A 57671-nucleotide genomic window follows, 5' to 3' on the forward strand; every position below is an offset into this window, starting at 1 on the left:
CGCCGATGCCCGACTCCTGGTTGGCCAGCGCCGCCTGCAGCCGGTACGCCTCGGTCTGGGCGGGCTGGACGCGGCGCAGCAGTCGGTCGCTCACGTCCGCGGTCCGGCCGAGCAGGCTGGCGCCGATCACGCTGCCGACCACCACCAGCAGTGTCATGGCGGCCAGCAGGAGGTAGAACCACCCCTGCACCGTCAGTCGGCGCCCCCTCCGCAGCGCGCCCGTCCTTCGCCTCACCATGTGGTCCGACACCGTGCTCCCACTCACTCAGTTCCAGTTCAGATGGACGACGGCCACATCGTCGGCCAGGCCGCCCTGCGCTTCGGCGAGGCTCTCGGCCTTCTCGATCAGCCGGTCCACGAAGGCCTCCGGCTCCAGGGCGGCCGCGTCCCGGGCGAGGGCCAGCAGTCCCTCCTCGCCGAGGCGTTCGGTGCCGCGGCTCACATGCCCCTCGAAGAGGCCGTCGGTGAAGAGCACCACCGACGAGCCCGCCGGCACCGGCAGTTCCGCGGTCGGCCAGCGCGCGCCGCCGGGGACCATGCCCAGGGCCGGTCCGCCGGGCACCTCGACCCACTCCACGTCCGTCCCGACGCGCTGGAGCAGGCCGTGATGACCGGCTCGTACGACGTGCGCCCGCTGCTCTCCGGGGACGGCGTCCAGGCTCACGAGGGTCGCGAAGACCTCGTCGCGGGCCCGTTCGGCCATCAGCAGTTCCTCCAGGCGGGCCATCTGCTGAGCGCCGGTGATTCCGCTGAGGACCAGGGTGCGCCAGGCGATCCGCAGGGCGACTCCCAGGGCCGCCTCGTCCGGGCCGTGCCCGGAGACGTCCCCGATGAGGGCGTGGAGGGTGCCGTCGGCGCTCTGGACGATGTCGTAGAAATCGCCGCCCAGCAGTGTCTGCGCGCGTCCGGGCCGGTAGCGGGCGACGACCTGGACGCCTTCGGCGCGCAGGAGGGGGCGGGGCAGCAGGCCTCGCTCCAGGCGGGCGTTCTCCTGTGCCTGGAGGGCGCCCGCCTGGAGGGCCACCGCGGCCTGCTCGGTCTGCTTGCGCTGGATCGCGTAGCGCACCGCCCGCCCGAACAGCTCGGGCTCCACCCGGCCCTTGACCAGGTAGTCCTGTGCGCCGGCCGCGACCGCGGCGAGGCCGGTGTGCTCCTCGGCCAGCCCGGTGAGGACCACGATGGCGACCTGCTCGGCCAGCCCCTGGACCAGGGAGACCGCCTCAAGGCCGTGGGCGTCCGGCAGGTGCAGGTCGAGCAGCACGCAGTCGGGTGTCTCGGTGGCCAGCACCTCGGCGGCCTCGGTCATCGACCGCACCCATCGCAGCCGCATCTTCACGGCACCGTCGACGACCAGTTCCTCCACGAGCACCGCGTCGCCGGGATCGTCCTCCACGAGGAGAACCGACGGCTCCCAGTGCTCCCACGCCGTCTCGGCACCGGCTGCCGCCGTCGACACCAGTTCGGCAGCCTCACTCCCCGAGATCACTCTCGTCCCGGCCTCCCCACTCCATACATGTCGCCTGCCGCCGGCCGTTGCCCAGGACAACGACGGGAACGCGGTCAGAGCGACGATCCGTTCTTCACCCGTCGCCCACGGCCGTGGACAGCGCGTCCACCCGTGGGCCGGCCCTCAGACGGTCCCTTGTGGCCGCCTCGGCAGTCCTGATCCTCGTGGCCGATCCTCACTCCCAGGTCAGTTCCTCGCGAGGTCCAGGGGGATGGGCAGGTGGCCGTCGGCGCCCCGCGGAGCGTGGTGGAGCTCGATGCCGCCCCGTGCGGGGTCCTCCACTTCCCGCTCTGCCGTACCTGTGCCAGCCGTCACCGACGTTGTCATCGTCCGCCCATCCAAAGATTCCGGTGTTCTGGCCGCGTTTACCCGCGACCGGCGTGACCATGCCGGGACGGTTCCAGAAAACCACCCCGGGCCACACATCTCCTCCGCATCCGGAGCCCTGTCCTCGCCCTCGGTTCCGATCGGCCTCACGGGGAACCGGGTAGGACGTCAGAAAGGAGTCCCTGTGACCACCTATGTCATCACCGTTCCCGGCACGTTCCTGCGCGAAGTGCCCGACAGCGTCTGCTCGGACGTCGGACGAAGGCTGCGGCCTCAGGACCCGAGGAACACGGACCTCGGGGAGAGCGAGGAACTGAGTGTGCTGACCAGGGAGGAGGACGGCAGGTTCGCCGCCCGGGTCGAGGTGGAGGCCCCCGACCGGTTGCAGGCCGAGGCCGAAGCGGTACGGCTGGTCTCCCGCGCGCTGCGTGACAGCGGACTGGCGGAGGCGGACGCCCCGCTGGGTCCCGCGGTCGTGACCGGTATCGACAGCGAGTTCTGAGGCGGGCGGCGAAGCGCGAAGCGGGCCTTCCGGTTTCGCGGCTCGCCCAGGGGCGCCGCGGGGTGCGGCTCGCGGCGGGCGGGGTGCGGGGTGCGGCGGGCAGGGTGCGGGGTGCGGCGAAGCCGGCCCTCCGGTTCGCGGGTCGTCCGGGGGTGGCACCGAGGGGTGCGGGGTGCGGCGAAGCCAGCCCTCCGGTTCGCAGGTCGTCCAGAGGATGGCGCCGGGGGTGCAGGGTGCGGCGAAGCCAGCCCTCCAGTTCGCAGGTCGTCCAGAGGATGGCGCCGGGGGTGCAGGGTGCGGCGAAGCCGGCCCTCCGGATCGCGGCTCTTCCGGGGGATGGCGCCGCGGCGTGTGCCGGGCGAGGATGTTCCCTTCGCGAAGTGCGGTCCGCTCCGCCGCGGTTCACGGCCCTTCCGGTGCCCGGCGCGGCAGGGGCGGACGGCGTCGGCCGCCTGAAGGAGCCTCGGGATGGGTTCACACGCAGCGCCGCACCACCGCAAGCGCGTCCTGGTGACCGCCGCGAGCCTCCTGCTCGTGTGCGGCGGCCTCCTCGGCCTCCCCCGGGCCGACGGGGCACCCGCCCCGGCCGACGCCTGCCGCACCACCGCCACGCACCTGCCCCGCGGTGACTGCGGGCCCTTCTGGCAGGTCCTCGCCGAGGACTTCAACGGCGACCGGGTACCGCTGGGTTCGTTCAGCGACTGCGAGCACGACGTCGACACCTCCGCGGCGTACTGCGGAGGCCTGAAGGGGAAGTACCGCGACAACTGGTGGGCGTATCCGACGGGTTGGCCCGACACGGCCGTCAGCCGGGGGCGCGACGTGGTGGGTGTCTACCACCCGGAGGACACCGTCAGCGTCGGTCCCGCGCCGAACGGCGACGGACGGATGGCGATCCGGATGTGGCGGCCCGCGGACGGCGGCCCCGTGCACGCGGCGGCTGTGGTGCCGCGCGCGGTGATGCAGATGAAGTACGGCAAGTACAGCGCGCGCATCAAGGTCACGAAACTGGCTCCCGGCTACAAGTCCGCGTGGCTGCACTACGGCGGGGGCTGCGAGATGGACCATCCGGAAGGTGAGTGGACCGGTTCCCTCAGCTCCTTCCACCACCCCTGCGGCGGCGGTGAGCAGGGCTATTTCCCCGGCAGCGACGACTGGACGCGGTGGCACACGGTGTCCACCGAGTGGACGCCGGGACACGTCCGGTTCTTCGTCGACGGCCGGCAGACGGGCCATGACACCCGTGACGTGCCGGACCGTCCCCTGTCCTGGGTGCTCCAGAACGAGAGTGCCCTGGAGGGCCCGGGGGCGGCGCCGGGCAGCAGCGCGCAGCTCGACGTCACATGGGTGGCGGCGTACGCGTACGGCTGGAAGTGACCGTTCCGATCGAGGGGCCGATGAGTTCGTCGGCGACCCATCGGGCGACGTGCTCGGGGTAGGGCGCCGGCAGGCCGAGAACGAGGTGGGCGAAGCCCGCGTCGGTCGCTTCGGTGATCGCGCGGCGGGTGGTTTCGGGACGGTCGTAGGAGACCGGCAGATGGATCGAGCGGGTGATCTCGGCGGGGTCGCGGTCGATCTCCTCGCAGTAGCGGTCCAGCAGGGCGCTGCGGCGGATGACGTCGTCCATGTCGCCGCCGTCGCCGCAGGGGATGTTCCACAGGTCGGCGTGCCGGGCGGCGATGCGCAGGGTCGCTGACGAACGGCCGCCGATGAGGATCGGGGGTCGGGGGCGCTGGACCGGTTTGGGGTTGCCGAAGGCGCCGACGAGGTGGTGGTGGGTGCCGTGGTGGTCGAAGGGCCGTCCTCGGTCCACAGGCGCTTGATCAGCGTGCAGGCCTCGTCGAGGCTTTCCACCCCGCGTGCGTGGAGTCGTGGAAGGGCAGGCCGTGGGCTCCGTACTCGCGTCTGGCGAGGGGGTGGTCGGGGCGGGAGCCGACACCGATGCCGAAGTCGAGCCGGCTCCCGGAGACGATGTCGACGGTCGTGGCGATCTTGGCCGGCACCGCGGGTGGCAGGCTGTTCAGGGCGCAGGTGTTCACCGGCGCGGGGGAAGCGGTTGCTGGTCACCATGACACCGAGCCGCAGGCGCCGGGTGCGGGCGGCCAGCGCCGCGAGGAGTGTCCGGCCTTCGTGGGCCGGCCCGTCGGGGTCGCCGCCGATCGGCATGAGGTGGTCGAAGAGCCAGGCGTGCTCGATGACGGGAAGGGTGTCCGCCTCACGCCAGACCCGCAGGATGTCGTGGTAGTCGACCTGCATGGGGGGCGGTCATGATCCCGAAGCCGGGCGGGGGGGTGATGCGGCATGGACTGGGGGTGCCTTTCACGCGGGGTCGGATGCTCTTGAAGCCTCTTTTGCACGGGTCTCCCCCGGTGGTCAGCGGCGGCGCAGTGACGGGTCGAGGAGCGCGGGCGGCGTGTCGAACTTCTCGTGCGGGGCCAGGTCGGTGCCGGGAGCGACGATCTCGTCGATCGCGTCGAGCACGTCGGCGCTCAGGACGGTGTCCGCGGCGGCGAGTTGGGCGTGCAGGTGGTCGACCGTGCGGGGGCCGACGAGGGCGCTGGTCACGCCGGGGTGGGCGGTCACGAAACCGAGCGCGAGCTGGATGAGGGTGAGACCCGCTTGGTCGGCGACCCCGCTCAGCCGCTCCACGGCGTCGAGCCTGAGCCGGTTGGCGGGGATCGTCGTGTCGAACCGTTCGGGCAGGAACGCCGAGCGGTGGGTGGTGATGTCCCGGCCCTCGCGGATCGCGCCCGACAGCCAGCCCGAGGCCAACGGGCTCCACACCAGCACGCCGAGGCCGTATTCCTGCGTGACGGGCAGGACATGGGCCTCGATACCGCGCTGGAGGGCGGAGTAGCTGGGCTGTTCGGTGACATAGCGGCCCAGGCGGTATTCGCGGGCGGCCCACTGGGCCTGCACGATGCGGTGGGCGGGGAAGGTGGAGGAGCCGAAGTAGCGGATCTTTCCGGCGCGTTGCAGGTCGGTGAGGGCCGACAGCGTCTCCTCGTCGCCGGTGTTCGGGTCCCAGCGGTGGATCTGGTACAGGTCGACGTGGTCGACACCGAGGCGGCGCAGGCTGGCTTCCAGTTCGGTGACCAGCCAACGGCGCGAACTGCCCTGGTGGTTGCGTTCGTCGCCCATGGGCATGCCGGCCTTGGTGGCCAGCACGATGTCGTCGCGGCGGCCCGCGATGGCCTTGCCGACCATCTCCTCCGACTCACCGTCGCCGTACATGTCGGCGGTGTCGATGACGTTGACACCGGCTTCGAGAGCGGCGTCGACGATCGCGGTGGCCTCTTCCTGAGTGGTGCGTCCGATCCTGCCGAAGTTCATCGCGCCGAGCGCGAGAGAGCTGACCTGCACACCGGTGCGGCCCAAGGTGCGGTACTGCATGAGTGTTTCCTCCACGGCGAAACGGAACAGTGTTCCGCCACGATACGGAACGACGTTCCGCTTTTGCAAGCCGGGAGAGGGAACGGCGAACAGCGGAAAACCGCTGTCGGGCAAATGGATCAAGGTGATAGAACTACCGCCGTGCACAAGACTCTTGACTTTCCCGATCTGCTGCGGCTGATCGACGAACGTGCAACCGCCTTCCGCGCCGCGATCGCCGCCGCGCCCAGCCTCGACCTGCCTGTGCCGACCTGCCCCGGGTGGACGCTGTCCGACCTGGTGCAGCACATCGGCGAGGGCCGGCGCCGCTGGGCCGCCACCGTCGCCGCAGGTCCGGACGCCACGTCCAGGACCCCGGCCCAGGGTGACGCGGTCGCGCCGCAGGAGCGCGAGGCCGTGTCGGCCTGGCTGGCCGCCTCGACCGAGCTGTTGCTGGCGGCCCTGCGGGAGGCCGGTCCCGACCAGGGCTGCTTCACCGGCTGGGGCAACACGCAGACGCCGCACACCGCCGGTGGCGTCGCCCGGCACCAGGTCCAGGAGATCGCGGTGCACACCTACGACGCCCAGCTCGCCGTGGGCGAACCGGCCCCACTGCCTGTCGAGTTGGCGCTCGACGGTGTCGAGGAGACCCTGTTCATCACCTGCTTCACGACGAGCGCCTGGCCGCACAAGCCCACCGCCTTCGACTTCCACGCCACCGAGGGCCGATCCTGGCGCCTCACGGCCGACGGCGACGGTGCACGGACCACCCGGCTGCCCGCCACCGGCGAGGACCCGGACGCGGCAGGCATCTCCGTGCGCGGCACGGCCAGTGATCTGGTCCTCTACCTGTACGACCGCATTCCGGCGAACTCCCTGGAACTCGACGGGGATCCGGAGCTGCTCGACCTGCTCCGCGCCTGGGAGCCGGAGGACTAGGGCCTGTCCTTCGGTCGCCGACTCCCCGGGAGGGGGCCGTGCCTGCAGGCCGACCTGATCCGAAGGACAGGCCCCCGCCTCAGGCCCCCACCTCGCGCTCCGGCAGGGCCGCTCGGCCCGCTGCCCGGTGTTCGGCGGCCGCCGTCGGGTCCGTCTCGTCCAGGACGGCCGCGATGCCCTCGTGGGCGAGGGCCTCCGCGTGGCGGTGGCCGAGCTTGGGGGCCAGCTCCAGGGCCTGGCGATGGAGGCGCAGGGCCTGGTCGGGGCGGCCCGCCAGGCGGCAGGTCTCGCCGTAGGCACTGAGGAAGTGGATCTTCCAGTGCTCCTCGAACAGCTCCTCCAGCAGCGCGAACGCCTGCTCGTGGCTCGTCAGTGCCTCCTCGTGGCGGCCCATCTGGCGCAGTGCGACGCCGAGGCAGTTCAGGCACCAGGCCTCGTTGTGCTTGTGGCCGTCCTCGCGGGCCAGAGCGAGCGCCCGGTGCAGGTGCGCCACGGCCTCGTCGGGGTCCTCGTGGGCGATGGCGACGCCCAGCGTGATCAAGGCCGTCAGGGTGGGCGGCCACGATCCGTCGCCGTGCGGGATCTCCAGCGCCGTACGGGCCAGCTGTGCCGCTTCCTCGCGGTGCCCCAGTTGCAGCAGCGCCCAGGCCTCGTACGCGGTCGCGTGGGCCGTGCCCATGGGGCAGTCGGCGTCCGCGTACAGCTTCCCCGCCAGCCGGAACAGGCCGAGCGGCTCCTCGACGTATCCCTCGTCCCAGCTCAAGTAACCGCGACGCATGGTGAGTTCGGCCTCCGCACGGACGTCCCCCACCCGGAGCACCAGCCGTGTCGCCGCCTCGTACGCGGCACCCGCCTCCGCCATGCGGCCCGCGTTGTACCGGGCGAACCCCAAGTCGCTGTGTGCCTCGGCCAGTTGGAGCGGGTCGTCGAGGCGCTGCGCGGCGGCCAGGGACCGTTCGAAGAGGCCGTTGAGCATCGTGGTGCCGCAGCGGCGGGCGAAGTACGCGCGCATGAACCGCGGCAGTTCGCACATGTGGCGGTCGGCCCCGGTGTCCTCCGCCGCCTCGAAGGCCGCCAGGAGGTTCAGGTACTCGGTGCCGAACCAGATGAGGGCCGCGATCTTGTCGGTGAAGCGCGGCAGTTCGGTCGGCGGGCGGTCGACGGAGGCCTCGCGGCTCAGGGACAGGAACGGCATCGCCGCGTCGGCGGCGGCTGCCGCGTGCACGTAGTAGTCGAGCACCCGGGTCAGAGCCCGGTCGCGTTCCGCCGGGGAGTCCTGTTCCTGGGTGGCGCGGCGGGCGTGCTGGTGGACCAGGTCGTGGAGGCGGTAGCGGCCTGCCGCCGGCTGCTGGACCAGGTGCGCGTCCAGCAGGTCCTCCAGCATCGCGCGGGCGCTGCGCAGTGGCACGTCCGCCAGCGCTGCCACCACGTGCTCGTCGAACGACGACCCCGGCAGCAGGCCCAGCAGACGGAACAGCCGGGCCTTGGCCCGGTCCAACTGCCGTACGGACATGGCGAACGCGGTGTCGAACTCGCTCGCCCCCTCCGCCATCCGCTCGACGAGGATGCCCACCGTCCAGCCCGGCCGGTGCCGCAGCCGGGCCGCGGCGAGCCGCAGGGCCAGTGGCAGCCGGCCGCACAGGCGCAGCACCTCGGCCGTGGACCCGGGGTCGCGGGCCAGGCGTCCTTCGCGGTCGTCGGTCTCGCCGCTGGCCCGGGCCAGGAGCTCGGCGCTCTCCTGTTCGGTCAGCACGTCCAGCGACACCGGCGGGACCTCGTCCAGACCGAGCAGCCGGTTGCGGCTGGTGATGAGGGCGACGGAGGGGCCGGCGCCCGGCAGCAGGGGGCGGACCTGCTCGGCTTCGGCGGCGTTGTCGAGGACCACGACGGCCCGGCGGTGGGCCAGTTCGGACCGCCAGCAGGCGGCCAGCTCCTCGACACCACCGTCCTGCGGAACCTTCTCGGAGGGCACGTCGAGGGCGGCGAGCAGCGTCCGCAGGGCGCGGTCGGGGTCGAGCGGTCGTCGGCCCTCGGTGAATCCGTGCAGGTCCAGGTAGAGCTGGGCGTCCGGGTAGTGGGCGGCGAGCCGGTGCGCCGCGTGCACGGCCAGACAGGTCTTGCCGACCCCGGCCATGCCGTCCACGGCGATCACCCGGCTGCCGACCACCCCGTCGAGCACGGCCTCCAGCTCGGCCTCGCGGCCGGTGAAGTCGGGGACGTCGCGCGGGAGGTCGTTGCGGGGCGGACGCGGGGCCCCGGCGGGCGGCGACGGCGGCGGGACCTGACGGCTGGTCTTCGGCGGTGCCGGCAGGGGGGTGGAGGCCCGCTCCCACAGGGGGCGCAGCGGGCGGGGGTCGCGCTGGACGAGGCGGCACAGGGCGATCACCGCGGGCCAGGGCGGGACCGTCTGCCCGCTGAGGTACCGGGACAGGGACGACGAGCTGAGGCCGGCGTCCCGGGCGAGGGCCCGTACGCCCCGCTTGGACAGTTCCTGGAGCAGCCGTAGCCGAGCCGCCAGCTCCTCGCGCGGGTCTCCGCCCCCGGTCCTGTCGTGCTCGACCACTGTTCCCCGCCCCCCTGTCCCGCCCCGGCTGACCTCTTCCGGGTCGGATCGTGCCTGTTCAAGGCCGTTTCGGCTGTCCCACGGTGTCCCACGACCGTCGTCCTGACAAGCCCTCTCGGCTGAGATGGAACCACACCCCGCCACCGCGGGGGCGCAGCCCGGCAGAGGAGCGATTCATGATGCAGTCCCGTATGCAGAACCCCGCCGTCGTACTGTCCGATGCGATGCAGCCCATCCAGCAGCTCTTCAAGTCCGTGCACTCCGGTGGGGTCGACGGGCAGACGCTGGAGCTGGTGCATCTGCGGGTCAGTCAGATCAACGGATGCAGCGCGTGTGTCGACGGCGGCACCAAGACGGCCCGTAAGGCAGGGGTGAGCGACGAACGGCTGGCCACGGTCGCCGCGTGGCGGGAGGCCCCCTACTTCACCGAGGAGGAGCGGGCTGCGCTCGCGCTGGCCGAGGCGGCTACGCGCCTCGCCGACCGTCCCGACGCGGTGAGCGACGAGGTCTGGGACACGGCCGCCACCTACTTCGACGAGAAGCAGCTCGCCGCGCTCGTCCTGATGATCGGCTTGACGAACCTGTTCAACCGGCTCAACGCCACGACCCGGCAGATCGCCGGGGCGTGGGGGTGAGCGGCGCGACGCCGGTTCGAAGCGAAGATGTCCCTGACCGTCCTTAGACCAGGAGGAAACGTCATGACGAGCACGCGGAAGACGACCAAGAGGACCGAGACGTTCACCGACGAGGAGCGCGCCGCGATGAAGGAGCGCGCCCAGGAGGTCAAGGCGTCGGCGCGCCGCGGTTCGCGTGCCGACAAGGCGGCGGAGGACGAGGCCGCCGTGGTCGCGAAGATCGCCGAGATGCAGGACTCCGACCGGGTCATGGCCGAGCGGATCCACGCCGTCGTCAAGGCCAGTGCCCCGGACCTGGCGCCGAAGCTGTGGTACGGGATGCCCGCCTACGCCAAGGACGGCAAGGTCGTCTGCTTCTTCCAGAGCGCCCAGAAGTTCAACGCGCGGTACGCGACCTTCGGTTTCAACGACAAGGCGAACCTCGACGAGGGCACGATGTGGCCCACGGCCTTCGCGCTCACGCAGCTGACCGCGGCGGACGAGGCGCGGATCGGCGAGCTCGTGCAGAGGGCGGCGGGCTGAGGACGGCGGGGCCGCGAGCAGGAAGAGGTGACAGAGCATGGAGCCGACGAACAGCCGACGTCCTGAGGGGCTGTTCGTCGGCCTGTGCACGCTCGACGTCATCCAACTGGTGGACCATGTGCCGGGTTCGGACGAGAAGGTGACGGCTCGTCAGCAGGTGGTGGCGGCGGGCGGTCCGGCGACGAACGCGGCCGTGACCTTCGGCCACCTGGGCGGCGCGGCCAGACTGCTGACCGGCATCGGCTCCCATCCGCTGGGACTCGCCGTCTCGGCCGAACTGCGCGAACTGGGCGTGCGCGTCTCGGACTTGGCGGCCGATTCCGTCGAGCCGCCCGCCGTGTCGTCCGTTCTCGTCACCGAGTCGACCGGCGACCGTGCCGTCGCGTCGACGAACGCGACCGGACACCGGCTCACGCCACCCGACGACCTCCACGCCCTGGTGGCCGCCTGCGACGTCGTCGAGTTCGACGGCCATCACATGGAGCTGGCGACGGCGACCGCCCGCCTCGCGCGGGCCGCCGGCCGGCGAACCCTTCTGGACGGGGGCAGTTGGAAGGCCGGCACGGCGGAACTGCTGGCGCTGATCGACGTGGCCGTCTGCTCGGACGCCTTCCGGCCGCCCGGCACGCAAACCCCGGCGGACGTCCTGCGGTTCCTCACCGAACACGGGGTGGCGTGGTCGGCGGTGAGTCGCGGAGGCCGGCCCATCGAGTGGGCGGGCCCCGAAGGCGGGGGCACCGTGGACGTGCCGGCCGTCCGGGTCGCGGACACGCTGGGCGCGGGTGACGTTCTCCACGGGGCGCTCACCCATCGCCTCGCCGCGCAGAGGCAGGTGACCCCGTACGGCTTCGTGGAGGCCCTGCGTGCCGCGGCCGAGGTGGCCTCACGGGCGTGTGCCTCGTTCGGCACCCGGGCCTGGCTGAGGGGGCCGTGAAGGGTTCCGTGACCCACCGCGGATCCCCCGGACCTCTCGGACCTGTCAGCCCCGTCGCGCCCGCGCGCCAGAACGGGGCAGCCCCCCGCATCGGGAGGCTGCCCCGCTCCTGACCGGGCTCACGACCTGCGGCCACGCACGTTCCAGCCGCTGCCGATGCCGGCCAGGTGAAGCGCCAGCACCATGAGGCCGATCAGCATGAAGTTCGTCGAGGTGAAGGTGTCGTTGGTCGATATGTCCGCGGCGTTGATCAGAAAGGAGATGAAGAACAGGACCGCTGAGATGATGGCCAGCATGGGTGTCCATCCCTTCGAATGACTGAGGTCATTTAGCCCCGTGCCATTCGAATTCCCCCAACGTGTCGGAGCATGCCGACGGTTGAGGACCGCAGAGCAGTGCGTTCGACTAGTCGGACATCGTTCGAAACCTCTTGACGTTCCCGTGGGACCCGATTGACACTCTCGCAACACGACGTCACACAGCCGAAACGGCAGGGTGCCCAAGGCCGAGGCCCCGCCACGCCTCCACGCCTCCACGCCTCCACGCCTCCACGCCTCCACGCCTCAGCAGGGAACCCCACATGACGTACCTCGCACGTCCGCGCGCCCGCGCGAGACGCCGGGCGGGCCGCCTCGCCGGTCTGACCGCCGCGTCACTGTTCCTGGGCCTCGCCGCGCCCCTGGTCCCCGCTCAGGCGGCGGACACGGCCGCCATCACCGATGGACTGGCCCTCTGGTACAAGCTGGACGGCGCCTCGGGCACTACCGTCACCGACGCCTCCGGCCACGGCCGCAACGGCACGGTGAACGGGACCGCCGACTGGTCCGACCCGGCGCGAGGGCTCGCCTTCAACGGATCCGACACCTACATCAAGGTGCCGGACGACGTCATGAAGGGCATGGACTCCATCACCGTCTCCACGGACGTGCTGATCGACCCCACCCAGAGCACGCCGTACTTCCTCTACGGCTTCGGCAACTCCAGCGGCGGCAACGGCAACGGGTACCTCTTCGCCACCGGCAACTCCCTGCGCACCTCGATCGCGACCGGCAACTGGTCGACCGAGCAGACCACCAGGCCCGCCGACTCGCACAACCTGACCCGCGGGGTGTGGAAGCAGCTCACCTACACCCAGACCGGCACCACCGGCATCCTGTACGAGGACGGTGTCGAGGTCGGCCGCAACACGGCGGTCACCATCACACCCGGCTCCATCGGCGCCGGCTCCACCACCGCCAACTACATCGGCAAGTCGGTCTACTCGGGCGACAAGCTCTTCAAGGGCCGCATCCGCGACTTCCGGGTCTACGACCGTGCCCTGGAGCCGGCCGAGGTCGACGAGCTGACCCTGCCGATCGCGGCGGAGGGCGTCGCCGCCGACAAGGCCTCGCTGAGCCTGGGTGACACGAGCGCGGTCACGGCCGACCTGGTCCTCCCGAGGTCCGGTACCGCCGGGGGGTCGACGATCACCTGGGCCAGCGACAACCCCGGTGTGGTGTCCGACTCCGGCAAGGTGACCCGCCCGGCCGCCGGTGAACCGGACGGTCGTGCCACGCTCACGGCCACCCTGAAGAAGGGTTCCGCGACCGACACCAAGAGCTTCGACATCACGGTCCTGCCTGACTTCGACGACCGGACGGCCACCGACCGGGCAATCGAGAACCTCACCGTCCACAACCTCGACGACGTACGCGGCAATCTGACTCTGCCGTCGACGGGCGAGTACGGCACGAGCGTCTCCTGGTCCTCCGCGAACCCGGCGGTCGTCTCGGCGGAGGGTGTCGTCCACCGCCCCGCGCACGGCGACGGCGCCACCACCGCTGAACTCACCGCCACCGTCACCAAGGGCGACGCGAAGGCGACCCGCACGTTCACCGCGAAGGTCCCCGAACTCCCCGCGAAGCAAGCCCTCAGGGGCTACATGTTCAGCTACTTCACCGGTGAGGGCACCTCGGACGGCGAGCAGCTCTACGCCGCGCTCAGCAAGGGCGACGACCCCATGAAGTGGCGGGAGTTGAACGACGGAAAGCCCGTCCTGACCTCCACGCTCGGCGAGAAGGGCCTGCGCGACCCGTTCATCATCCGCTCCCCCGAGGGCGACAAGTTCTACCAGATCGCCACCGACCTGAGGATCTACGGCAACGGCGACTGGGACGCGTCCCAGCGCACCGGCAGCAAGTCCATCATGGTCTGGGAGTCCACCGACCTGGTCCACTGGACGAACCAGCGACTGGTCAAGGTCTCCCCGGACAGCGCGGGCAACACCTGGGCGCCCGAGGCGTACTACGACAGCGAGCTCGGTGAGTACGTGGTCTTCTGGGCGTCGAAGCTGTACGACAACGCGGCGCACTCCGGCGACACGTACAACCGCATGATGTACGCGACCACCCGTGACTTCTACACGTTCAGCGAGCCCAAGGTCTGGATCGACCGCGGCTACTCGGTCATCGACTCCACGATGATCCAGAACAACGGCACCTACTACCGCCTGTCGAAGGACGAGCGCAACAACACCTCCTCGACGCCCAACAGCAAGTTCATCTTCGAGGAGAAGAGCGACTCGATCCTGAACCGCGACTGGACCGCGGTCGCGGAGGGCATCGGCAAGGGCGCGATGAACGCCGCCGAGGGGCCGCTGGTCTTCAAGTCGAACACCGAGGAGAAGTGGTACGCGTTCCTCGACGAGTTCGGCGGCCGCGGCTACATCCCCTTCGAGACGACCGACCTCGACTCCGGCAGGTGGACCCCGGTCGCCGACTACGACCTGCCGGCCAAGCCGCGCCACGGCACCGTCCTGCCGGTCACCCAGGCCGAGTACGACCGCCTGCTGCGCGCCTACCAGCCGGACCAGCTCGTCGAGCGCGTCGAGGACATCACGGTGAAGACGCGGATCGGTCAGGCGCCGGTCCTGCCGGCCACCGTGATCGCCACGTACGCCGACGGCGTCAAGCGTCCCGTCGCGGTCTCCTGGGAGGACGTCCCGGCGTCGAACTACGCCCAGGCCGGCACCTTCACGGTCACCGGGAGACTGCCCGACGGCGCGGCGATCCCGGTCCGGGCCGAGGTCACCGTCTCCGAGCAGGGCCCCGACGTCCCGGCCGACCTGCTCCTGCACTACGGCTTCGACGAGACGGGCGGCAACATCGCGGTCGACTCCAGCGGCCACGGCTACCACGGCACCTACGTGGGGACGCCCGCCTTCGCCACGGGCGTGCAGGGTGGCTCCTTCAAGATGTCGGGTGACGCGACGGGTTCGCCGTACGTCAGGATCCCGAACGGTGTGCTGAAGAACGCGGACAGCGTGACCGTGTCGACGTACGCCAAGTGGAAGGGCGGCAGCAGCTTCCAGTGGCTGTTCGGGCTCGGCCCGGACAGCAACAAGTACCTGTTCGCCACGCCCGCCAACGGCGGCAACAGCCTCTACTCGGCCATCACGAAGGCGAGTTGGTCGGCGGAGTCGAAGCTGACGGCGGGCTCGCAGCTCACGCCCGGCGAGTGGCGGCACGTCACGGTCACCCTCGACGGGGCGACCGGCAGGATGGTCCTCTACGTCGACGGCGTCGAGGCGGCCCGTACGACGACCACCATCAAGCCCTCCGAGCTGTACGACGCGCACAAGGACTACAGCGGCTACATCGGCAGGTCGCTGTACGCGGGCGACCCGGCCTTCGGCGGCGAGGTCGACGACTTCCGCGTCTACGACCGGGCCCTCACGGCCGCGGAGGTCATGGAGCTCAGCGGCAACACCGCGGGCATCGCCAAGGCGACGCACCCGGCGCTGAAGGTCGACGCCATCGTCGACGACACGGACAGCAAGGTCACCCTGCCGATGAAGGAAGGCACCGATCTCACCGCGCTGGCACCGGAGTTCACCCTCGCGCACGGCGCGGCCATCAGCCCCGCCTCGGGCAGCGTGCAGGACTTCAGCAAGCCGGTGACGTACGAGGTGACCGGTTCGGACGGCAAGAAGCGCACCTGGACGGTCTCGGCGCTCGTCATGAGGAGCCCGGTCCTGCCGGGTCTCAACGCCGACCCGAACATCGTGCGCTTCGGTGACACCTTCTACCTCTACCCGACGACCGACGGCTTCGAGGGCTGGAGCGGTACGCAGTTCAAGGCGTACTCCTCCACCGACCTGGTCCACTGGAAGGACCACGGGGTCATCCTCGACCTCGGTCCCGACATCTCATGGGCGGACAGCCGGGCCTGGGCGCCGACGATCGCCGAGAAGGACGGGAAGTACTACTTCTACTTCTGCGCCGACGCCAACATCGGGGTCGCGGTGTCCGACTCGCCGACCGGTCCGTTCAAGGACGCGCTGGGCCGACCGCTGCTGAAGGCGGGCCAGTTCAGCGGCCAGATGATCGACCCGGCCGTGTTCACGGACGACGACGGGCAGTCGTACCTCTACTGGGGCAACGGGCACGCCTACGTGGCCCCGCTGAACGCCGACATGACCTCCCTCGACCTCACGAAGATGAAGGACATCACGCCCAGCGGCTACAACGAGGGCTCGTTCGTCATCAAGCGCGACGGCACCTACTACCTCATGTGGTCGGAGAACGACACGCGTGACGAGAACTACCGCGTCGCGTACGCCACCGGCCCCTCCCCCACCGGTCCCTGGACCAAGCGGGGCGTGATCCTGGAGAAGGACCTCTCGCTCGGCATCAAGGGTCCCGGTCACCACTCGGTCGTCCAGGTGCCGAACACCGACGACTGGTACATCGCCTACCACCGGTTCGCCATCCCCGGCGGTGACGGCACCCATCGCGAAACCACCGTCGACAAGCTGGAGTTCGACTCCGACGGCCTGATCAAGAAGGTCGTGCCCACCCTGACGGGCGTCGATCCGGTGACCGTCGTGCACGCCGGTGCGGACGGCAGCGGGACGGAAGGCGACGCGATCGCGCTGCACGGGACCGTCTCCGGTGCGGGCAGCCCGAAGTGGGCCGTCGAGGCGGGAGCGCCCTGCTCCTTCGCCGACCCCGGCTCGGCCGCAACGACGGTCACCTGCACCGACGACGGCACCTACACGGTCACCCTCACGGGCGGCCGCAGCAGGGACACGGCGACGGTGAAGGTGGCCAACGCGGCGCCCGCCATCGTCTCGGCCGCAGGTCCGCAGTCCCCGATGTCGGTCGGCAAGCGGGCGGTCGTCACGACCGAGTTCACCGACCCGGGCACGAGTGACACCCACACCTGTGTGGTCGACTGGAAGGACGGGAGCGCGCCGCAGTCCGGCACGGTCAGCGCGTCCGGCTGCCGCGCCGAGCACGTCTACACCAAGGCCGGGATCCGGCGTCCGGTGATCACCGTCACCGACGACGACGGCGCCTCGGACCGCAGGACGCTTCCCGAGCTGATCGTCTACGACCGGTCCGCCGGTCCCGCGCTCGGCGCCGGTGTCCTCACCTCCCCGGCCGGCGCCTACCCCGCCCAGCCGGGCCTGACGGGCAAGGCGGCCTTCTCCTTCGGCGCGGCCTACCTGCCCGGCTTCGTCGCACCCGTCGGCGAAGTCTCCTTCGACTTCGGCCGGGCCGGGCTGAAGTTCCGTTCCACCGGCTCCGACTGGCTCGTGGTCACCGGCTCGCAGGCCGTCCAACAGGGGTCCGGCACGGTCGACGGCAAGAGCGGATACGGCTTCCGCGTCACCGCCACCGACAATCCTGACACCTTCCACCTCAGGATCTGGAAGAAGTCCGGCGGAGAGGTCGTCTACGACAACCTGACCGGATCCAAGGTCACCGGCCTCATCGCCGTCGGCGGCAGCCGCCGGTAGTCCCGTCCCCGCCGAGCCTCGTCGACACCAACCTGTCGACGGGGCTCCGCGTTTGCCCTGGCTCAGCGGCACGACCACCAGGCGCGAGGCCCGGCGCCGGCTGAGCGGAACGGTCCGATGACCGCGCGGTTCTGTTCTGCCGGTGTGTCGTCCTTCTGACCGCGCTGGGCGTGCCGTCGGGGCGGCAGCGGTCCCTCCCCGGCGTCACCCGCTCTTGCGGCCGACTCCCGCGTACACCCAGTACTCCGACGGGTTCTCCGGGACGTCCTCGCCCTCGTCCGGCCGCCACAGCGGGACGTGGACCAGGCCGGGTTCCGTCAGGTCGAACCCGGCGAACAGGCCCTGGATCTCGTCGTGGGAGCGGGCCGTGACGGGTGAGGTGGCCCGGGAGCGGTAGAGCTGGGTGACCGCGGCGGCCGTGTCGGGGCGGTCCTGGTTGGTGGCGTGGGACAGGGCCAGCCAGCTGCCCTCGGGCAGGGCGTCCCGGAAGGCGGCGACGATGCCGGCCGGGTTCTCCTCGGGAGTGACGAAGTGCAGGATCGCGACCATGAGCACGGCGACCGGCTGGTCGAAGTCGATCAGCTTGCGCACCTGCGGTGCGGACAGGACATCGGCCGGCCGCCGGATGTCGGCGTCGACGATGTCCGCGCGCGGGTTGTCGGCGAGCAGGGTGGTGCTGTGGGCGACGGCCACCGGGTCCTTGTCGACGTAGACCACCCGGGCCTCGGGGGCCGCGGCCTGGGCCACCTCGTGGACGTTGCCCTGCGTCGGGATGCCCGAGCCCAGGTCGATGAACTGACGCACACCGGTCGCGGCCAGGTACCGCACGGCCCGGCCGAGGAAGGCGCGGTTGGCCCGGGCCAGCGCCCGCACCTGGGGGTCGATGGCCGTGACGGCCGCGACCGCCTCCCGGTCGATGGCGAAGTTGTGCTCCCCACCCAGCAAGGCGTCGTACATCCGGGCTACGCTCGCCTTGTCCGGATCGGTCCCGGGCGGCAGAGCATCCCTGTCGGTCACCAGAACGTCCTTTCCCACCAAGGTACTTGACGCCCCATCATAGAGTTGCCCTTCGACGTCCGGCGATCGATCGTGCCGCCGGGCGCCCGGACCCCCACCCGGAAAGGCACTACGACCCTGCGGAACGAACCGCACAGCCGCTCCGACGACACCCCCACCACCAGGGCCCAGCCCCGTCGTTCGGCCTTCTCCCCCGCGGCCGACGTCATCGGCTCGGAGCTCGACCTGGGGCTGACCGGCAGCCATGTCGTGCACGCGCTGACGCCCGGCTTCTGCGACGCGGCGTCCCTGTATCTGCTGGAACGGTGGCGGCGCGAGGAGACCACTTACGCCGGCGCGGACCCCGCCCAGATCGAGGCGCGCCGACTGGCCCTGCGGGTGGGCACGGACGCGCCCGAGTCGTGGGAACGCACCCTGCCGGTCGGCGAGGTGATCGTCTTCCCCCGCGAGACCCCGTACGCCCGCGCGCTGGTCGACGGACACGCGCAGCTGCTGGACTCGGTCGACGACCACACGGCCGAGCGGCTCGCCGCCTCCGCGGGTACGGACGCGCGCATCGGCGAACTCCTCAAGACGCGCTCCTTCCTCGTCGTGCCGCTGCGGCTGCGGGGCGGGGCGATCGGCTTCGTCGCCTGCTCCCGCGGACCGGACCGCGGACCGTTCCTGACCGCGGAGGTCGCGGCGGTGGAGTCGCTGGCCGCGCGCGCCTCGGTCGCCCTGGACAACGCGCGCCGCTACGAGCACGAGCGCCGCACCGCCCTGGCCATCCGCAACAGCCTGCTGCCGGGCACGATCCAGGAGGTCGAGGGCTGCCGCATCGCCCATGGCTCGCTGCCCGCCGGACAGGGCTCGATCATCGGCGGTGACTGGTTCGACGTCCTGAGACGGCCGGGCGACCGGGTCAGTCTGATCGTCGGGGACGCCATGGGGCACGGCCCGGAGTCCGCCGTGGCGATGATCCAACTACGCACCGCCGTACGCACGCTGGCCGGTCTCGACATCCCCGCGGCCGATCTCATACGGCGGCTCGACGCGCTCGCCAGCGACACCCCGGGCGCCTCCTTCGCGACCTGCATCTACGCCGAGTGGGACCCCCGGCGGCGCACCTGCACCCTCGTGGGCGCCGGGCATCCTCCCCCGCTCCTGCGCGGACCGGACGGTCGTACCGCTCCGGTCACGCTGGTCGGCGCGGGCCTGCCGCTGGGCCTCGCCGCGGGCACCTACGAGCCGACTGTGCTGAACATCGACGACCCGACGCTGCTCGTGCTCTACAGCGACGGCCTGGTCGAGTCCCGGGGCGCCGACATAGACCACGAGATCGCCCGCCTCGCCCGGGCGCTCGACGCGGCGACCGTCGAAGACGACCCGCTCCCCGCCCTGTGCCGACGGCTGCTGCACGCCCCCTCGGATCCGGCCGGCGCGGACGACCGGACCCTGCTGCTCGCCGAACTCACGCCCACCAAGAGCTAGTTCAAGCCGACAAGTTCGCCCACACCGCGTTGCCGCCGGTGAGTCTGGAGCGGTCCACCCCCCAGGTGTCCGCGAGTTCCTCCACCAGGAACAGTCCGCGGCCGCCCTCGTCGTCGAGGGCCGCGCGGCAGCGGCGGAGGGTGGGGCCCGAATGGTCGTGGTCGTGGACCTCCAGCCGCAGGATCGAGTCGGTGACCAGCCCGATGCCGCACAGGATGCGTGCGCTGAGGGTGTGGCACACGGCGTTGGTGGCCAGTTCGGACAGCAGGAGTACCGCGTCCGAGCACAGCTCGCCCGGCAGGTTCCAGGCCTTGAGCCGGGTCCCGACGGAGCGGCGGGCGACCCCGATGCTGGAGCGGTGCGCGGGAAGTTCGATCCAGTGGGTTCGTTCCTGGTCCACGGCGTCTAACAGCTGAGGGTACGTGGTCGTGTGGGGGGACACGGTGTTGGCCTTCCGTGGGGGCGGCGGCGCGGCCGGGCGAGACGCATCGGGGACGGGGGCTTGCCAACCCGCCCGAGGGTAGGGACGGTTGACGTCACTGTGCGCGCGTTCGGCGGCACGGGTCACACAAGTAACTATGCTCGCACCCAAGTTCAACCTGCAACCAGCTCCCTGATAATTTCAGAAAGCCGATATCCGCCTGGTGGCGTCAGCAAGTTGCTGTCAGGCTCGTGCCGGTGACAGCCCCTCAGGAGGTCAGGACGTGAGCGAAGGCCGTACGGGCACGGGTGGCACCAGTGCTCCCACCGTGCTGCGCATGATCCTGGGCCGGCGGCTGCAGGAGCGGCGGCAGGGCGCGGGGGCCTCGCTGGACGACGCGGCCAAGGCGCTCAGGGTGACGTCCCTGACCATCCGCCGCCTGGAGAAGGCCGAGGTCGCCCTCAAGCCGCTCTACGTGGAGAAGCTGCTGGAGACCTACGGGGCGGACCGGCAGGAGATCGACGAGTTCGTCACCCTCGCCGAGCGCGCCAATGAACCCGGCTGGTGGCACACGTACCGGGACGTCCTGCCGAACTGGTTCAGCGCCTACGTCAGTCTGGAGGCCGGGGCCAGGACCCTGCGCACCTACGAACCCCACTACGTCACGGGGCTGCTCCAGACCCGCGCCTACGCGCGCGCAGTCCTGCGCGGCGGCTTCCCGGGTGAGGCCGACGAGGACCTGGGCCGGCGCGTGGACCTGCGGCTGCGCCGCCAGAGCCTGCTGGAGAGACCCGACGCGCCCACACTGTGGGTGGTGATGGAAGAGGCCGTACTGCACCGGGTGGTCGGCGGCCCCGAGGTCATGCGGGAGCAGATCGAACGGCTCCTGGAGGTTGCGGAACTGGAGCACGTCAGCGTCGACGTCGTGCCGTTCACCGCCGGCGCCCATGTGGGTGCGTGCGCCCCGTTCACCTACTTCCGCTTCGAGGAGCGGGAGTTGCCGGACATCGTCTACACCGAGGTCCTCTCCGGCGCGATGTACCTGGACCAGCGCTCCGAGGTGTCGGCGCATCTGGAGGCGCACAACCGCATGTCCCTGCTGACCTCGGACGCGGACAGCAAGGCACTCCTGAACCGCATGCGCAAGGAGTACTCATGACCAGCACCGACTGTCACGTCTACAACGGGATGCCGGCCACGGACCTCGGCGAGCAGGGCTGGGAGTCCCCGTGGAGCGGTCCCAACGGCGGCCAGTGCGTGCAGACCAAGCTCCTGGCCGACGGCCGGGTGGCACTGCGGCAGTCGACGGATCCGGCCGGTCCCGCGCTGATCTACACCCCGCAGGAGATCGCCGCGTTCGTCGCGGGCGTCAAGCGGGGCCTCGCGGACCATCTGACGGCCGGCTGACCCCCGGCCCGACCCACGACCCGAGCCGGACCTGCCCCGGCAGCGACCTGCCCGACACCCCCACGCACACGACCTGAAAGGGACAGGATGACCAACTCCCCCGCCGCACGGGAGATCGACACCAGCCGGCCCCACTCCGCCCGCATGTACGACTACTACCTCGGCGGCAAGGACCACTTCGACGTCGACAAGCAGGCGGCCGAGACCGTCGCGGCCACCTACCCCGGCATCTTCACGTGCGCCCGTGAGATACGCGCCTTCATGCACCGGGCCACCCGCGTCCTGGCGCAGGAGTACGGCGTCCGCCAGTGGCTGGACATCGGCACCGGCATCCCGACCGAGCCGAACCTGCACCAGGTCGCGCAGTCCGTGGCGCCCGAGGCGCGGGTGGTCTACGCCGACAACGACCCCTTGGTCCTCAAGTACGCCGAGCGCCTGATGCGCAACACGCCCGAGGGCCGCACGGCGTACGTCCAGGGCGACTTCACCGACCCCGAGGCGATCCTCAACTCCCCCGAGCTGGCCAAGACCCTGGACCTGGGCCGGCCCGTGGCCCTGTCCCTCAACGCCATCCTGCACTTCGTGCCGGACGACTGGGACCCGTACGGCATCGTCTCCCGGCTCCTGGACGCCCTGCCGTCGGGCAGCGCGCTGGCCGTGAGCCACTGCACGGGCGACTTCGCCCCGGAGCTGTGGGAGAAGCTCGTCGGCATCTACGCCGCCGCCGGCACCCGGGCCCAGGTCCGCAGCCAGGCGGAGGTCGCCCGCTTCTTCGAGGGCCTCGACCTGCTCGACCCGGGCATCTCCCTGACCCACCGCTGGCGCCCGGACGACCCTCAGGGCTCGGGCCCGGAGCTCACCGACGCCGAGGTCAGCGCGTGGGCCGGAGTGGGCATCAAGCCGTGACACGGGGCCGGCCGTGCGGGGAGCCCGGGCGCACCCGCACGGCCGGGAGCCCGGGGCGGTCCGCGGCCGTCAGCGGATCAGCAGGTCGATCACGCCCGTCAGGTCCTCCTCCCCGCTGCCCTCGGCCAGTCGGCGGCGCATCAACGCGAAGTAGGGGCGCAGCAGTTCCGGGCTGACGCCCTGCTGTTCGGCGGTGCTCAGGAAGGTCGGGGTTCCGGCCACCTGCATGGCGAGGTTGGAGACGACTTTCTGGGTGTAGTCGCCGTTGCGCAGCTGCTCGGCGGTCCGGTGGACGGCCGGGGCCATCGCGACGAGCCAGTCGGCGAGCAGCGGGGCGAAGGACGCGGGGTCGATGTCCTCCTTGCGGATCAGGGCGAAGGCGTGGGCGGCTCCGGCGAACATGCCGTACATGGCGCTGAGCAGGGCCACGTCGTGCAGCGCGGCGAAGCCCGCGTCCTGGCCGACGTACTCGGTGCCGACCGGCACCGCCAGGGTTTCCTGGTGCCTCTCGAACAGGTCCTGCGAGCCGCTGTAGAAGACGTATCCGCCGGCTTCCGGGACTCCGATCATCGGCGGGACGGCCATGATCCCGCCGTCCAGGTAGCGGGCACCTCGCCGGCGGGCCCACTCGGCGCGGTCGCGGGCCTGGGCGGGGGTTCCGGTGGTCAGGTTGACGAGGTCCCGGCCGGTGAGGTCGACGCCGGCCAGCGCCTCCTCGACCGAGGTGTCGTCCAGCAGGCAGACCACCACCAGGGTGTTCGCGGCGACCGCCTCGGCGGCGCTGTCCGCGACCTTGGCGCCCTCGGCGGCAAGTGGCGTGGCACGGCCGGGAGTCCGGTTCCAGACGGTGAGCTGATGGCCGGCGGCCAGCCAGGTGCGGGCCAGCGCGGCGCCCATCGCGCCGAGACCGAGCAGGGAGAGGGAGGTCTTCTCAACGGTGTTCTGTGTCATGCCGTTCAGGCTGGTCACCAGCCGGTGAGTGATCAAGTACGTACTTCGGAGTGGGTGGTTACCCTGAGGTGAGCGAGCACGTCGAAGGGGTGGGGCATGACGACGCTGAACCGGCCGGGCGCGCCGGACGGACACATCTGCGGGATCGACACCGCGATGGAGGTGATCGGCGGCAAGTGGAAGGTCCTGATCCTCTGGGCGCTCCACGAGCACCCCTGCCGCCGCTTCGGCGAGCTGCGCCGGCTGCTTCCGGGGGTCACCGAGAAGGTGCTCGCCTCCCACCTGCGCGAGATGGAGACGGACGGCGTGGTGCGCCGCGTCTCCTACGACGAGGTGCCGCCCCGCGTCGAGTACTCCCTGACCGAGGACGGCGAACGCCTCAACGACGCGCTCGAGCCGCTGGCCGCCTGGGGACGCGGACGGTCGGCCGCCGCGGCGGCCACCGGGCCGGTCCTCTGACGGCTCCTCCCCCAGGACCTGCCACGGACGTGCCGTGACAAGATCGACTGTCATGAGCATCGAAGCGGGCGACCGCCCCGTCGCCCTGGTCACCGGGTCCACGTCGGGGATCGGCGAGGCCGTCGTACGGCGGCTCGCGGCGGACGGGACACGGGTCGTCGTGCACTCACGCCAGAGCACGGAGGCAGGGACGGCGCTGGCCGCCGAGCTCGGCGGAGCCTACGTCCAGGCCGACCTCGGCGTCGAGGAGGAGGCCCGGGGGCTCGTCGAGCGGGCGCTGGGCCACTTCGGGCGGCTGGACGTGCTGGTGAACAACGCGGGCATCAGCTGGCCCATCCCGCACGCCGACCTCGCGGCGGCGACTCCGGCGGACTGGCGGCGACTGCTGGAGGTCAACCTCATCGCCCCCTGGGTGCTGTGCACCGCGGCCCTTCCGGCGCTACGACGCTCCCCCGGGGGCGGCAGCATCGTCAACATCACCAGCCACGCCGGCGTACGGCCCAAGGGGTCCTCGGTGCCGTACGCCGCGAGCAAGGCCGCGCTGAACCACGTGACCCGGCTGCTCGCGGCCGCGCTCGGGCCCGACGTACGGGTGAACGCGGTGGCGCCGGGACTCGTGGACACGCCGATGACGAAGGACTGGGCACAGGCGCACGAGCTGTGGCGGGACCGCGCCCCGATGCACCGCCCGGCCCGGCCCGCCGACGTGGCCGACCTGGTGGCGTCGGTGATCGGCAGCGACTACCTGACCGGCGAGGTCATCGTGCTCGACGGCGGCCTGAACCTGACCTGAGCACGCGGCCGGTGACGCGGCCGGCCCGTATCCCACCCACCACCCACCGTCGGCAATTCGATGGGCGACATAGCATTTCCCGAGCTCACGAGCCGGTACGAGAAAGGCACAGCAGGATGACGAGCGGGGATGCCGCGGTACTCGACGATCCGGTGGGCGAGTCACTGCGCGGCCCCCACACGGCTCTGGCACGCCGACGCGGTCGCGCCGCCACCTATCCGTCCGACGTCTCGACCTTCTCCGCGGTGGCCCCCGCTCCCGAGGCGGCGGACTGGGACGACCTGGCCCGGCTGCTGGGTCCTGGCCGGCTCGCCGACATGTTCAGCGGCGAGGCGACCCCGCCGCCGGACTGGGAGCCGGTCTTCGTCCTCGAAGGACGTCAGATGATCCGGCCCGGCAACGGCGGAGCCGATCACACCCACACCGGTGTCGTGGAACTGGGCGCAGCCGATGTGCCCGAGATGCTGGACCTCGTCGCCCGGACGCGACCGGGACCGTTCTGGCCGCGCACCCATGAACTCGGCACCTACCTCGGCGTCCGCGTCGACGGCAGGCTCGTCGCCATGGCCGGCGAACGGCTCCGGCCGCCCGGGTGGGCCGAGATCAGCGCCGTCTGCACGGCCCCCGAGGCACGCGGACAAGGCCACGCGGCCCGCCTGGTGAACGCGCTCGCCGCACGCATCCTGTCCCGCCACGACCGCCCCTTCCTGCACGTGGCCGAGGCGAACACCGCCGCGATCGCGCTCTATGAACGGCTCGGCTTCGAAACCCGGACGCACGTGGTCTTCCGCGGCTTCCGCACGCCGTGAGATCCGGGGCACTCTCCCGATATCTGTGTACGTACACACTTGATCCGCAGGTCGCCCACCTCTCTAACCTCGTGGAAATGCTGAAGGCACATGTATTTACAGCCACAACCGCACCTCCTACTGTGAACGTTCACGGAACACATCCACATGGTCATGTCAGACAAGGAGGTCGGGATGACCGTCAAAGGTCCGCGTCGCCTCGTGAGGGCCGCCATACTCCTGGCCGCACTCGCCCTGCCCGCATCCCTGCTCACCACGTCCACCAGCGCCTCCGCCGCCGGGACGCTCACCATGCGCGGTGCCGACGTGTCGACCGCCCAGCGCGCCCTCGACCTCGGGGCCAAGTACTACGACGCGAGCGGCACCGCCAGGGACCCGCTGGACATCCTCAAGGGCCTCGGCGTCAACTACGTCCGCCTGCGGGTCTGGAACAACCCCGCCAGCGGCTACAACAACAAGGCCAAGGTGCTGTCGTACGCGAAGCAGGTGAAGGCCAAGGGGCTCAAGCTGCTGGTCGACTTCCACTACTCCGACACCTGGGCGGACCCGGGCAACCAGAACAAGCCCGCCGCGTGGGCCGGCCACACCATCGGCCAGCTCCAGACGGACGTCTACAACTACACGTACGACGTCTGCAACAGCCTCAAGTCGCAGGGCACGACCCCGGACAGCGTGCAGGTCGGCAACGAGATCAACGTCGGCATGCTGTGGAACGAGGGCAAGGTCGTCAACAACGACTTCACCAACCTCAGTCTGCTGCTCAAGTCGGGCTACAACGCGACCAAGGCGTGCAACAGCGGCACCCAGGTGATCATCCACACCGCCGACGCCGACAGCGACGCCAACGCCCGCTGGTTCTACGACGGCATCAAGGCCAAGGGCGTCAACTGGGACATCACCGGGCTGTCGTACTACTGCCCGTGGCACGGCACGATCGCCAACATGGGCAGTGTCGTGGCCGACATGAAGTCGCGGTACGGCAAGGACGTCGTCATAGCCGAGACGGCCTACCCGTTCACCTCGGCCAACGCGGACGGCACCGCCAACTCCATCACGAGCGGGTGCTCGGGCTACCCGCTGAGCTGGCAGGGCCAGGCGGACAACTTCACCGCTGTGCAGAACGCGGCCCGCAGCAACGGCGCGATCGGGGTCTTCTACTGGGAGCCCACCTGGTACGCGGTCAAGGGCAACGGGTGGGACCCGGCCGACATCAACAACAGCGGCAACGGCTGGGACAACATGGCCGTCTTCAACTGGACCGGCAACGTCAACCCGAACATCAAGTGGACGCCGTAGCGGGCGACTTCGCACAGGAGCGGCACCGTCCTCGGGCGGTGCCGTTCGCCGTGGCGCCGCCCTCCCGAAGCGCCGGCCCGATAATCACCCCCCGCCATGGGGGCAGCGCAGGGGGTCACATTACTCTGGCGTAGCGCCTGAGCGAGGGAAGGAAGCCATGGGGGTTCAACTGAACAGTGGATCGGCGGCCGGCCACGAGTCGCTGGAGTCGATGAGCCTCGAACCGCTCATGACCCGCGACTACGAACGGGATCCGGCGATCGTGTACGAGCGTCTGCGCCGGGCGCACGGCCCGGTCGCGCCGGTCGACCTGCTGGGGGTGCCGGTCTGGCTCGTGCTGGGGTACGAGGAGGCGTACGAGGTCCTCCGTGACGACCACGCCTGGCCGAAGGGGCTGGAGAACTGGCGGGCGCGCAGGGAGGGGCGGCTGCCCGAGGACTGGCCGCTCGCGCCGTCGCTGGACGTCAACCACGTGCTGATCCAGGGCGGTGAGGGCTACCGCGGGCTGAAGGTGGCCTGGGACACCGCGCTGCGGCCCTTCCAGGACCCCCGACACCCGGTGGCCAAGCGGCTGAAGGCGCAGATCACCCGGGACGCCGACGAGTTGATCTCGCTGTTCACCCAGGGCGGCCGCACCGGCTGGGCGGATCTGTCCGCGCAGTTCTCGCGGCCGCTGCCGCTCATGGTCGCCAGTCATCTGCTCGGCTTCCCCGGCTCGCAGCACGACGACGCGCTGATGGACATGTGGCGGGTGCTGGACGCCGGTCCGGACGCGGGGCCCGCCCTGGAGCGGCTGCTGGCCACGCTGTCGGAGCTCGGCGCGTGGAAGATGAAGGAGCCCGGCGACGACTTCCCCTCCTATCTGCTCGCCTCCCATCCCGGCCTGAGCGTCGAGGAGTTGTCGCGCGAGCTGATGATGCTGCTCGGGATGACCTCGGACCATGTCGGCATCCTGATCTCCAACACGGTCGTCGAGGTCATCACCGGGAACCTCCCCTCCAGCGCCAGCCTGTCGGCGGGTCTCATCAGGGAGACCATGAACCGGGTGGTGATGCAGAAGCCGCCGCTGATCAACTTCGTGCCGCGGTTCCCCGTGAAGGACATGCGGCTCGGCGAGTACACCATCGCGGCGGGCGATCCGGTGTGGGTGTCGGTCGGTGCCGCGCACGCGGATCCGGCCTTCGCCGGGAAGGTCTGCCCCGAGTCGACCATCAGCACGCGGGCCCATCTGTCCTGGGGTGCCGGTCCGCGCCAGTGCCCGGCCCGGGAACTGGCCGGGGGCGCGGCGGCGATCGGCGTCAGCAGGCTCTTCGAGCGGCTGTCCGGGCTGGAGTTGTCGTTGCCGGTCGATCAACTGCCTTGGCGTTCCTCGCCGTTCATGCGCGGTCTGCGGTCGCTCCCGGTGCGGTACACGCTCTCGGGCACGCCCGCCCTGCCGGTGCCCCCGCTCCCACCGCTGCCCGCCACGGCCGGTTCCGCCCCGGCCGACGAGTCCGCCGTACGGCCGCGCTCCTCGCTGTGGCGCTATCTGGCCGGTCTGGTGCGCGGGCGCTGACGGCTCCGGGAGCACTGGAGCGGGCCACGAACTCGTCCGAGGTCGTGGCCCGCTCCTTGTGCGCGTTAGGGTCGGTCAGCCGGCCGGGGGTGTGCGGATCGCGGCGATGTCGAACTGCAGGCGGACCTTCTCGCTGACCATGGCACCGCCCTCGGCGAGCCTGGTGCTGTAGGTCAGGCCCCACTCGGAGCGGTTGATGGTGGTCGTGCCGTCGAAGCCGGCCCGCTGGTAGCCGAACGGGTCGGTGACATGGCCTATGTAGGTGAGTTCCAGGACCACGGGGCGGGTGGTCGCCTTGATGGTGAGGTCGCCGGTCATCCGGTACACGTCGGGTCCGACGACGTCCACGCCGGTGCTGACGAACCGCATGCGCGGGTAGGTCGCCGCGTCCAGGAAGTCCCGTCCCACGAGATGGCCGTCGCGCTGTTCCACGCCGGTGTCGACGCTGCCGGTGGAGATGATGATCTCGGCCTTCGAACGGGACGGGTCACGGCCGTCGAAGTAGAGGCGGCTCTGGTACTCCAGGAACGCCCCGCGCACGGTGGTCACCATGGCGTGGCGTACGGAGAAGCCGATCCTGCTGTGTGCGGGGTCGATGGCCCATTCCCCGGTCAGTGCCGCAAGTCCCGGATCGGGCAGGACGGCTGTGGCAGTGGCCGACGACCCGGTGGGGGGCTGGGAATCGTCGGCGGGTTCCGTGCGGTCCGTGCGACGGAACATGGTGCCACGGTTGAACAAGTTCATGCATCACCTAATTACTGCACGGGAGTTGTCGCCGCAAGCCGTGCTCCGCTGTCGACGAAATATCCACGCGTTCACCACACGCTTACCGGAGAAGTCGGGGGAAATCGGCTAGTCGACTCCGACAAGGGCGCGCACTTCGAAGTCCTCGTATGTCTCATCCGCTTCGGGACGGGTGAGTACCGAACCGAGCCAGCCGAGGAGGAATCCGGCCGGGATGGAGACGATTCCGGGATTCTGCAAGGGAAACCAGGCGAAATCGGATTCCGGGTAGAGCGAGGCCGGGGCGGACGAGACGACCGGGGAGAAGACCACGAGCAGGACCGAGGTGACCAGACCTCCGCAGAGGCTGAGGAGAGCGCCCTGCGCGGTGAACCGTCGCCAGAAGAGGGTGTAGACGAGGGTCGGCAGGAGGGCGGAGGCGGCGATGGCGAAGGCGAGGAAGGCCAGGGTGGCGGAGTTGGCGCCCCAGGAGACGAGGGCGAGCAGCATGCCGAGGACACCGATGACGGCCGCCGCGAGCCGGGCCACGGCCAGCTCCTCCGTCTCCGTGGCCCTGCCCTTGCGGATCACCTCGCCGTAGAGGTCGTGGGCGAGCGAGGAGGCTGCGGCCAGGGTGAGGCCCGCGGCGACCGCGAGGAGGGTGACGAAGGCGAGGCAGGACAGCAGGGCGGTCAGGACGGCGCCGCCGAGCTCGTGCGCCAGCAGTAGCACGGCCGCGTTTCCCGTGCGGTCGTTCTCCGCGACGGTGTCGCTGGTCAGGACCGCGGTGGCGCCGAGGCCGAGGATGCCGGCGCCCAGGCAGACGAAGCTGACCAGGCCCATGGCCCACACCACCGAGGTGCGCAGGACGTCGACCGACTTCGGGGCGAGGAGGCGCATCATCACGTGCGGGAGGGCGGCGAGGCCGAGCACGATGGCCAACTGGAGGCTGAAGAAGTCGAGTTTGCTGGTGGCACTGGCTCCGTAGCGCAGTCCGGGCTCCAGGAAGCGCGTGCCCTGGCCGCTGTTGTCCGCGGCCGCGGCGAGCAGGTTCTCGACGTTCCAGTCGAAGCGGTGCAGCACCATCACCACGGCCACGGTGACGCCGCAGATGAGCATGACCGCCTTGACGACCTGGATGAAGGTGGCGCCGGGCATGCCTCCGATGGCGGCGTAGACGATGACGATGGTGCCGATGACGATGACGCACAGGGTGCGGGTGGCGGTGCTGGGTGTGCCGGTGAACTGGGTCAACAGGGCGACACTGCCGACGAGTTGGGCCACCAGATAGAGGGTCGCGATGGCCAGCGTGCACAGCGCCAGGGCGAGGCGGACCGGCCGCTGCATGCGTGACAGGCGCAGCGCCAGGGTGTCGCCCAGGGTGAACCTGCCGGTGTTGCGCAGGGGTTCGGCGATCAGCAGCAGGACCATCGTCCAGGCGACCGCGGTGCCGCACAGGTAGAGCAGTCCGTCGTAGCCGGTCAGGGCGACCAGTCCGGTGCTGCCCAGGAGGGTCGCGGCCGACAGGTAGTCGCCGCACATCGCCAGCCCGTTGCGCAGCGGGGACATGGCGCGGTTGCCGAGGTAGAACTCGCCGATCTCGTCGCGTTGGGGTGCGGTCAGCAACGCGGTGAACAGGGTCACGACGACCACGGACAGGAAGAGCACGAGCGTCAGTTGGAGGCTGAGGCGGTCCACGACGGAGGCGCCGAGCGTCACCATGGGCGGAACTCCTCGTCACGGGGGGCCGTGCGCGCCTCGAAGGCCGCGCGTTCGCGTTCGGCGGCCCCGTGGTGGCGGACCAGGCCGCGCAGCCCGCGGACCACCGGGGTGACCTGGGTGCGCACGTGCGCGAGGTAGCGCCACACGATCACGCCCATCAGGACGAACTGCCCGAGGCCCAGCGCCAGTCCGAGCGTGAGGTGCCCGCTCACGGAGGTGTTCATCAGGCCGGGCGCGAAGCTGGACAACAGGACGTACAGCAGGAAGCCGCCGACGGCGACGGCCGTGGCCCGGACGCCGAAGCGCCGGTGGGCGTGGCGCAACGACTGGTACGCGGGCTGGCGGGACACCGTTCGCCGGTCCACCGCTTCGGGGACCGTGCCGTAGGGGGGCAAAGGCCCGCCGAGTCCCAGGGAGTGCCGTGACACATGCACCTTCTTTACTGCCGCGCCGGTCGTGGCGACAAAGGCACGCCGGAGTCATGCTCTGTGCGGACGTGTGGGGGATTGGTGAATCTGGAATTCGCGTGATTCGAATTGCGCGCTTGCCGACAAGCCTTGCAGGGCGGTCGGCCAGGGGGATCGAGAGGGGTGGCGACGAGCCAGGACCGGGATTGTTGCAGCGCCTGAGTTGAACTATCAACCGGGAGGGCGAACCCGATCGGGCAGCTGACTCATTCGCGTGCTCGGATTCCCGCGCGCGGCATCCCGCAGCCTGCGAAAAGGCCGCCCTCCGGAATAGGTCTGCACCTTCCCTGAGGCCAGGTTGTCTCAAATGCAGCGCCCAGAGGATCCTCCCCTCGCGCACAGCTCCTTGTCACCGACGGACTAAGGCCGGTCTTCCGGGACTCACCTCGCGCAAACAGAACGGCGTAGGGCTCGGCGTGCGCCGGAGGCGCTGCCATATTCGAAGGCCACTTCGGAGGTGGCTGTGACACTAGAGGTGACGACGACACGTCTGCCCGACCGCACCGCCGACCGCGTGCTCGCGCTCGAAGCCCGCCGAGCGCAGGCCGTGGCCGGGAACAGGCCGAGAAGACGCGGCAAGTTCGGCGCCCGGGAGCGGATCGACCTGCTGCTGGACTCCGGCTCGTTCACCGAGACCGGTCTGTTCGTGCGAGCCCGGCCGGCCGGTGGCGACGCCGACCGTCCTTACGGGGACGGGGTGATCACCGGGTACGGCACGGTCGACGGCCGTCCCGTCTGCGTCTTCTCCCAGGACTCCACGGTCTTCGGCGGCAGCATGGGCGAGGCCTTCGGTGAGAAGACCGTGGCCCTCATGGACCTCGCCCTGAGAACCGGCTGCCCGGTCATCGGGCTCAACGACGGCGGCGGCGCCCGCATCCAGGAGGGCGTCGTCTCCCTCGCCCTCTACGCCGAGCTGGTGCGCCGCAACGTCCAGGCGTCCGGGGTGATCCCGCAGATCTCCGTCGTCCTCGGCCCGTGCGCCGGCGGGGCCGCCTACTCCCCCGCCATCACCGACTTCACGGTGATGGTGGACGGCGCCTCGCACATGTTCGTCACCGGGCCCGACGTCATCGAGGCGGTCACCGGGGAGCGCACCAGCGCCGAGGAGCTGGGCGGCGCCCGCACCAGCAACTCCCTCAACGGCAACGCCCACTTCCTCGCCGCCGACGAGACCGAGGCCCTGGACACCGTACGGGAGCTGTTGTCGTACCTGCCGGTCAACAACCTGGAGCGGCCGCCGCAGTACGCCCCTCTGCCGCCCCCGGACGACGTGCCGCTCGACGAGATCGTGCCGGACCGGCTCGGCCAGGCCTACGACATGCGGGACATCCTGCGGGCGGTCGTCGACGACGGTGAACTCCTGGAGATCCAGGAGCTGTTCGCGCCGAACATCATCTGCGCGCTGGCCCTCGTCGAGGGCATGTCCGTCGGCGTGGTCGCCAACCAGCCGCTGCACGCTGCCGGGGTGCTGGACATCGACGCCTCCGAGAAGGCGGCGCGGTTCGTACGGTTCTGCGACGCGTTCGGCATCCCGCTGCTGACCTTCGCCGACGTCCCCGGTTATCTGTCCGGGGTCCGGCAGGAGCAGGCCGGGATCATCCGGCGCGGCGCCAAACTGCTGTACGCGTACGCCGAGGCAACCGTGCCGAAGGTGACGGTCGTGGTGCGCAAGGCGTACGGCGGCGGGTACGCGGTGATGGGCTCCAAGCACCTGGGCGCCGACATCAACCTCGCCTGGCCCACCGCGCGGATCGCGGTGATGGGAGCCGAGGGCGCGGTGGGTGTCCTGCACCGGCGTGAACTCGCCGCCTCGGACGACCCCGAGGCGTTGCGGGCCCGACTCGTGGATGACTACGAGACCACCCACGGGACGCCCTATCTCGCCGCCGAGCGCGGCTACGTCGACGCCGTCATCGCCCCGCGCGAAACCCGTGCCCACATCTGCCGTGCCCTGCGCGCTCTGCGCGGCAAGCGCGCCCCGATGCCGGAACGCCGGCACGGCAACATCCCGCTCTGACCTGCCTCGCGAGGAGACCTGCCCGATGGACATCCGCCGTCCCCCGCTCGCCCCCGCGTTCCGGAGTCTGCCGGAGTACGTACGCCACTGGGCCGGGGCCACCCCGGACCGCCGGGCGTTCACGTTCGTCGACCATCCCGCCCCGCACTCACGCGGTGTGCACCGCACCCTGACCTGGCGCCGGCTGGACGTGCGGGTACGGGCGGTGGCCGCCCGGCTCATCGAGGAGGCCGAGCCCGGGGCACGGGTCGCGGTGCTGTGCCCGCAGGGGCTGGAGTACGTCACCGGGTTCCTGGGGGCGCTCGCGGCCGGAATGGTCGCCGTGCCGATGTATCCGCCCGGTCTGCCCGGGCACGGCGACCGGCTGGCGGCCGTTCTGGCCGACGCGCGACCGGCGGTCGTACTGACGGCACGCCAGGTGACCGACGAGGTGCGCGACTTGTGCGGGGACACGGACGCGCGGGTCCTCGCCGTGGACCAGGTGCCCGACGCCGCCGCGAGGGAACTGCCGCTCCCCGAGGGGGAGATCGCCTACCTCCAGTACACCTCCGGGTCGACGCGCACCCCGACGGGTGTGGAGATCGGGCACGCCAACGTCGTCGCCAACGCCCGGCAGGCGCTGGGTGCCTACGGCGCCGACGTCCATCAAGTGACCTGTGTGGGCTGGCTGCCGCTCTACCACGACATGGGGCTCGTCCTCAGTGTCGCCGCCCCGGTCGTGCGCGGCCTGCTGTCGGTGCTCATGGACCCGGCCGCCTTCCTGCACGAACCCGCGCGCTGGCTGCGGTTGTTGTCCGCCCATCCGCGGGCGCTGAGCGCGGCGCCCAACTTCGCCTACGACTACTGCGCCTCGACGGTGACCGAGGACCAGAAGGCGGATCTGCGGCTGGACGGGGTCGTCGCGCTGATCAACGGCAGCGAACCGGTGCGTCCCATCACGGCCGACAGGTTCCAGGCCGCCTTCGCCGGTCAGGGGCTCGTCGCGGAGACCCACTGCCCGTCGTACGGGCTCGCCGAGGCGACCGTCTTCGTCAGCGCCGCCCGGCCCGGGGAGCCGGTGCGCCGGTTCGCCCTGGACCGCGACGCGCTCGCCGAGGGCAAGGCGCTGCCCGCGCGCCCCGACGATCCCAGGGCCGTGCTGCTGGCGGGCTGCGGAACCCCGGTGGGGCAGGAGGTCCGTATCGTCGACCCGGTCTCCGGCGCCCACCTGTCCGAGGGCGAGGTCGGGGAGATCCAGGTGCGGGGCCCCAACGTGGGCCGCGGCTACTGGAACCGGGACGAGCAGACCCGGCGCGTCTTCGGCCCGGACGGGCGGCTGCGCACCGGTGACCTGGGGACGGTCCTGGAAGGGCAGTTGATCGTCACCGGCCGGCTGAAGGACCTCATCGTCATCGACGGCCGCAACCACTATCCGCAGGACCTGGAGGCCACCGTCCAGGAGGCGCACCCGGCGGTACGGCGCGACCGGCTCGCCGCGTTCGGGGTGGCGGGCACCTCGGGTGAGCGGGTGGTCGTGGTGGCCGAGCACGCGCGGACCACGAGCCTCGCCGAGATCGACGTGCCGGCTCTGGTACGGGACGTGCGCGCGGCCGTGTCCGGGCGGCACGGGGTGCGCCTGGCCGACGTGCTGCTCGTCCCGCCGGGCACGGTGCCCCGGACGTCGAGCGGCAAGGTGTCGCGGGCGCTGACGCGTGAGCGGTACCTGGCGGGTGCCTACGCGGCGGGCGGCGCCGCATGAGGGCGGTGGACGCGAGCGCGGTGCGCCGGCTGGTCGCGGAGCGCGTCGCCGCGTGGACCGGCACGGCCGCCGCGGACGTTCCGATGGACCGGCCGCTGGCCGACCTCGGCATGTCCTCGCGGGACGCGGTCGTGCTGGCCGGGGACCTCGCCCGGCTGACGGGACGGGAGCTGCCGCCGACCCTGCTGTGGGAGGCGCCCACCGGGGAGGCCCTGGTCGCGCACCTGTGCCGTACGCCGTCGCAGATCACGGCATCGGCGCCCGCCACGGCGGCTTCCGCCGCGGAGCCCGTCGCCGTCATCGGCCTCGGCTGCCGGCTCCCCGGCGGGGTGCACGGCCCGGCGGACTACTGGCGGCTGCTGACCGACGGCGTCGACGCGATCAGGCGGGTTCCCGAGGACCGCTGGCGCGACTTCACCCCCTTCCCGCCCGAGGACGCGCCCCGGTACGGCGGTTATCTCGACGACATCGCCGGGTTCGACGCGGACTTCTTCCGGATCACCCCGCGCGAGGCCGCCGTGATGGATCCGCAGCAGCGGATCCTGCTGGAGGTCGTCCATGAGGCCCTGGCGCACGCCGCCGTCCCTGCCGCCTCCCTCGCGGGCACCGCCACCGGTGTCTTCGTCGGGGTCTCCGCCCCCGAGTACGGCTCGCTCACCGGCGCCGACCCGGCGGCCGTCGACCCGTGGGCGCCGGCGGGCGGCGCGCTGAGCGTGACCGCGGGACGGCTGGCGTACGTGCTGGACACCCGTGGGCCGAGCATGGCCGTGGACACCGCCTGCTCCTCCTCGCTGGTCGCGGTGCACCACGCCTGCGTGAGCCTGCGCACCGGCGAGAGCGACACGGCGATCGCCGCCGGCGTCAACCTGCTGCTGTCCCCCACCGTGAGCATGGCGTTCCGGCGGGCGGGCGCTCTCGCGCCGGACGGGCGGTGCAAGCCGTTCTCGCCGGACGCCGACGGCATCGGGCGCGGTGAGGGTTGCGCGGCCGTGCTCCTCAAGCGGCTGTCCGACGCCGAGCGGGACGGCGACCGCGTGCTCGCCGTCATCCGCGCCACGGCCGTCAACTCCGACGGCCGCTCCAACGGTCTCCTCGCCCCCAACCCGGCAGCCCAGCAAGCCCTGTTGGCCACCGCGTACGCGCGGGCCGGGCTCACCCCCGCCCACGTCGACTACGTCGAGGCGCACGGCACCGGCACCCCGCTCGGCGACCCGATCGAGGCGGGCGCGCTCGGCACTGTGCTCGGCGCGGGCCGCGACCCCGACCAGCCGCTGCTGCTCGGCTCCGTGAAGTCGAACCTGGGGCACCTGGAGTCCGCCGCGGGCATCGCCGGGCTGGTGAAGACCGTGCTGGCCCTGCACCACGACGTCATCCCACCGTCCCTGCACTGCTCCGGGGGCAGCGCCCTGGACGACGAACGGCTGCGCGTGGTCACCGAGGAGGAGCCCTGGCCGCGTTACGCCGGTACGGCCACCGCGGGCGTCTCCGGGTTCGGGTTCGGCGGCACCAACGCCCATGCCGTACTGGAGGAATGGCGGCCCGGCGTCCTGCCCCCGCGCCCCGCCGAGGAACCCGGCGCCCGGCTCCATCTCCTGTCCGACGTGGACGAGGAGCGGCTGCGGGACACCGCGGCCCGGCTCGCCGACTGGCTGCGGACGGCGGCCGCGCACCCCGCCGACGTGGCCCGCACACTGGCCGGACGGGCGGGCCGCGGGGGCGTGCGCGCGGCGGTCGTCGCCCGGGACCGGGACGAACTCGCCGACGGCCTGGACGCGTTGGCGCGGGGCCTCCCGCACGGCCGGGTCGTCACCGGCGAACGCGATCTCGTGGGCCCCGGCCCGGTGTGGGTCTTCTCCGGGTACGGCAGCCAGTGGGCCGGGATGGGACGCCGGCTGCTGGCCGAGGAGCCCGCCTTCGCCGCCGCCGTGGAGAAGCTCGACGCGGAGTGCGGGCTGTCCCTGTACGACCGTCTCGTCTCCGGGAGCGACCTCGACCGGCTGGAAGTGGCCCAGCCCGTGCTCTTCGGACTCCAGGTGGCGCTGGCCGAGTTGTGGCGTTCCTACGGCGTCGAACCCGCCGCCGTCATCGGCCACTCGATGGGCGAGGTGGCCGCCGCGGTGTGCGCGGGCGCCCTGGACGTGGCGGAGGGCGCCCGGATCGTGGCCGTAAGGGCCCGGCTGCTCAGCCGACTGCGGGGCGGGGCCATGGCCGTCGTCGACCTCGACGACGGTGAACTCGACGCCCTGGCCCGGGACTTCCCCGGTGTGCATGTCGCCGTCCACTCCTCGCCCGGACAGAAGGTCGTCACGGGCGAGGAACCCGCGGTGGCGCGGCTCGTGCGGTGGTTGGGGGAACAGGGGCGGACCGCCCGGTCCATGCGGGTCGTCGGCGCCGGTCACTCACCCCAGGTGGAGCCGCTGCTGGCCGAGTTGACCGAGTCCCTGGCCGACGTCGGCGGCCGAGCGCCCCAGGTGCCCGTCTACTCCACCGTCCTGGACGACCCGCGCGGCGACTGTGTCTTCGACGCCGCCCACTGGGCCGCGAACCTGCGGCGGCCCGTACGCCTCGACCGGGCCGTCGCCGCGGCCGCCGCCGACGGTCACACCGCCTTCGTCGAGATATCCCCGCACCCGGTCCTGGGCCGGGCCGTCGTCGAGAACGCTCCCGGCGCCCTCGCGATCGGCACGCTGCGGCGGGACGCCGACGGGTGCGGCGACTTCCTCACCCAGGTGGGCGCCCTGTACGGCGCGGGCGGGCGGCTGCCGCTGCCGCCGGGGCGGGTCGTCGACCTGCCCGCGCCACGTTGGAAGCACGTACGGCACTGGTGGACGGACGGCCGGTCAGCGGCACCGGCCCGGACCCCCGCGTCCACGAAGGCGCGAGCCGAGGAGGTGCACGCCGAGCAGGACACCTCCGTCGCGGCCCGCCTGTGCCATCACATCGCCACCGTCACCGGCCACCCCGCCGGCCGGGTCACCCCCGCCACCGCGCTGGCCGACCTCGGGCTAGACTCGCTGATGGCGGTCCGCGTCCGCACCGCGCTGGAGCGCGAGTTCGCCGTCGAGCTGCCGCTGCGCGACCTGCTCGGCGCCACCACGGTCCAGGAGGTGGCCGACCGGCTGCGGACCGGCCCGGTGCGCCCGCTGCGCGTCACCGGCAGCCGTCCCCCGCTCTTCCTCGTGCACGCCGCCGGCGGAACGACCGACGTCTACCGGACGCTTGCCGAACGCCTGGGCGACGAGCGGCCCGTGTACGGTCTCGAACGCCTCGAAGACGCACCCACGGTGACCGAGAAGGCGCGCCGCTACGCCGAGGCCGTCTCCGCCGTCCACCCCGACGGGCCGTGTCTGCTGGGCGGTTGGTCCTTCGGCGGCTTCGTCGCCCAGGAGACCGCGCGGCAGCTCACCGCCGCGGGACGGGACGTGGAGCTCGTGGTCCTCATGGACTCCGTACGGCCGCTCCCCCAGCCGGACCGCACACCGGCCGACCGGCTCCGCGCCCACTTCGAGGGCTTCGCCCGCCACGTCCGCGACGCCTACGGGGTCCCGCTGGAGCTGCCGTACGACGACCTCGTCGCGATGGACGACGACGCCGAGCGCATCGACACCGTGTTGGGGATCCTGCGCGCGTCCGCCGACGTGCCGCCCGCCGTCCTGGAGCACCAGCGCTCCTCCTACCTGGACCTGAGGATCGGCGAGGCCCACGGGCCGGGCCGCTACGACGGGCGGGTGGTCCTGTACCGGGCCACCGAGCCGGCGCCGCACACCGTGCGCGACCCCGCCTACGAGCGCGACGACCGGACGCTGGGCTGGGACGAGGTGTGCCCGCGCCTGACCGTCGTACCGGTCGCGGGACACCACCTGTCGCTGCTCGACCCGCCGCACGTCGACGAGATCGCCGCCCACCTGGGGCGCGAGCTCGCCGAAGGGACCCGCTGAACGTGAACCGAGGAGAGCCGCCATGCACCGACGCACCACCGGAGTGTCCCGACGTACCGTCACCAAGGCCGCGGCCGGCGCCGGTCTGGCCGTCCTGTTCGGCGCCCGGACCGCCTCCGCGCTGGGGTCACGCGTCAAGGACGTGTCCGTGTCGTCCGCCGCGCTCGGCCGCAGCGCCCCGGTGCGGCTGATCCTGCCGTCGGGCTTCGACACCCAGCCCACCCGCACCTACCCGGTGCTGTACCTGCTGCACGGCGCCCACGACGACTACACGTCCTGGACCCGGGAGACGGACATCGAGGCCTTCACCGAGGGCCGGAACCTGATCGTGGCGATGCCCGACGCGGGGCCCACGGGCATTCCCACCGCCTGGCGCGGCGGCCCCGACTACGAGACCTTCCAGCTCAAGGAGGTTCCGGCCCTGCTCGCCCGGGACTACCGGGCCTCAGGGGTACGGGTCGTCGCGGGGGTGTCCACCGGCGGCTACGGCGCCATGGCGCACGCGGCACGCCACCCGGGCACGTTCACCGCCGCGGCCTCCTACAGCGGGATCCTCGACACCATGGCGCCCGGTGTGCCCCCGCTCGTGGACGCCATCGTGGCCCGCGAGAACCTGGCGCCCACCTCACTGTGGGGCAATCCCTTCCTGAACCTGCTCACCTGGCGCGACTTCAACCCGCGGGACCGCGCGGTGGGGCTGCGCGGCACCGCCCTGTACGTCTCCAGCGGCAGCGGGCTGGCGGGAGGCACGGGCGACTGGCTGCCCGAGGCCCTGGAGAGCGCCCTGTGGCCCTCCGCGCACAGCTTCACCGACACCCTCGCGCGGCTGCGCATCCCGGTCACCACGCACTTCTACGCCGGAGGAGGGCACAGCTGGGCCTACTGGAAGCAGGAGTTCACCGCCTCCTGGCCGATGCTCGCCCGGGGGCTGGGGGTGCCGGAGTGAAGTCGGTACCGTCGGGGCACGGAACGCAACGCAGGGGCCGTTCGTCCAACTCAGGACTTACCCCTCGTCCCGCGGGCATCGGCCCGCGGGTGAGCCGCTTCCGGGTGAAAGGAGGATCCCCCTTGGCCACCCCCACCCCCCACGGTCTTCCGGAGGACCTCGGAGCCGCCACCATGCCGCCGGACCTGGCCGAACTCCTGCGTGCCGACCTGCCTGAGGTCGCCGACGAGGTGGAGGAGGAGGTCCGCCGGCAGGTGCCCGAGTACGCGCGCCCGGCCGACGGCACCTACCACGAGCATCTCCGGGCCGGTGTGGTGCAGGCGCTGACCCTGTTCGTCGACCACATCGCCGACCCGCGCAGGCGTGGCGACGAGATCGCGGCGACGTACTACGAGCTCGGCCGCGGCGAGGCCCTGGAGGGGCGCAGCCTCGACGCGTTGCAGTCCGCGCTGCGGATCGGAGGACTGCACGCCTGGCGGCGGATGGGGCGTACGGCGGAGGAGCTCGGCCTCGACTCGGCGGTGATGTCGGCTCTGGGCGAGCTCGCCTTCCGTACCGTTCACGAGGTCGCCGAGGCGGCCGCGGCCGGGTACGCGGAGGCCCGCTCGCACAACGCCGACGAACTGGAACGGCGGCGCAGACGCCTGCTGGACCTGCTGCTCGGCGAGGGGCCGGTCGCCCCGGCGGCGGTGCAGGACCTGGCGCACGGGGCCCGCTGGTCGGTGCCCAGGCAGGTCGCGGTCGTCGCGCTCGCGGCCACCCCGGACCAGCGGGACGAGGACTGGCCGCTGGCCGCCGCGGGAGCGCTGGTGGACATGGAGTCGCGGCCGCCCCGGATGCTCATCCCCGACCCGGACGGCTCCGCACGTTTCGGCGGGCGGGCGTTCAGCCTCGCGCTGCGCGGACGGCCGGCCGCGATCGGGCCGACGGTGCCGCTCGCCGAGGCCGCCCAGTCACTGCGCTGGGCCACCCGGGCGCTGGGGCTGATGGGGCGCGGGATCCTCCCCCGGCAGGGCGTGGTGCGGTGCGCGGACCACCTGTCGACTCTCCTGCTGCACAGCGACGAACCGATGCTCGACCAGCTCCGGGGCCGGGCCCTCGCACCGCTCGACACGGTGTCGGAGGGGCAGCGGGAGCGGCTCGCCGAGACGCTGCTGGCGTGGCTGCTCAGTGGCAGCAACGTGCCGGACGTCGCCGCCCGTCTCCATGTCCACCCGCAGACGGTGCGTTATCGGCTGCGTCAGCTCGAGAAAGTCTTCGGCGACGCCCTTCACGATCCCGCTTCCCGTCTGGATCTCATTCTGGCACTCACCACCGCACAAAAGAGCGAGGAATTCCTGAATTCCCGTCCATAACACCTGCCTTGGTCAAGCGAATAAGTTCGGGACATCCTTTCCACAGGCGTTTCACACGCCCCACCCTCAAAGGATCCCCCCATGCGTATTCGCTTGTGCCTGGCCGCGCTCTCGCTGGTCGGCGGGGCCTGTGCGGCCACCGTCACGGCAACACCGGCAGCCGCTGCGGCCTGCTCGGACATCGACGTCGTCGCCGCTCGCGGCACGTTCGAGCCGGGCTCGCTCGGCCTCATCGTCGGCGACCCGGTGTACTCCGCCCTGCAGCGGAAAATCACCGGCCGGAGTCTGACGAGCTACAAGGTGAACTACCCCGCGGACCTCTCCCTCACCTCGGCCGCGCAGGGCAACTCGGACCTGGTGAACCACGTGAACCGGCAGGCGGCCGCCTGCCCGAACCAGCGGTTCATTCTGGTCGGCTATTCGCAGGGCGCGAACGTCGTCGACAACTCCATCGGCATCAGCAGCGCGGGCGCGGTGGTCGGCAGTCCCATCGTGGCGACCATTCCCGCCGCGCTGGAGTCACGGGTGGCCGCGGTGCTGCTGTTCGGCAACCCGATCCGGGCGATCGGCAAGAGCGTCACCGGCACCTACCAGAGCCGCACCATCGACTTCTGCGCCAAGGGCGACCCGGTCTGCGAGGCGGGCGGGAACGACACGCTGGCCCACCTCGGCTACACGGCGAACGCCGACGCGGCGGCGACCTTCGCCGCGGGCAAGGTCTGAGCGGATCGACCGCACACCGAAGGGCCCGGGAGGAACTCCTCCCGGGCCCTTCCTCCTTGCGGGGACTATCGAGGTGTACGGGCGAACTGCGTGAGGGCGGTGGAGACCGGCTCGGGCCGGCCGTTGTTCTGTACCGGCGCCGCCGTCAGCACGTCGAGGTGCTGGTAGCCGTCGGCGACCACGGGGTGCAGGTCGGCGGGGACACGGCCGGCGAGCAGCCCGTCGCCCGCGAGGACGGTGAGCGTCGGGTTGGCGGTCAGGCCGCCCGGGTGCACGACGAGCTTCTTCACCTGCGGGGAGGTGGACAGTTCGAGGTCGGTGACGAGTTTGGTGGGGAAGTACTGCTCGGTGAAGTCCAGCGGCTGTGCGGCCATGCTGCGCGCCAACTCCTGGATGTCGGTGACCTCCTTGCCGGCCGCGGTGAACGGCGTGCCGTCCGACGACCGGTACCCGGGGTCGTCCGGATCGCCGACACGGTCGTAGTTGCGCCAGGTGTAGAGCGGACCGTGGGGCACGGCCGGGATGGCCTTGTACTCGGTGCCGAAGAGGCCGGGCTGTGACGAACTCCCGTTGGCGGCGGGGAAGTTCTTGTCGGTGACGGGGCCGCCGTCGAAGAAGCCCACACTGCTCTGCAGGAAGGCGAGCGGTACGGACTGGTCGTCCATCAGCGAGCCCAGCACCGCCTGGTTGGTGAGCCGGAAGTCCTTCACCGCGGGTGAGCCGGTGAGGAAGGTGGCGGTGTCCTTGGAGAACAGGAAGCGGTTGGTGGCCTCGATGTTGGTGTTGGCGGGCAGATAGGCCGGCAGGTCGGCCTCGCCGCCCGGATCCTGCAGGGCGCCCACACCCGCGATGGCGAGCAGGGTCATGGTCTCGGGGTTGAGCAGGACGGGCGCGGACAGCGAGCGCGGGAACAGTCCGCTGTCGAGTCCGGCCTGTACGACGCCGTAACCGAGGCCCACGTCGGGCAGGTTGGTGTCGTCCGGGATGCTGCCGCTCAGGTCGCCGAGGGAGGTGGAGACGGTGGTGTCGAGGGCGAAGTAGCCGGCGCACTGGTTGTGTCCGGCGTCGGCGGTGGTGGCTCGGTCGCCGTCGAAGTCGGCGGTGGCGAAGTAGCCGGTGATGACACCGCCGAGCGAGTGGCCGCCGCACAGGACCTTGTTCTTGCGGACGCCGCGGTCGGGCAGCTCGGCGGTGAGCAGGTCGTACTGGTCGCGGACGGTCTGCTCGATGCCGAGCTTCGCCATCCAGCCGAGCTTGTCGTTGCCGACGAACCCGGCGAAGGTGCGGCCCTGGACCTGTTTGCCGCGGTAGTAGTAGTCGACGGCGGTGTGCTGGTCGCCGGAGGCGATGCCGGTGCGGTCCTCCAGGCAGTTGGAGCGCCGGTCCAGGGCCCAGAACTCGATGTGCCGACCCTGCTCGGCGGCGCGTGCCACGGTGTTGCGGGCGACGCTGTCGAAGGCTCCGGCGCCCTCCAGGATGCCGGGTTGGGCGATCAGGACCCGGTCGGCGTCGGCGGACGACGCGGGGCCGTCGGCGGACCGGTAGCGCAGGTACGACAGCCAGTCGCACGCCGCGGGCCGGGCGCCGAAGGACGCCGGCAGCGGGGCCCTCACGCGCACCAGGGTCTCGGTGACGCCGGCGCTCGTGCCCACGGCCGTCTCGGTTCTCGCGCTGTCTCCCTGGGCGGTCGGCGACGACACGGTGAACGCCCCGGTGGTCAGCAGCACCGCCAGCGCTGCGGTGCGCCACCTGCTTCCTCTGCTGCGACTCGTGTTCATGCTGGGACCGTAGGGCGGCGCGGGCCGCGCCCCGGGGAGTTGCTCACAAGAACGCAGGGCCTGGTGGGCCCTTTGTCACCAGCCGCAGAGCGGACGTCAGCCCTCGTGCAGGGTCCGGCGGGGCGTGCGCTCGTAGGAGTGCCGGTACAGGGTGGCGAACCGGCCGGGGTGGTGGAAGCCCCAGCGGGCGGCGATGTCCGTGACCGTGCTCCCGTCCTCGGGGTCGGCGGCCGCCAGCTCGGCGTGGGCGTGGGCCAGGCGGACCTGACGGAGGTAGGCGAGCGGGGTGCTGTCCAGGTGCCGGCGGAAGGCGTACTGGAGCGCGCGGACGCTGATGTGGGCCGCCTCCGCGATCTGGACGACGGTCAGGGGCCGGTCGGCGTGGTCGTCGATGTAGGCGAGGGCGCGGCGCAGGGCGGTGGGGTGGGCGTCCTGCCGTTCGGAGCCGGTGGGGTCGGTGGACGCCGTGTTGGGGAACGTGGCCAGGACGGTCGCGGCCAGGTGCTGGACCGCGGTGGAGGCGACGAGCGGTTGGTCGGCGACCGCGGGATCCGACAGCACGTGGTCCTGCACATAGCGCAGGGTCGCCCGCAGCCGGTCGCCGGCGGCGGGCGTGTGCGGCCGGTGCCCGGTCAGCCGGACCGGCTCCGTGCGCCGCGGGTCGGCGGTGGCCGCGACCTGGGTGAGCAGCTCCGGATCCAGCATGGTGATGTTGTAGCGGGCCGAGCGGACCCGGCCCGCGTACGGCAGTTCCGGTGGGGCGAGGGAGACCACGTCGCCGGGGCCGAAGGAGTCCGAGACGCCCTGGTAGACATGGTCCTCGATGGTGCCCTCGTGGACGACGCACAGGCAGATCCGGCCCAGCGGGGTGACGGCGTAGCTCATCTCGAAGTCGAGGTCGAGTTCGTCGACGCTGACCGCGTCGATGGCACTGCGGTGGATCCGCGCACGACTGCTGTCCGGGGTACCGTTGCCGATCCGCATCCGCGCGTAGGCGTGGCTGAGGAACTCCTCGGTACGGTCCAGGTCCTCGCTGTCGAATGTCAGCGTCTCCATCGCCGGCAGTTCCTCCCGCTCTTCTCGGCTCGGCTCCGTATTCGCACATACCCGCGAATGCCGTTTTGCTGCCGGAGGCCGTTGCGTTTTCTGTCCTGCCTGGTCACAAGGTGTGCGTCCGGTGACTCGTCGACGGTGGTCCGCGGTGGGCAGGCTGGACGGGCGGCGACCGCTGGAGTCGCCGGGCACCAGGGGGAGAGAGCGACAGGGCTGTGCATGACGGAACGCGACGAGCTGGTCGAGAAGATCGAAGAACTCCAGGAGGAGGTCGCCCAGCTCCGGCAGGCCCTTGTCTCGCACGCCGTCGTGGATCAGGCGATCGGTGTCGTCCTCGCGCTGAGCGGTCTGCGCCCCGAGCAGGGGTGGGAGGTCCTAAGGACCGTGTCCCAGCGCACCAACACCAAGCTGCGGGACGTCGCCCGGCACGTCGTGCGCTGGCCCGAGCTGGGCAGCCTGCCGCCGGAGCTCCGCCCGGCGCTGCGCATCGCGCTGACCGAGGCACGCTCGGCGCACGGCGGCCGGTCCCTGATACGGCAGGAACAACGGTGCAAGGGCTACGGCGGTACGCTCTCCGGGAAAACCGAGTGACGGTCCGGGAGAGCGTGCGTACCGTTGACCGCATGGAGATCATCAGCCGTACCCGCACCGCCGCCGCGCGAGCGACCGACTCGCCGGCTGCCGACGCCTGACCTCCCCCCCTCTCCCCCCCGGCGGCCGGAAACGGACCGCCGGTGCGGGGCCCCTGGTCGCCGTCCGTTCCCATGGTCGTTTCCGGTCCCACGAGACCGAAGGACCACACCATGGACACCGACCGTACCCTGCGCGTCTTCACCGACTTCTACCGCGAGCGCGGACACCACCTGATCACGGGCAGCACGCTGCTGCCCCCGCCCGGGGACCCGGTGCTGTTCACCACCTCGGGCATGCATCCGCTCACCCCGTATCTGGAGGGCCGCCCGCATCCGCGGGGGCGCCGTCTCGTCAACGTGCAGCGCTGTCTGCGCACGACCGATCTCGACGAGGTCGGCGACTCCACGCACCTGACGGTGTTCGAGATGCTCGGCTCGTGGTCGCTCGGCGACTACGGCCACTCGCAGAGCCTTCGCTGGGGGTACGAGCTGCTCCGTGACGGCTTCGGCATCTCCCGGGACAGCCTCCACGTCACGGTCTTCGGCGGTGACGAGCAGGTGGGTCCCGACCTCGAATCCCTGCGCACCTGGGAGGAGTTGCAGGTCCCCGTGGAGCTCACCGGGGAGGACAACTGGTGGTCCAACGGCCCGGTCGGCCCGTGCGGCCCCGACTCGGAGATCTTCGTGTGGACCGGCAGCACCCCGCCTCGCGGGACCCCCACCACCGACCCGCGCTGGGTGGAGATCTGGAACCACGTCGTCATGCGCTACCGGCGCCTCGACGACGGCTCGCTCCAGCCCCTGGAGCGCCCCGGCATCGACACCGGCATGGGGCTGGAACGCCTGGTCACCTTCCTTCAGGGCCGCGACTCGGTCTACGGGACCGACCTGTTCGACCCCTGGACGCGACTGCTGCGGCCCCTGTGGCGGCTCGACGAACCGTCGCTGCGGCTGGTCTGCGACCACCTGCGCTCCGGGATCGTCGTAACCGGCGACGGGGTACGGCCCTCCAACACCGGCCGCGGCTACGTCCTGCGCCGCGTGGTCCGCCGACTGCTCACCACCCTGAGGCGCGACGACCCGTCCCGCACCCTCTCCGACCTGCCGGTCGAACTCGTCCAGCACACGCTGGACCACTTCCGGCAGACCTGCGGGACGGATCTCGTCCGTGACGTGCTGCTGGAGGAGGAGCGCCGGTTCGACCGGCTGCTGGAACGCGGCCGGCGGCTGCTGTCCGGGCCGCGCTACCGGGGGCCGCTGAGCGAGGAGGACTACGACTACCTCCACGACACCCACGGCCTGCCCCGCGATCTGGTGCTGAGCCTGCGCCGGGAGGGGTGACGGCTACTCCGTGCGCAGAGCCGTCGCCGTCCGGGTCCTGGCCGCCCAGCCGGCCGGGACCAGCGCGCCCAGCAGGGCGATGACGAGACCGGCCAGGCCCAGCAGGAGCAGTTGCGGGGTGTCGTACACGTCGAGGACGGACCTGGGCAGTTCGGTGCCCGCCGCGTGTCCCATCACCGGGAGCACGAAGCCGTGCAGCGCGTAACCGGCGGGGACGCCGACGAGACCGCCGAGCACTCCGATGCCGGTCACCGAGGCGAGGACGAGGCTCACGGTCTGCCGGGGTGACATGCCGAGCGCCTTGCACACACCCAGGTCGTGGACGCGCTCCCGGGTGTCCAGGACGACGGAGTTCAGGACACCGAGGCCCGCGACGCAGACGAGCATCAGGGTGAGGAGCACGGCCATCGTGTTCAGGATGAGCACGAGGTTGTCGCGCTCGGAAGGGGAGTTGGCCCGGGCGTCGGCGCCGAGGGGCTCGACCTGTGCGGCGAGCTTCTCGGCGTACGCGGCCGCGGTGACGCCCGGTTTGACGTCGACGAGGAAGAGCTGTGGCCCGGTCGCGGGGAAGTCCGCGAGGCTCGCCTGGATCTCCAGGTCGTCGCCCGAGGTGTCGAAGGCCTCCCCGACGATCCTCAGGATGGCCGTCTTCTTTCCGACGGTCACGCGCACGGTGTCGCCGACCTCGGTGCCGGTGGTGTCCAGGAACCGGCCGGGCACGACGACCTGGCCCGCGCCGGTGAGCCAGTGCCCGGAGATCATGGCGTAGCCGCCGCGCGTGGAGTCGCCCTGGTAGAGGGTGGCCCGGACGGTTCCGGAGATTCCGGCCACGGTGGCGTCCTGCTGGCCCAGCCCGTAGTAGGAGTCGGTGCCCGGCTGCGCCTCGATGGCGGCGCTCACCTTCGCCGGGTCGGCCGGCTGGGGCTCCGGGGTGCCCGGCGCCGGGACGTGCTCGCCGCCCGCGACGGTCGCACCGCCGGTGAAGACGGTGACCGCGGCACGGTCCTCGGGGTCCTGCACCGCGCTGACCTCGTTCAGGGAGGAGGTGAGCCCGACGGCGAAGGTCGCCGCGATCGTGCCGAAGGCCACGGCCAGCAGCATCGCGAGGGTACGGACCGGATGCGCGAAGGGACTGGCGAGGCCGTAGGTGACCGCTCGGGGCAGCGGCAGCCGACCTGCCGCGCGATGCGCCCACTGCCCCCGTCCGGTGCGCGGGGCCCTGCCGACGGCGATGGCCTCGACCGTGCGCAGCCGGCCGGCCCGCAGTGCGGGGACCAGGGCCGCGAGCCCGACGACAATCAGCGCGCCGGCCGGAACCACGACGTCCACCCACCAGGCGACGGACAGGGAGGCGGTGCCGTACGCCTGCTCGGTGTCGTCGAGGAGCGGTACGGCCAGCAGGTTGCCGAGGACGGCTCCGAGCGCGATGCCCACACTCGCCGGGACGAGCGCCTGGGCCACATAGGCGCGGACCACTTCGCGCGGGGTGAAGCCGATGGCCTTGAGGATGCCGATCCTGCGCAGGCCGGTGCCGACCGCGCCGCTGATGACGCTGCCGACGATGATCACCGACATGACGATGCCGAGGACCCCGAAGGCGACGAGGAACGGGATGGTCGGGGCGGCTCCCTGGTCGGCGGCACGCTTGGTGTCGAGGTAGGACTGGGTGCCGAGGAGCGCACCGGACGGGACCGCGGCCAGGAGCTTCTTGCGGTCCGCGGCGATCTCGTCCTTCGAGCCGGCCGAGTCGAAGCGGTAGAGCATCTGGCTGTTGACCGGGGCGTCCTTCGCGGCGAGTGCCTTGACCTGTGCGGGAGTCGCCCACCCGTCGGCCGTCCGGCTGGCCGAGGTGGCGAAGCCGACGACCGTGAGCGTCGTGCCGGAGGCCGTCAGGGTGTCGCCCACCTTGAAGGCGGGCCCCTGGTAGCCGGAGCTCAGCACGATCTCGCCCGGTTTCCGCGCCCACCGGCCGGCCGTGAGGTCCAGGTCGTCCACGGCGGCCCGCGGGCCGGTGCGTCCGACCAGGGTCATGGCCGGGGGCTGCCGGCCGGCGGAGTCGGTCGCCCGCAGGATCGTGGTGGGATACGGTCCCGCGCTCGCCGTGACTCCGTCCAGTCTTCCGGTGGCTCCGAGTTGTTCGGCGCCGGCCTTGGCCGGGTCGAACTCGGCGGTGATGTGGGCGCCGTTCTGCTCGGCGAAGGCGTGGTCGAAGGGCGCGTTCGAGACGACCATGAGGGAACCGGCGACCACGGCCGCCGCCACGGCCATCATCGTGGCGATGGCGATGACGACGGTCTGCACCCGGCGCCGGCTCACCCCGGAGCGTACGACGCGGACGAGCGGGCCGGTCATCGCACGGCCTCCGTACGGGAGTCGAGGGCGACATGACCGTCGACCAGGTGGATGGTGCGGCTCGCGCAGGCCTCGGCCAGGGCCGGGTCGTGGGTGACGAGCACGACGGTCTGGCCGCCGCGGTGCAGGTCGACGAGGAGTTCCCGGACGTCCTGGCCGGAGGCGCTGTCGAGGGCGCCGGTGGGTTCGTCGGCGAGCAGCAGGGCGGGCCGGTTCACCAACGCCCTTGCCACGGCGACCCGTTGGCGCTCCCCGCCGGAGAGCCGGCCGGGGTAGGCGCGGGCGTGCTTCTCGATGCCCAGGACCGCCATGAGCTCGTGGGCCCGTGCCTGCGTCCTGCGCCGGGAGGTTCCGGTGAGCTGGGCGGGGAGCTGGATGTTGTCCACCACGGTGAGGTCGTCGAGGAGGTTGAAGAACTGGAAGACCATGCCGATCCGTTCCCGGCGGAACCGGGCCAGGGCGTGCTCGCCGAGCCGGTCGACCCGCTGCCCGGCGACGGTCACGGTGCCCTCGGTCGGCTTGTCGAGGCCCGCGACGAGGTTCAGCAGCGTGGACTTGCCGCTGCCGGAGGGACCGGTCACGGCGAGCGCCTCGCCCTGGGCGACGGAGAGGTCGAGCGGTCCGAGCGCGGGTGCGCCGGCGGTGTCGTAGCGCTTGGCCACGCCCTTCAGTTCGATCACTGCGGTCATGGAAGATGCCCGTCCTGTCGGTCGTCGAGTGGTGTCCTTGTCCGGCCTGGCGAAGGTAGGGAAGGACGGGCCTCGGGCGCGTCGGCCGGGGCACCGAGATGCCGCCCTCCGCGCGGAGGACTCGCGGGCGGGGTCATCCCTGCGAAGTACGCCCGGCGGAGGGGGCGTTGGTCGTGCAGACGGACGCGCCGCGGGCCCGGGGACCGTGACAATGGGCGCATGGAGACGGAGTACCTGCGGGGTTGGGGTCGGCAGGTGCGCTTCGCGCTGCGCCCGGAGGCGAAGGGCGCCCCGCTGTCACGGCGGTCGGTGTGGTTCGACGTGCTGCTGGCCGTGCTGCTGACGGTGGTGGCGCTGGTGGTGGCGTCGCGCTACCCCGGCGACGGACCGGTACAGGTGCCGAAGACCGAGTACGGCGTGCCGGCCCCGCCCCGGCCTCCCGTGCTCCCGGGCGCGCGGATCGAGGAGCCGGTCTCCTCACCTGCCTGGGTCTTGGTGGTTCTGTCGGCGCTGCCGCTGGCGGCGCGGCGGCGGTTTCCGCTGACCGTGTTCGCGGTGGTGCTGTGCGCGGGGCTGGCCATCGGCGACGACGCCTCCTGGATCAATGTGCTGACCTGTGTCATCGGCACGTACACCGCGGTCATGCACAGTCGTCATCGGGTGGGGGCGATGGCCGGGCTGGTCGTGGCCGCCGTCCTCGCCGGGGTGGCCTTCCGGTCGACGCAACCGGTACTGCCCGGCTGGTCGAGTCCCGGGGTGGTGCTGCTGGTGGCCGGGGTGCTGGCCAGTGCGGTCCGCCTCGGGCGGCGCCGGCTCGCGGCGAGCCGGGACCGGTTCGCGGCGCTGGAGCGGACGCATGAAGAGGCGACGCGCAGGGCCGTGGAGGAGGAACGGGCCCGGATCGCCGCGGAGTTGCACGACGTCGTGACCCACAATGTGAGCGTGATGGTCATCCAGGCGGGCGCCGCCCGCAAGGTCATGGACGCGGCACCCGAGCGGTCCAAGGCGGCACTGCTCGCGGTCGAGGCCGGGGGCCGGGCCGCGATGGCCGAACTCCGGCACGTGATGGGCCTGTTGGCCGCGCCGGACACCGGCCGCCCGGACTCCCCCGCCGACGGTCTCGAACCGCAGCCGGGACTCGGGCAGCTGGACGCCCTGGTCGACCGGGTACGGGCCGCCGGGACACCGGTCGGCGTCGCCGTCTCGCTGCCCCCGGAACCGCTGCCGCCCGGAGTGGACCTCACGGCGTACCGGGTGGTCCAGGAGGCGCTGACCAACACCATCAAGCACGCGCCCGGCGCCGAGGCCGTCGTCACCGTCGGCTGGTCGGGGGACCGGCTGGAGATCGAGGTCAGGGACACCGGCGCAGTCCGCGACGGGGCGCCCGCCGACGGGAACGGCCGCGGGCTGATCGGCCTGCGCGAACGCCTCGCGGTCTACGGCGGCGAGCTGACGGCGGGCCCGACCCTCGCCGGCGGCTTCCGCATCAGGGCGGAGGTTCCGTGGCGGACGGCATGAACGGCTCGACGGGCACGAACGGCATGAACGGCATGAACGGCGACAGACTGCGGGCCGTCATCGCCGACGACCAGGCCCTCGTACGGACCGGGTTCGGGATGATCCTGACCGCGGACGGCATCGAGGTGACCGCGGAGGCGGCGGACGGGGCCGAGGCGGTCGCCGCGGTCCGGCGGACCCGCCCCGACGTCGTCCTCATGGACATCCGCATGCCGGGCATGGACGGCATCGAGGCCACCCGGCGGATCCTCGCCGAGGACACCGCGGGCGAGATCCGCGTGATCATCCTGACCACGTACGACCTCGACCACTACGTCTACGCCGCGCTCACCGCCGGGGCCAGCGGATTCCTCCTCAAGGACGTCACGCCCGAGCATCTGGTGGCCTCCGTACGGCTGGCGCGGTCGGGGGACGCCCTGCTGGCGCCGACGATCACCCGCCGCCTGATCGAGCGTTTCGCCCAGCGGGAGGAGGCGGTGCCCTCGACCGGCCCGCACCGGGACCTGTCCGGACTGACCCCGCGTGAGCTGGAGGTGCTCAGGCTGCTGGCGACCGGCCTCAGCAACGCCGAGCTCGCGGAGCGCCTGTTTCTCAGTCCGACGACGGTGAAGACCCACATCGGCCGGATCCTGTCGAAGCTGGAGCTGCGCGACCGCGTCCAGGCGGTCGTCCTGGCCTACGAGAGCGGCCTCATCACCCCCGGCGGCACCACGGAGAGCGTCTAGGACATCAGCCCGGCCGCGACCGTCGCCCCCAGCTCCCAGCACGCCTCGATGTCGGCCTTGCCCGGTTCGCCGGTGACGGTCACCGGTTCGGCCGCGCGCCGCCAGCCGAGACCCGTCGTGATCGACTCGATGCCGCGCAGGGCACCGGTGACGTCGTTGCCTCCGTGCACGTAGACACCGAACGGGCGACCGCGGGTCTCGTCGAGGCACGGATAGTAGACCTGGTCGAAGAAGTGCTTGAGGGCGCCGGACATGTAGCCGAGGTTGGCCGGGGTGCCGAGCAGGTACCCGTCCGCCGCCAGCACGTCCGAGGCGGTGGCGGACAGGGCCGCACGGCGTACGACACGGACGTCCTCGATGTCCGGTGCCGTGGCGCCGGAGACGACGGCTTCGAACATCGCCTGGCAGTTGGGCGAGGGCGTGTGATGCACGATCAGGAGGGTGGCCACGGTCGAACCCTGCCCTGCCTCGGCTTTCGCCCGCAAGCCGGGCCGCGTCCGGGCACGGCCGGGCTACGATGCCGACAACCGTGAGGGGGAGCCAAGTGGCCGACAGGGGACAGCGGGCAGCGGCGGTGTTCGACGCGCTGGGGGCGACGTACGAGAAGGCGTTCGCCCACTCCGAGGCGCATCTGGCGTCACTGGAGTGGCTGCTCGGGCAGCTCGCGCCCGGCAGCCGGATCCTGGACGTAGGGAGCGGGACCGGTCGGCCCACCGCCTCGACACTGGCCGCCGCGGGCCACGAGGTGCTGGGGGTGGACGTCTCCCCCGTCATGGTCGACCTGGCCGCGCGGCAGGTGCCCCAGGCCGCATTCCGCCACGCCGACATCCGTGAACTGCCGCTGGAGCAGGGCTCGTTCGACGCGGTCTGCGTGTACTTCTCGTTGCTCCAGATGACCCGCGCCGAGCAGTCCGAGGTGCTGGGGCGGCTGGCGCGGGCCCTGCGGCCGGGCGGCTCCCTGGTGCTCGCCACCGTGCCGGCCGATGTGGAGGACCTGGCGATCGAGTTCATGGGCCAGCCCGTCCGGGCCACCAGCTTCGCCGCCGAGGACGTCGTGGCCGTGGTGCGCGACGCGGGTCTGACGGTGGAGTCCGAGCAGAGCGTGGAGTTCACCCCGGACCACCCCGAGGGCGCCGTCGAGCCGCATCTGTTCCTGTACTGCCGACGTGCCTCCTGACGGAGTCCGACCGCCGGCCTCCACCCGTGCGTGCGGGCGCACCCGGCGACCCCAGGTACGCCCGCGGCGCCTTCAGCGAACCGGCACCTCCACGTACGGCACCACCCGGACCGGCCCCACCAGACCGTGGTCCTGGCGTGCGACCCCGCCGAACACCGTGGGCTGTACCACCCGGAGCCGGTTGATGAGCGGGGTCGCCACCTCGATCTCGATGGTGTTGTCACCGCGCCTCAGCCAGGGCCCGAGGTCGACGACGGGACGCATCCGGTCGGCCGCGGGCAGCCGTCGCCCGTTGACGCTCACCCGGAACGTGTCGCTGACCTGCCCCAGTTCCAGCTCGGCGCCGTGGGAGGGCGTCCAGCCGGCCGGCAGGGTGACCGTGGTGCGGTAGCGCCCGACGCCCGCCGAGTCGGCCAGCTCGGGGATCTGCGACCAGGGCCTGAGCGCGTCGAGCGTGAGGCTGCGCCGGACGCGTTCGGTCCGGGTGGCGTCCGTGCCGGGGTACCAGTCCTCGACGTCCAGCTCCCAGCGGTCCGGGGTGATCGGCGCGGGCACGGCCGGGGTCCTGGTGGTGACGGTGCGGCCCCGGGTCAGGCGTGTGGTCCAGGTGCCGGCCGTGCGGGCGCGCACGGTCAGCCCGCGCTCGGTGAACAGCACGGCGTCGGCGTCGGTCGTCTCGGCGTGGGGGCTGCCGCCGTGCCGGTCGCCGAACAGGCCCGGCCGTCCGAGGGCGACGATCATCGTCTGCCCCGGCTGGAGCGTGACCCGCAGGGTGAAGTCGTCACCGTCCTCGGTGTAGCGCGCGAGCCGGGTCGCCTCGCCCGTCCAGGGATCGAGCAGGTACGGCACCGTGCGGTCGCCGTGGGTGCGGCGCAGCGTGACGTCGTGGTCGATCGCGGCGACGGGCGGCTTGACCGTCTCGGCGTGCTTGCCGTTGCACAGGTAGTAGAAGTCCGCGTCCGGGGTGACCCGATGGGCGTTGAGCAGCGTGGACGCGGTCGCGTGCCGTACGTCGGCGCGCACGCCCAGCGCGGCGAGGGCGTCGCCGACCGCGGCCTTGTCGGTGACCCGGACGACGTGGGGCAGGGCGAGCAGCCGGGCGAGGAGGTCGCGCAGCCGGTCGGTCTCGCCCTGGTCCGGGACGCCGGGGGTGAGCGCCTGGTCGAAGGCGCCGAGCAGGACGACGGGGAGCCCCGCCTCGGCGAGGGCGAGGATCTTGCGGGCGTCCTCGACGGCCAGCGTGGGGGTGGAGCCGTAGAAGAAGTCGCCTTCGACGAACAGCGCCTTGTAGGCGGGGCCGTGGGGCGCCAGCCTGCCGCCGGTGACGGTGGCGGAGGGCAGGTCGAGGAGGGGGCCGCTGAGGAACTGGTGGGTCCAGCCGAGCGGGACGCCGGTCGCCGTGAACCAGGAGGCGCCGATGCCGGTGGCGGTGTAGCCGGTCTGCCGGAAGACGGCGACGTCCGCTCGCGCGGTACCGCTCTGGAGCACCTGGTGGACGCGGCCCAGGTATCCGGAGATGTCCCCGACGTGCCGCCAGGTGGGCTGGCGCGGGCCCCACGACTCGCCGTAGCCGGCGGTGCCGTTGTACGGGCTGAAGGCCGCGAACCCGGGCCAGGCGACCCCGGGGGCGGTGGCGTAGGAGAAGCCGTGCACGACGGTCTGGTTGACGCCGGCCGCGTAGGCGCCGCCCATGGTGCGCAGGAAGCGGTCCCAGGTCGTGCTGTACGCGGAGCCGTTGTAGGCGCCCGCCTCGCAGGACAGGACGGTCCGCCCGGCCATGTCCCGGCCGCCGGCCAGACAGCGGTAGTCGTCCAGGTTCTTGAAGCCGAGCGACTCGCCCTCGGGGATGTCGAGGAGCGCGGCCGAGGCGATGGCGTCCGTCTGGAGACCGTAGGGCTGCGAGCGCAGGGTCATGCCGAGGGTGTGCGCCCAGTCCCGCAGGGCCTCCAGGTGGTTGCGGTTGAACAGGCCGGAGACGGTCTCCCAGAAGTCGTGCCGGATCTGCCGGGTCACCTGGGCCTCGAAGGCGAAGACTTGGTTGCTCTTGTCCAGGACGAGCGCGGGCAGGTACGGCAGCAGGGGCCGTCCGGTGTGCTTCTCGAAGGCCTCGGGCAGCAGGGGTGTCCAGGTCAGGCCGTCGGTCTCCAGCTCCACGGAGTCCTCGAAGAAGGAGCCGCCCGCGGCCCTCAGCAGGCGCCGCAGGGACGGGGTCAGCAGGTGGTCGTGCCAGTAGGAGGTGACCGCGCCGGTGCCCGCGGGGCTGAAGTGGTCGACGGCGTAGGCGGCCGGGACGGAGTGGGGGCCCGACTCTGGCTGCTGGCCGGAACCGCGCACCCAGTAGGAGATGAGCACCCAGTCGCCGCCCTCCGGCGCGGTCCAGGTCAGCGTCCCGTCGGTGACGGTGGCGGTGAGGTCCCGGACGCTCGCGGGGTCGAGGCCGGTCTCCTTGCGGGTGGAGTTGGCGGGCTCGACCCGGGCCGCCTGTACGGCGAGGAGCTGCCGGCGGGTCACGCCCGCGGCCGGGGCGTGGACGGGCGGCGGGACGGGGCCCTGGTAGGTGCTTCCACCGGTCAACGCCACGCGACCGTGGGCGAGTTCCTTGGCGGCGGCCTCGTCGTCGGGCGTGAGGCCGGGGACGGCGACGGGCCAGCTCGGGCCGAGGGTGATGTCGACGGTGAGCCCCCGTCTCGCGGCGCGGCGCAGCGCGGCCTCGACCCCGTCACGCCAGGGTCTGCTCCCCCAGCCGTGGTGGGCGGTGTCCAGGACCGACTTGTCCTTGATGCTGTGGTGGACGGCGGCGATCTCCACACCGCCGAATCCCGCGTCCGCGATCTGGTCGATCTCGCGGGCGATCTCGTCCGGGTCCACCAGCCCGTCCGGCCACCACCAGCGGAACCTGGGCCGCACGGACTTCACGGGCGCCGCGAACCAGTGGGCGGTGGTCCCCGAGGCCGTGGCCGGGACCGCCACTCCGAGCGCCGCGACGGCGCCTGCGGTCAGTCCGGCGGCCAGGACCGCGCGACGGGATACTCCGCCGCGCTGCGGGATGGCTTCATGCATGTGGGCGCCCCAAGTTGCTATTGAATCGTTTCAATCGCGGTGAACGCCCGAACGCTAAGCCTGTGGTTCGGCCGAGGTCAAGATGCGTGCACGGTGAACGCGACGGCCAGCGCGCCCAGATGGTCCGCCACGGGCCCGGCGGTGATCAATCCGCTCGCCGCGCCCGCGAGTTCGCCCCGGGCCGGTTCGAGCGCACTCCGGGCGCGCCGCATCAACGCGACGTCACCCACCTGGATCGCAGCGCGGGCCAGCAGGCTCCACAGGGCCTCGTACAGCAGATCGCCGGGCGGCGAAGGGACGCCCGCCAGCAGGCGTACGGCGTCCTGGTCGCGCCCTTCGGCGAGCAGCAGCAGGGGGCGCACCCACGGTTCGTAGGGACCGAAGTCGGTGTGCGGGTCGGCGGTGACGGGGAGGCCGTGATGCAGGCGGAGGCACAGCAGGGCGAGGGGCAGCAGCCCGTGCTCCAGACCGGGCATACCCGCGCCCACGAGGGACTTGGCGGCCTCCCGGTACGCGGACTCCCCGAGGTGCGGGGGCTCCGTCGCCGCGGTGCGCAGTGCGCGGTACCACGTGGTGAAGACGGCGACCAGGGGCAGTTCGTGGCGTTCGGCGAGCGCTTCGGCGGCGGCCGCGTGCCGGTCGGCGGCCGTGAAGTCGGCGGTGGCGCACCGGGCTTGCAGCCGGATCAGGTGTCCGAGGACCTCGTAGGTGAACAGGCCGTGCCGGGCGGCCAGTTCGGTGATCTCGGTGCCGATGTCGTCCCGTCGGGCGGCGAGTCCGGCCCGTTCGAAGGTCTGCATGAACAGGCCGTTGAGGGCGAAGACGAGCAGGTTGGCGTCCTCGAGTCGGCGGGCGCTCGCCACGGCCTGCTGGGCCGCCTGGAGGGCGCGCGTCCCGTCGGGGAGGCAGCCGCGGGACTCCACCGCCACGGTGGCGAGAAGCCGGGCTCTGGCCGCCTCGTGCCCGCCCGGCGGCAGGAGACGCAGGGTGCGTTCCGCCGCGCCCACCAGCCGCTCGGCCTGGGCGGGGTCGTCGGAGCGGGTCCAGACGGCGGGCACGTCGTAGACCCCGATGACCCGGGCCGTCAGCTCCGGGTCGCCGAGCTGCTCGGCCGCCGCCACGGCCGCGGCGCGGTGCCGTCGTGCCGCCTCCAGTCCGCCGCCCCCGGTCACGGCGAGGTCCCGCATGAGGAGCGCGGTCGACTCCAGCCGGGTGCGCGCCCGCAGGGGAATCATGCTCTCGTACGAGGCGGAGGCCTCGGCCCACACCTGTGCGGCCGTGTCCGAGGAGGCCGGGGCCAGGTGGTCGGCGTGCCGCAGGATGTCCTGCTCGGTGCGGTTCAGCCGGGGGCCCGGCTCCACGCCGAGGTGCTCGCGCAGCAGCTGTCGGGCGCGCCGCAGGACGGACAGGGCGTCGGCCTGGCGTCCGGAGCGGTACAGGGCGAGGGCGAGCAGCTGCCAGGCGTCCTCGCGCCAGGGGTGTTCCGCCACGTGGGCGTCGAGGTCCGCGGCCGCGTCGGCGGCGGCACCGAGGGCGAGCTGGGCCTCGGC

General features: G+C 71.9%; 45 protein-coding genes and 1 pseudogene (2 of these 46 only partly in view). 27 read left to right on the forward strand and 19 right to left on the reverse strand.

Annotated elements, in window-relative coordinates; translation table 11 throughout:
- On the reverse strand, nt 1–238 hold the beginning of the coding sequence (locus ABZ098_RS35210) for an ATP-binding protein (protein ID WP_356597802.1). The gene continues 1388 nt to the left of window position 1, outside the view; 238 of the gene's 1626 nt are visible here — the first part of the coding sequence; the start codon lies at nt 236–238; its stop codon lies off the left edge, out of view.
- 27 nt (nt 239–265) lie between these two features.
- A complete protein-coding gene (locus ABZ098_RS35215) occupies nt 266–1459 on the reverse strand; it encodes a fused response regulator/phosphatase (protein WP_356597863.1) in 1194 nt (397 codons plus the stop codon).
- Between the two features lie 559 nt (nt 1460–2018).
- Between ABZ098_RS35215 and ABZ098_RS35220 the strand changes: the two genes are divergently transcribed.
- Nucleotides 2019–2336: a hypothetical protein gene (locus tag ABZ098_RS35220; protein WP_356597803.1), complete on the forward strand. Its 318-nt coding sequence runs from the start codon at nt 2019–2021 to the stop codon at nt 2334–2336.
- 468 nt (nt 2337–2804) lie between these two features.
- A complete protein-coding gene (locus ABZ098_RS35225) occupies nt 2805–3713 on the forward strand; it encodes a glycoside hydrolase family 16 protein (RefSeq protein WP_356597804.1) in 909 nt (302 codons plus the stop codon).
- On the opposite strand, the pseudogene ABZ098_RS35230 reads toward ABZ098_RS35225, so the two are convergent.
- Nucleotides 3676–4605, reverse strand: a pseudogene (locus tag ABZ098_RS35230) (LLM class flavin-dependent oxidoreductase). The gene ABZ098_RS35225 and the pseudogene ABZ098_RS35230 sit on opposite strands and share 38 nt — an antisense overlap.
- A 104-nt stretch (nt 4606–4709) precedes the next feature.
- On the reverse strand, nt 4710–5729 hold the full coding sequence (locus ABZ098_RS35235; protein ID WP_356597805.1) for an aldo/keto reductase: 1020 nt from the start codon (nt 5727–5729) through the stop codon (nt 4710–4712).
- A gap of 141 nt (nt 5730–5870) precedes the next feature.
- Between ABZ098_RS35235 and ABZ098_RS35240 the strand changes: the two genes are divergently transcribed.
- On the forward strand, nt 5871–6647 hold the full coding sequence (locus ABZ098_RS35240) for a maleylpyruvate isomerase family mycothiol-dependent enzyme (protein ID WP_356597806.1): 777 nt from the start codon (nt 5871–5873) through the stop codon (nt 6645–6647).
- A 79-nt stretch (nt 6648–6726) separates the two neighbouring features.
- On the opposite strand, the gene ABZ098_RS35245 is transcribed toward ABZ098_RS35240, so the two are convergent.
- Nucleotides 6727–9210 (reverse strand): tetratricopeptide repeat protein, encoded by a 2484-nt coding sequence (locus tag ABZ098_RS35245; RefSeq protein ID WP_356597807.1) that lies wholly within the window; start codon nt 9208–9210, stop codon nt 6727–6729.
- Nucleotides 9211–9389: 179 nt separating this feature from the next.
- Here ABZ098_RS35245 and ABZ098_RS35250 point away from each other — a divergent pair, with 179 nt between their 5' ends.
- From ABZ098_RS35250 to ABZ098_RS35260, 3 genes are all read left to right on the forward strand, one after another.
- Nucleotides 9390–9845, forward strand: coding sequence for a carboxymuconolactone decarboxylase family protein (locus ABZ098_RS35250; RefSeq protein ID WP_356597864.1), 456 nt, complete (start codon nt 9390–9392; stop codon nt 9843–9845).
- 63 nt (nt 9846–9908) lie between these two features.
- Nucleotides 9909–10367, forward strand: coding sequence for a DUF1801 domain-containing protein (locus ABZ098_RS35255; protein WP_356597808.1), 459 nt, complete (start codon nt 9909–9911; stop codon nt 10365–10367).
- A 37-nt stretch (nt 10368–10404) separates the two neighbouring features.
- The gene (locus tag ABZ098_RS35260) at nt 10405–11301 is read left to right on the forward strand and encodes a PfkB family carbohydrate kinase (RefSeq protein WP_356597809.1); all 897 of its coding nucleotides are present in this window, start codon (nt 10405–10407) and stop codon (nt 11299–11301) included.
- Nucleotides 11302–11420: 119 nt separating this feature from the next.
- Here ABZ098_RS35260 and ABZ098_RS35265 read toward each other — a convergent pair whose 3' ends face one another.
- Nucleotides 11421–11597, reverse strand: coding sequence for a hypothetical protein (locus ABZ098_RS35265; RefSeq protein ID WP_356597810.1), 177 nt, complete (start codon nt 11595–11597; stop codon nt 11421–11423).
- A 284-nt stretch (nt 11598–11881) separates the two neighbouring features.
- On the opposite strand from ABZ098_RS35265, the gene ABZ098_RS35270 reads away from it, so the two are divergent.
- Entirely contained in the window at nt 11882–17083 is a 5202-nt protein-coding gene (locus tag ABZ098_RS35270; protein WP_356597811.1) for a family 43 glycosylhydrolase, read from the forward strand.
- A 204-nt stretch (nt 17084–17287) separates the two neighbouring features.
- On the opposite strand, the gene ABZ098_RS35275 is transcribed toward ABZ098_RS35270, so the two are convergent.
- Nucleotides 17288–18100 (reverse strand): SAM-dependent methyltransferase, encoded by an 813-nt coding sequence (locus ABZ098_RS35275; protein ID WP_356597812.1) that lies wholly within the window; start codon nt 18098–18100, stop codon nt 17288–17290.
- Between the two features lie 45 nt (nt 18101–18145).
- On the opposite strand from ABZ098_RS35275, the gene ABZ098_RS35280 reads away from it, so the two are divergent.
- On the forward strand, nt 18146–19570 hold the full coding sequence (locus tag ABZ098_RS35280) for a SpoIIE family protein phosphatase (RefSeq protein WP_356597813.1): 1425 nt from the start codon (nt 18146–18148) through the stop codon (nt 19568–19570).
- Between the two features lies 1 nt (nt 19571).
- Here the strand turns inward: ABZ098_RS35280 and ABZ098_RS35285 are convergent, their stop codons facing one another.
- Nucleotides 19572–19970, reverse strand: a complete 399-nt coding sequence (locus ABZ098_RS35285) for an ATP-binding protein (protein WP_356597814.1) — start codon at nt 19968–19970, stop codon at nt 19572–19574.
- Between the two features lie 304 nt (nt 19971–20274).
- On the opposite strand from ABZ098_RS35285, the gene ABZ098_RS35290 reads away from it, so the two are divergent.
- The 3 genes from ABZ098_RS35290 to ABZ098_RS35300 all read left to right on the forward strand — a co-directional run bounded on the left by ABZ098_RS35290 (nt 20275) and on the right by ABZ098_RS35300 (nt 22304).
- Nucleotides 20275–21150 carry a helix-turn-helix transcriptional regulator gene (locus tag ABZ098_RS35290; protein ID WP_356597815.1) on the forward strand — a complete coding sequence of 292 codons (876 nt, stop codon included), beginning with the start codon at nt 20275–20277 and terminating at the stop codon, nt 21148–21150.
- On the forward strand, nt 21147–21398 hold the full coding sequence (locus ABZ098_RS35295) for a DUF397 domain-containing protein (protein ID WP_007379642.1): 252 nt from the start codon (nt 21147–21149) through the stop codon (nt 21396–21398). Before ABZ098_RS35290 ends, ABZ098_RS35295 begins: the two co-directional genes overlap by 4 nt.
- 87 nt (nt 21399–21485) lie before the next feature.
- Complete coding sequence (locus tag ABZ098_RS35300; RefSeq protein ID WP_356597816.1) at nt 21486–22304, forward strand: SAM-dependent methyltransferase; 819 nt, start codon at nt 21486–21488, stop codon at nt 22302–22304.
- Nucleotides 22305–22373: 69 nt separating this feature from the next.
- On the opposite strand, the gene ABZ098_RS35305 is transcribed toward ABZ098_RS35300, so the two are convergent.
- Nucleotides 22374–23255, reverse strand: a complete 882-nt coding sequence (locus tag ABZ098_RS35305; RefSeq protein WP_356597817.1) for an NAD(P)-binding domain-containing protein — start codon at nt 23253–23255, stop codon at nt 22374–22376.
- Between the two features lie 96 nt (nt 23256–23351).
- Here ABZ098_RS35305 and ABZ098_RS35310 point away from each other — a divergent pair, with 96 nt between their 5' ends.
- From ABZ098_RS35310 to ABZ098_RS35330, 5 genes are all read left to right on the forward strand, one after another.
- Nucleotides 23352–23714: a helix-turn-helix domain-containing protein gene (locus ABZ098_RS35310; RefSeq protein ID WP_356597818.1), complete on the forward strand. Its 363-nt coding sequence runs from the start codon at nt 23352–23354 to the stop codon at nt 23712–23714.
- A gap of 52 nt (nt 23715–23766) precedes the next feature.
- Nucleotides 23767–24507 (forward strand): SDR family oxidoreductase, encoded by a 741-nt coding sequence (locus ABZ098_RS35315; protein ID WP_356597819.1) that lies wholly within the window; start codon nt 23767–23769, stop codon nt 24505–24507.
- A 116-nt stretch (nt 24508–24623) separates the two neighbouring features.
- The gene (locus ABZ098_RS35320) at nt 24624–25316 is read left to right on the forward strand and encodes a GNAT family N-acetyltransferase (protein ID WP_356597820.1); all 693 of its coding nucleotides are present in this window, start codon (nt 24624–24626) and stop codon (nt 25314–25316) included.
- 174 nt (nt 25317–25490) lie between these two features.
- Entirely contained in the window at nt 25491–26612 is a 1122-nt protein-coding gene (locus ABZ098_RS35325; RefSeq protein WP_356597821.1) for a glycosyl hydrolase 53 family protein, read from the forward strand.
- 157 nt (nt 26613–26769) lie between these two features.
- A complete protein-coding gene (locus tag ABZ098_RS35330; RefSeq protein ID WP_356597822.1) occupies nt 26770–28167 on the forward strand; it encodes a cytochrome in 1398 nt (465 codons plus the stop codon).
- A 75-nt stretch (nt 28168–28242) separates the two neighbouring features.
- Here ABZ098_RS35330 and ABZ098_RS35335 read toward each other — a convergent pair whose 3' ends face one another.
- The 3 genes from ABZ098_RS35335 to ABZ098_RS35345 all read right to left on the reverse strand — a co-directional run bounded on the left by ABZ098_RS35335 (nt 28243) and on the right by ABZ098_RS35345 (nt 31040).
- Nucleotides 28243–28911 carry a YceI family protein gene (locus tag ABZ098_RS35335; protein ID WP_356597823.1) on the reverse strand — a complete coding sequence of 223 codons (669 nt, stop codon included), beginning with the start codon at nt 28909–28911 and terminating at the stop codon, nt 28243–28245.
- Nucleotides 28912–29019: 108 nt separating this feature from the next.
- A complete protein-coding gene (locus tag ABZ098_RS35340) occupies nt 29020–30612 on the reverse strand; it encodes a cation acetate symporter (protein WP_356597824.1) in 1593 nt (530 codons plus the stop codon).
- The gene (locus ABZ098_RS35345; protein WP_356597825.1) at nt 30606–31040 is read right to left on the reverse strand and encodes a DUF485 domain-containing protein; all 435 of its coding nucleotides are present in this window, start codon (nt 31038–31040) and stop codon (nt 30606–30608) included. Before ABZ098_RS35345 ends, ABZ098_RS35340 begins: the two co-directional genes overlap by 7 nt.
- Nucleotides 31041–31554: 514 nt before the next feature.
- On the opposite strand from ABZ098_RS35345, the gene ABZ098_RS35350 reads away from it, so the two are divergent.
- The 6 genes from ABZ098_RS35350 (at nt 31555) to ABZ098_RS35375 (ending at nt 41796) form a co-directional block, all read left to right on the forward strand.
- The gene (locus tag ABZ098_RS35350; protein WP_356597826.1) at nt 31555–33096 is read left to right on the forward strand and encodes an acyl-CoA carboxylase subunit beta; all 1542 of its coding nucleotides are present in this window, start codon (nt 31555–31557) and stop codon (nt 33094–33096) included.
- 25 nt (nt 33097–33121) lie between these two features.
- Nucleotides 33122–34834, forward strand: coding sequence for a fatty acyl-AMP ligase (locus ABZ098_RS35355; RefSeq protein ID WP_356597827.1), 1713 nt, complete (start codon nt 33122–33124; stop codon nt 34832–34834).
- On the forward strand, nt 34831–38772 hold the full coding sequence (locus ABZ098_RS35360) for a beta-ketoacyl synthase N-terminal-like domain-containing protein (RefSeq protein WP_356597828.1): 3942 nt from the start codon (nt 34831–34833) through the stop codon (nt 38770–38772). The genes ABZ098_RS35355 and ABZ098_RS35360 overlap by 4 nt, the downstream gene beginning before the upstream one ends.
- A 22-nt stretch (nt 38773–38794) precedes the next feature.
- Nucleotides 38795–39718 carry an alpha/beta hydrolase family protein gene (locus ABZ098_RS35365; RefSeq protein ID WP_356597829.1) on the forward strand — a complete coding sequence of 308 codons (924 nt, stop codon included), beginning with the start codon at nt 38795–38797 and terminating at the stop codon, nt 39716–39718.
- A gap of 122 nt (nt 39719–39840) precedes the next feature.
- The gene (locus ABZ098_RS35370; RefSeq protein ID WP_356597830.1) at nt 39841–41073 is read left to right on the forward strand and encodes a helix-turn-helix domain-containing protein; all 1233 of its coding nucleotides are present in this window, start codon (nt 39841–39843) and stop codon (nt 41071–41073) included.
- An 81-nt stretch (nt 41074–41154) separates the two neighbouring features.
- Nucleotides 41155–41796, forward strand: a complete 642-nt coding sequence (locus tag ABZ098_RS35375) for a cutinase family protein (RefSeq protein ID WP_356597831.1) — start codon at nt 41155–41157, stop codon at nt 41794–41796.
- A 65-nt stretch (nt 41797–41861) separates the two neighbouring features.
- On the opposite strand, the gene ABZ098_RS35380 is transcribed toward ABZ098_RS35375, so the two are convergent.
- On the reverse strand, nt 41862–43574 hold the full coding sequence (locus ABZ098_RS35380) for a hypothetical protein (protein WP_356597832.1): 1713 nt from the start codon (nt 43572–43574) through the stop codon (nt 41862–41864).
- 96 nt (nt 43575–43670) lie between these two features.
- Entirely contained in the window at nt 43671–44630 is a 960-nt protein-coding gene (locus ABZ098_RS35385; protein WP_356597833.1) for an AraC family transcriptional regulator, read from the reverse strand.
- 216 nt (nt 44631–44846) lie between these two features.
- On the opposite strand from ABZ098_RS35385, the gene ABZ098_RS35390 reads away from it, so the two are divergent.
- Together ABZ098_RS35390 and ABZ098_RS35395 are read left to right on the forward strand one after the other, a co-directional pair.
- A complete protein-coding gene (locus tag ABZ098_RS35390; RefSeq protein WP_356597834.1) occupies nt 44847–45218 on the forward strand; it encodes an ANTAR domain-containing protein in 372 nt (123 codons plus the stop codon).
- Between the two features lie 212 nt (nt 45219–45430).
- Nucleotides 45431–46600 (forward strand): alanine--tRNA ligase-related protein, encoded by a 1170-nt coding sequence (locus ABZ098_RS35395; protein ID WP_356597835.1) that lies wholly within the window; start codon nt 45431–45433, stop codon nt 46598–46600.
- Nucleotides 46601–46603: 3 nt separating this feature from the next.
- Here the strand turns inward: ABZ098_RS35395 and ABZ098_RS35400 are convergent, their stop codons facing one another.
- Both ABZ098_RS35400 and ABZ098_RS35405 read right to left on the reverse strand, forming a co-directional pair.
- On the reverse strand, nt 46604–48952 hold the full coding sequence (locus tag ABZ098_RS35400) for an FtsX-like permease family protein (RefSeq protein ID WP_356597836.1): 2349 nt from the start codon (nt 48950–48952) through the stop codon (nt 46604–46606).
- Nucleotides 48949–49641, reverse strand: coding sequence for an ABC transporter ATP-binding protein (locus ABZ098_RS35405; RefSeq protein WP_356597837.1), 693 nt, complete (start codon nt 49639–49641; stop codon nt 48949–48951). Before ABZ098_RS35405 ends, ABZ098_RS35400 begins: the two co-directional genes overlap by 4 nt.
- A gap of 219 nt (nt 49642–49860) precedes the next feature.
- Between ABZ098_RS35405 and ABZ098_RS35410 the strand changes: the two genes are divergently transcribed.
- The gene (locus ABZ098_RS35410; RefSeq protein WP_356597838.1) at nt 49861–51159 is read left to right on the forward strand and encodes a histidine kinase; all 1299 of its coding nucleotides are present in this window, start codon (nt 49861–49863) and stop codon (nt 51157–51159) included.
- A gap of 32 nt (nt 51160–51191) precedes the next feature.
- Nucleotides 51192–51884, forward strand: coding sequence for a response regulator transcription factor (locus tag ABZ098_RS35415; RefSeq protein ID WP_356597865.1), 693 nt, complete (start codon nt 51192–51194; stop codon nt 51882–51884).
- Here the strand turns inward: ABZ098_RS35415 and ABZ098_RS35420 are convergent.
- Nucleotides 51881–52333, reverse strand: a complete 453-nt coding sequence (locus ABZ098_RS35420; RefSeq protein ID WP_356597839.1) for an NAD(P)H-dependent oxidoreductase — start codon at nt 52331–52333, stop codon at nt 51881–51883. The two genes, ABZ098_RS35415 and ABZ098_RS35420, sit on opposite strands and share 4 nt — an antisense overlap.
- 68 nt (nt 52334–52401) lie before the next feature.
- Here ABZ098_RS35420 and ABZ098_RS35425 point away from each other — a divergent pair, with 68 nt between their 5' ends.
- Nucleotides 52402–53061 (forward strand): class I SAM-dependent methyltransferase, encoded by a 660-nt coding sequence (locus tag ABZ098_RS35425; protein WP_356597840.1) that lies wholly within the window; start codon nt 52402–52404, stop codon nt 53059–53061.
- Between the two features lie 72 nt (nt 53062–53133).
- Here the strand turns inward: ABZ098_RS35425 and ABZ098_RS35430 are convergent, their stop codons facing one another.
- Entirely contained in the window at nt 53134–56121 is a 2988-nt protein-coding gene (locus tag ABZ098_RS35430) for a glycosyl hydrolase (protein ID WP_356597841.1), read from the reverse strand.
- 77 nt (nt 56122–56198) lie between these two features.
- Nucleotides 56199–57671: the 3' portion of a BTAD domain-containing putative transcriptional regulator gene (locus tag ABZ098_RS35435; RefSeq protein WP_356597842.1), read on the reverse strand. Its footprint extends 507 nt past the window's final position; 1473 of the gene's 1980 nt are visible here — the last part of the coding sequence; its start codon lies off the right edge, out of view; the stop codon is at nt 56199–56201.

Source organism: Streptomyces sp. NPDC006335 (genome assembly GCF_040612795.1).
Classification (GTDB): Bacteria; Actinomycetota; Actinomycetes; order Streptomycetales; family Streptomycetaceae; genus Streptomyces.

Bases quoted from the DNA above. Each gene is read 5' to 3' on its own strand.
- ABZ098_RS35355 (WP_356597827.1), top strand. From the start codon at position 33,122: ATGGACATCCGCCGTCCCCCGCTCGCCCCCGCGTTCCGGAGTCTGCCG.
- ABZ098_RS35260 (WP_356597809.1), top strand. From the start codon at position 10,405: ATGGAGCCGACGAACAGCCGACGTCCTGAGGGGCTGTTCGTCGGCCTG.
- ABZ098_RS35330 (WP_356597822.1), top strand. From the start codon at position 26,770: ATGGGGGTTCAACTGAACAGTGGATCGGCGGCCGGCCACGAGTCGCTG.
- ABZ098_RS35400 (WP_356597836.1), bottom strand. From the start codon at position 48,952: ATGACCGGCCCGCTCGTCCGCGTCGTACGCTCCGGGGTGAGCCGGCGC.
- ABZ098_RS35415 (WP_356597865.1), top strand. From the start codon at position 51,192: ATGAACGGCGACAGACTGCGGGCCGTCATCGCCGACGACCAGGCCCTC.
- ABZ098_RS35365 (WP_356597829.1), top strand. From the start codon at position 38,795: ATGCACCGACGCACCACCGGAGTGTCCCGACGTACCGTCACCAAGGCC.
- ABZ098_RS35235 (WP_356597805.1), bottom strand. From the start codon at position 5,729: ATGCAGTACCGCACCTTGGGCCGCACCGGTGTGCAGGTCAGCTCTCTC.
- ABZ098_RS35380 (WP_356597832.1), bottom strand. From the start codon at position 43,574: ATGAACACGAGTCGCAGCAGAGGAAGCAGGTGGCGCACCGCAGCGCTG.
- ABZ098_RS35340 (WP_356597824.1), bottom strand. From the start codon at position 30,612: ATGGTGACGCTCGGCGCCTCCGTCGTGGACCGCCTCAGCCTCCAACTG.
- ABZ098_RS35385 (WP_356597833.1), bottom strand. From the start codon at position 44,630: ATGGAGACGCTGACATTCGACAGCGAGGACCTGGACCGTACCGAGGAG.
- ABZ098_RS35310 (WP_356597818.1), top strand. From the start codon at position 23,352: ATGACGACGCTGAACCGGCCGGGCGCGCCGGACGGACACATCTGCGGG.
- ABZ098_RS35305 (WP_356597817.1), bottom strand. From the start codon at position 23,255: ATGACACAGAACACCGTTGAGAAGACCTCCCTCTCCCTGCTCGGTCTC.
- ABZ098_RS35270 (WP_356597811.1), top strand. From the start codon at position 11,882: ATGACGTACCTCGCACGTCCGCGCGCCCGCGCGAGACGCCGGGCGGGC.
- ABZ098_RS35265 (WP_356597810.1), bottom strand. From the start codon at position 11,597: ATGCTGGCCATCATCTCAGCGGTCCTGTTCTTCATCTCCTTTCTGATC.
- ABZ098_RS35225 (WP_356597804.1), top strand. From the start codon at position 2,805: ATGGGTTCACACGCAGCGCCGCACCACCGCAAGCGCGTCCTGGTGACC.
- ABZ098_RS35315 (WP_356597819.1), top strand. From the start codon at position 23,767: ATGAGCATCGAAGCGGGCGACCGCCCCGTCGCCCTGGTCACCGGGTCC.
- ABZ098_RS35410 (WP_356597838.1), top strand. From the start codon at position 49,861: ATGGAGACGGAGTACCTGCGGGGTTGGGGTCGGCAGGTGCGCTTCGCG.
- ABZ098_RS35430 (WP_356597841.1), bottom strand. From the start codon at position 56,121: ATGCATGAAGCCATCCCGCAGCGCGGCGGAGTATCCCGTCGCGCGGTC.
- ABZ098_RS35335 (WP_356597823.1), bottom strand. From the start codon at position 28,911: ATGAACTTGTTCAACCGTGGCACCATGTTCCGTCGCACGGACCGCACG.
- ABZ098_RS35320 (WP_356597820.1), top strand. From the start codon at position 24,624: ATGACGAGCGGGGATGCCGCGGTACTCGACGATCCGGTGGGCGAGTCA.
- ABZ098_RS35325 (WP_356597821.1), top strand. From the start codon at position 25,491: ATGACCGTCAAAGGTCCGCGTCGCCTCGTGAGGGCCGCCATACTCCTG.
- ABZ098_RS35390 (WP_356597834.1), top strand. From the start codon at position 44,847: ATGACGGAACGCGACGAGCTGGTCGAGAAGATCGAAGAACTCCAGGAG.
- ABZ098_RS35405 (WP_356597837.1), bottom strand. From the start codon at position 49,641: ATGACCGCAGTGATCGAACTGAAGGGCGTGGCCAAGCGCTACGACACC.
- ABZ098_RS35395 (WP_356597835.1), top strand. From the start codon at position 45,431: ATGGACACCGACCGTACCCTGCGCGTCTTCACCGACTTCTACCGCGAG.
- ABZ098_RS35295 (WP_007379642.1), top strand. From the start codon at position 21,147: ATGACCAGCACCGACTGTCACGTCTACAACGGGATGCCGGCCACGGAC.
- ABZ098_RS35300 (WP_356597816.1), top strand. From the start codon at position 21,486: ATGACCAACTCCCCCGCCGCACGGGAGATCGACACCAGCCGGCCCCAC.
- ABZ098_RS35425 (WP_356597840.1), top strand. From the start codon at position 52,402: ATGCCGACAACCGTGAGGGGGAGCCAAGTGGCCGACAGGGGACAGCGG.
- ABZ098_RS35375 (WP_356597831.1), top strand. From the start codon at position 41,155: ATGCGTATTCGCTTGTGCCTGGCCGCGCTCTCGCTGGTCGGCGGGGCC.
- ABZ098_RS35250 (WP_356597864.1), top strand. From the start codon at position 9,390: ATGCAGTCCCGTATGCAGAACCCCGCCGTCGTACTGTCCGATGCGATG.
- ABZ098_RS35360 (WP_356597828.1), top strand. From the start codon at position 34,831: ATGAGGGCGGTGGACGCGAGCGCGGTGCGCCGGCTGGTCGCGGAGCGC.
- ABZ098_RS35255 (WP_356597808.1), top strand. From the start codon at position 9,909: ATGACGAGCACGCGGAAGACGACCAAGAGGACCGAGACGTTCACCGAC.